Origin of the sequence: Caballeronia arationis, assembly GCF_001544975.2 — a bacterium.
Classification (GTDB): domain Bacteria; phylum Pseudomonadota; class Gammaproteobacteria; order Burkholderiales; family Burkholderiaceae; genus Caballeronia; species Caballeronia arationis.
Map to the genome: position 1 here is coordinate 1 of NZ_FCOG02000018.1, position 57671 is coordinate 57671.

General features: G+C 63.8%; 45 protein-coding genes and 1 pseudogene (1 of these 46 running past the window's edge). 23 read left to right on the top strand and 23 right to left on the bottom strand.

Features of this window, described 5'->3' with window-relative positions; all coding sequences use genetic code 11:
* Positions 1–141 precede the first annotated feature (141 nt).
* Together AWB81_RS13220 and AWB81_RS44690 are read right to left on the bottom strand one after the other, a co-directional pair.
* Complete coding sequence (locus AWB81_RS13220) at positions 142–1395, bottom strand: flippase (protein ID WP_062635961.1); 1254 nt, start codon at positions 1393–1395, stop codon at positions 142–144.
* 437 nt (positions 1396–1832) lie between these two features.
* Positions 1833–2063: a hypothetical protein gene (locus AWB81_RS44690; protein WP_143753714.1), complete on the bottom strand. Its 231-nt coding sequence runs from the start codon at positions 2061–2063 to the stop codon at positions 1833–1835.
* Between the two features lie 191 nt (positions 2064–2254).
* Between AWB81_RS44690 and AWB81_RS13225 the strand changes: the two genes are divergently transcribed.
* The gene (locus AWB81_RS13225) at positions 2255–3757 is read left to right on the top strand and encodes a tyrosinase family protein (RefSeq protein WP_159938885.1); all 1503 of its coding nucleotides are present in this window, start codon (positions 2255–2257) and stop codon (positions 3755–3757) included.
* A gap of 486 nt (positions 3758–4243) precedes the next feature.
* A complete protein-coding gene (locus AWB81_RS13230; RefSeq protein ID WP_062635966.1) occupies positions 4244–5449 on the top strand; it encodes a hypothetical protein in 1206 nt (401 codons plus the stop codon).
* Positions 5450–5705: 256 nt separating this feature from the next.
* Here AWB81_RS13230 and AWB81_RS13235 read toward each other — a convergent pair whose 3' ends face one another.
* Positions 5706–6854: an acyltransferase family protein gene (locus AWB81_RS13235; protein WP_062635968.1), complete on the bottom strand. Its 1149-nt coding sequence runs from the start codon at positions 6852–6854 to the stop codon at positions 5706–5708.
* Positions 6855–7798: 944 nt separating this feature from the next.
* On the opposite strand from AWB81_RS13235, the gene AWB81_RS13240 reads away from it, so the two are divergent.
* The 4 genes from AWB81_RS13240 to AWB81_RS13255 all read left to right on the top strand — a co-directional run bounded on the left by AWB81_RS13240 (position 7799) and on the right by AWB81_RS13255 (position 14236).
* A complete protein-coding gene (locus AWB81_RS13240) occupies positions 7799–8851 on the top strand; it encodes a glycosyl hydrolase (protein WP_235025790.1) in 1053 nt (350 codons plus the stop codon).
* 656 nt (positions 8852–9507) lie between these two features.
* A complete protein-coding gene (locus AWB81_RS13245) occupies positions 9508–11799 on the top strand; it encodes a polysaccharide biosynthesis tyrosine autokinase (protein WP_062635971.1) in 2292 nt (763 codons plus the stop codon).
* 218 nt (positions 11800–12017) lie between these two features.
* Complete coding sequence (locus AWB81_RS13250) at positions 12018–13667, top strand: cellulase family glycosylhydrolase (RefSeq protein WP_143753711.1); 1650 nt, start codon at positions 12018–12020, stop codon at positions 13665–13667.
* Positions 13668–13846: 179 nt separating this feature from the next.
* Positions 13847–14236 (top strand): hypothetical protein, encoded by a 390-nt coding sequence (locus AWB81_RS13255; protein WP_062635981.1) that lies wholly within the window; start codon positions 13847–13849, stop codon positions 14234–14236.
* An 85-nt stretch (positions 14237–14321) separates the two neighbouring features.
* On the opposite strand, the gene AWB81_RS13260 is transcribed toward AWB81_RS13255, so the two are convergent.
* Together AWB81_RS13260 and oxc are read right to left on the bottom strand one after the other, a co-directional pair.
* A complete protein-coding gene (locus AWB81_RS13260; RefSeq protein WP_235025791.1) occupies positions 14322–15962 on the bottom strand; it encodes an alkaline phosphatase family protein in 1641 nt (546 codons plus the stop codon).
* A gap of 250 nt (positions 15963–16212) precedes the next feature.
* Positions 16213–17952 carry an oxalyl-CoA decarboxylase gene (gene oxc, locus AWB81_RS13265; RefSeq protein ID WP_062635984.1) on the bottom strand — a complete coding sequence of 580 codons (1740 nt, stop codon included), beginning with the start codon at positions 17950–17952 and terminating at the stop codon, positions 16213–16215.
* 225 nt (positions 17953–18177) lie between these two features.
* Between oxc and frc the strand changes: the two genes are divergently transcribed.
* From frc to AWB81_RS13285, 4 genes are all read left to right on the top strand, one after another.
* Entirely contained in the window at positions 18178–19428 is a 1251-nt protein-coding gene (gene frc / locus AWB81_RS13270) for a formyl-CoA transferase (protein WP_062635986.1), read from the top strand.
* Between the two features lie 80 nt (positions 19429–19508).
* Positions 19509–19958, top strand: a complete 450-nt coding sequence (locus tag AWB81_RS13275) for a PAS domain S-box protein (RefSeq protein WP_062635995.1) — start codon at positions 19509–19511, stop codon at positions 19956–19958.
* Positions 19959–20135: 177 nt separating this feature from the next.
* Complete coding sequence (gene oxlT, locus AWB81_RS13280; protein ID WP_062635997.1) at positions 20136–21470, top strand: oxalate/formate MFS antiporter; 1335 nt, start codon at positions 20136–20138, stop codon at positions 21468–21470.
* A gap of 75 nt (positions 21471–21545) precedes the next feature.
* The gene (locus AWB81_RS13285) at positions 21546–22271 is read left to right on the top strand and encodes a GntR family transcriptional regulator (RefSeq protein WP_062635999.1); all 726 of its coding nucleotides are present in this window, start codon (positions 21546–21548) and stop codon (positions 22269–22271) included.
* A gap of 14 nt (positions 22272–22285) precedes the next feature.
* Here the strand turns inward: AWB81_RS13285 and AWB81_RS13290 are convergent, their stop codons facing one another.
* The 8 genes from AWB81_RS13290 to AWB81_RS13325 all read right to left on the bottom strand — a co-directional run bounded on the left by AWB81_RS13290 (position 22286) and on the right by AWB81_RS13325 (position 29759).
* On the bottom strand, positions 22286–23719 hold the full coding sequence (locus AWB81_RS13290) for a UdgX family uracil-DNA binding protein (RefSeq protein ID WP_062636002.1): 1434 nt from the start codon (positions 23717–23719) through the stop codon (positions 22286–22288).
* Entirely contained in the window at positions 23719–24930 is a 1212-nt protein-coding gene (locus AWB81_RS13295) for a putative DNA modification/repair radical SAM protein (protein ID WP_062636004.1), read from the bottom strand. Before AWB81_RS13295 ends, AWB81_RS13290 begins: the two co-directional genes overlap by 1 nt.
* A 200-nt stretch (positions 24931–25130) precedes the next feature.
* Entirely contained in the window at positions 25131–25577 is a 447-nt protein-coding gene (locus AWB81_RS13300) for a YybH family protein (protein ID WP_062636006.1), read from the bottom strand.
* 210 nt (positions 25578–25787) lie between these two features.
* Positions 25788–26171: an oxalurate catabolism protein HpxZ gene (hpxZ, locus tag AWB81_RS13305; protein WP_062636009.1), complete on the bottom strand. Its 384-nt coding sequence runs from the start codon at positions 26169–26171 to the stop codon at positions 25788–25790.
* The gene (locus AWB81_RS13310; protein WP_062636011.1) at positions 26168–27583 is read right to left on the bottom strand and encodes an AtzE family amidohydrolase; all 1416 of its coding nucleotides are present in this window, start codon (positions 27581–27583) and stop codon (positions 26168–26170) included. Before AWB81_RS13310 ends, hpxZ begins: the two co-directional genes overlap by 4 nt.
* Positions 27580–27786: a DUF4089 domain-containing protein gene (locus AWB81_RS13315; RefSeq protein ID WP_087134955.1), complete on the bottom strand. Its 207-nt coding sequence runs from the start codon at positions 27784–27786 to the stop codon at positions 27580–27582. Before AWB81_RS13315 ends, AWB81_RS13310 begins: the two co-directional genes overlap by 4 nt.
* Before the next feature lie 9 nt (positions 27787–27795).
* Entirely contained in the window at positions 27796–28956 is a 1161-nt protein-coding gene (locus tag AWB81_RS13320; RefSeq protein ID WP_062636013.1) for an amidase, read from the bottom strand.
* Positions 28953–29759 carry a cysteine hydrolase family protein gene (locus tag AWB81_RS13325; RefSeq protein WP_062636163.1) on the bottom strand — a complete coding sequence of 269 codons (807 nt, stop codon included), beginning with the start codon at positions 29757–29759 and terminating at the stop codon, positions 28953–28955. The genes AWB81_RS13320 and AWB81_RS13325 overlap by 4 nt, the downstream gene beginning before the upstream one ends.
* 206 nt (positions 29760–29965) lie before the next feature.
* On the opposite strand from AWB81_RS13325, the gene AWB81_RS13330 reads away from it, so the two are divergent.
* From AWB81_RS13330 to AWB81_RS13350, 5 genes are all read left to right on the top strand, one after another.
* On the top strand, positions 29966–30991 hold the full coding sequence (locus AWB81_RS13330) for a BMP family protein (RefSeq protein ID WP_062636015.1): 1026 nt from the start codon (positions 29966–29968) through the stop codon (positions 30989–30991).
* Positions 30988–32571 carry an ABC transporter ATP-binding protein gene (locus AWB81_RS13335; RefSeq protein ID WP_062636017.1) on the top strand — a complete coding sequence of 528 codons (1584 nt, stop codon included), beginning with the start codon at positions 30988–30990 and terminating at the stop codon, positions 32569–32571. Before AWB81_RS13330 ends, AWB81_RS13335 begins: the two co-directional genes overlap by 4 nt.
* Positions 32568–33686, top strand: coding sequence for an ABC transporter permease (locus tag AWB81_RS13340; protein WP_087134956.1), 1119 nt, complete (start codon positions 32568–32570; stop codon positions 33684–33686). The genes AWB81_RS13335 and AWB81_RS13340 overlap by 4 nt, the downstream gene beginning before the upstream one ends.
* Positions 33683–34600, top strand: a complete 918-nt coding sequence (locus tag AWB81_RS13345; RefSeq protein WP_062636019.1) for an ABC transporter permease — start codon at positions 33683–33685, stop codon at positions 34598–34600. The genes AWB81_RS13340 and AWB81_RS13345 overlap by 4 nt, the downstream gene beginning before the upstream one ends.
* A 74-nt stretch (positions 34601–34674) precedes the next feature.
* Positions 34675–35403 (top strand): TetR family transcriptional regulator, encoded by a 729-nt coding sequence (locus AWB81_RS13350; protein ID WP_062636021.1) that lies wholly within the window; start codon positions 34675–34677, stop codon positions 35401–35403.
* Here AWB81_RS13350 and AWB81_RS13355 read toward each other — a convergent pair.
* The 3 genes and pseudogenes from AWB81_RS13355 to AWB81_RS13365 form a co-directional block, all read right to left on the bottom strand.
* Positions 35400–36347 carry a transglutaminase family protein gene (locus AWB81_RS13355; RefSeq protein WP_062636024.1) on the bottom strand — a complete coding sequence of 316 codons (948 nt, stop codon included), beginning with the start codon at positions 36345–36347 and terminating at the stop codon, positions 35400–35402. The two genes, AWB81_RS13350 and AWB81_RS13355, sit on opposite strands and share 4 nt — an antisense overlap.
* Positions 36344–38919 (bottom strand): annotated as a pseudogene (locus AWB81_RS13360) (circularly permuted type 2 ATP-grasp protein). Before AWB81_RS13360 ends, AWB81_RS13355 begins: the two are co-directional and overlap by 4 nt.
* A 56-nt stretch (positions 38920–38975) precedes the next feature.
* Positions 38976–42455 carry a transglutaminase family protein gene (locus AWB81_RS13365; RefSeq protein ID WP_062636026.1) on the bottom strand — a complete coding sequence of 1160 codons (3480 nt, stop codon included), beginning with the start codon at positions 42453–42455 and terminating at the stop codon, positions 38976–38978.
* Between the two features lie 201 nt (positions 42456–42656).
* Between AWB81_RS13365 and AWB81_RS13370 the strand changes: the two genes are divergently transcribed.
* Both AWB81_RS13370 and AWB81_RS13375 read left to right on the top strand, forming a co-directional pair.
* Complete coding sequence (locus AWB81_RS13370; protein WP_087134957.1) at positions 42657–43847, top strand: zinc-binding metallopeptidase family protein; 1191 nt, start codon at positions 42657–42659, stop codon at positions 43845–43847.
* 64 nt (positions 43848–43911) lie between these two features.
* Positions 43912–44715 carry a transglutaminase-like domain-containing protein gene (locus AWB81_RS13375; RefSeq protein ID WP_062636028.1) on the top strand — a complete coding sequence of 268 codons (804 nt, stop codon included), beginning with the start codon at positions 43912–43914 and terminating at the stop codon, positions 44713–44715.
* A 36-nt stretch (positions 44716–44751) separates the two neighbouring features.
* Here the strand turns inward: AWB81_RS13375 and AWB81_RS13380 are convergent, their stop codons facing one another.
* Entirely contained in the window at positions 44752–45744 is a 993-nt protein-coding gene (locus AWB81_RS13380) for an alpha-E domain-containing protein (protein ID WP_062636030.1), read from the bottom strand.
* A 73-nt stretch (positions 45745–45817) separates the two neighbouring features.
* Positions 45818–47287, bottom strand: a complete 1470-nt coding sequence (locus AWB81_RS13385) for a circularly permuted type 2 ATP-grasp protein (RefSeq protein ID WP_062636032.1) — start codon at positions 47285–47287, stop codon at positions 45818–45820.
* Positions 47288–47718: 431 nt separating this feature from the next.
* Between AWB81_RS13385 and AWB81_RS13390 the strand changes: the two genes are divergently transcribed.
* Both AWB81_RS13390 and AWB81_RS13395 read left to right on the top strand, forming a co-directional pair.
* Positions 47719–48564 (top strand): alpha/beta fold hydrolase, encoded by an 846-nt coding sequence (locus tag AWB81_RS13390; RefSeq protein ID WP_062636034.1) that lies wholly within the window; start codon positions 47719–47721, stop codon positions 48562–48564.
* Positions 48565–48851: 287 nt separating this feature from the next.
* A complete protein-coding gene (locus AWB81_RS13395; protein ID WP_159938887.1) occupies positions 48852–49286 on the top strand; it encodes a response regulator in 435 nt (144 codons plus the stop codon).
* A gap of 105 nt (positions 49287–49391) precedes the next feature.
* Here the strand turns inward: AWB81_RS13395 and AWB81_RS13400 are convergent, their stop codons facing one another.
* The 3 genes from AWB81_RS13400 to AWB81_RS13410 all read right to left on the bottom strand — a co-directional run bounded on the left by AWB81_RS13400 (position 49392) and on the right by AWB81_RS13410 (position 52149).
* Positions 49392–49601: a hypothetical protein gene (locus AWB81_RS13400; protein WP_062636038.1), complete on the bottom strand. Its 210-nt coding sequence runs from the start codon at positions 49599–49601 to the stop codon at positions 49392–49394.
* 39 nt (positions 49602–49640) lie between these two features.
* Complete coding sequence (locus AWB81_RS13405; protein ID WP_062636040.1) at positions 49641–50504, bottom strand: DMT family transporter; 864 nt, start codon at positions 50502–50504, stop codon at positions 49641–49643.
* Between the two features lie 82 nt (positions 50505–50586).
* Positions 50587–52149: a sensor domain-containing diguanylate cyclase gene (locus tag AWB81_RS13410; protein WP_062636042.1), complete on the bottom strand. Its 1563-nt coding sequence runs from the start codon at positions 52147–52149 to the stop codon at positions 50587–50589.
* 180 nt (positions 52150–52329) lie between these two features.
* Here AWB81_RS13410 and AWB81_RS13415 point away from each other — a divergent pair, with 180 nt between their 5' ends.
* On the top strand, positions 52330–52533 hold the full coding sequence (locus AWB81_RS13415; RefSeq protein WP_062636165.1) for a hypothetical protein: 204 nt from the start codon (positions 52330–52332) through the stop codon (positions 52531–52533).
* A 39-nt stretch (positions 52534–52572) separates the two neighbouring features.
* Here AWB81_RS13415 and AWB81_RS13420 read toward each other — a convergent pair whose 3' ends face one another.
* Complete coding sequence (locus AWB81_RS13420; protein WP_087134959.1) at positions 52573–52938, bottom strand: hypothetical protein; 366 nt, start codon at positions 52936–52938, stop codon at positions 52573–52575.
* 160 nt (positions 52939–53098) lie between these two features.
* The gene (locus AWB81_RS13425) at positions 53099–53638 is read right to left on the bottom strand and encodes an SRPBCC family protein (protein ID WP_062636044.1); all 540 of its coding nucleotides are present in this window, start codon (positions 53636–53638) and stop codon (positions 53099–53101) included.
* 219 nt (positions 53639–53857) lie between these two features.
* Here AWB81_RS13425 and AWB81_RS13430 point away from each other — a divergent pair, with 219 nt between their 5' ends.
* From AWB81_RS13430 to AWB81_RS13440, 3 genes are all read left to right on the top strand, one after another.
* A complete protein-coding gene (locus AWB81_RS13430) occupies positions 53858–54988 on the top strand; it encodes a purine-nucleoside phosphorylase (RefSeq protein WP_087134961.1) in 1131 nt (376 codons plus the stop codon).
* Positions 54989–55303: 315 nt separating this feature from the next.
* Entirely contained in the window at positions 55304–57661 is a 2358-nt protein-coding gene (locus tag AWB81_RS13435) for a two-partner secretion domain-containing protein (RefSeq protein ID WP_087134962.1), read from the top strand.
* A protein-coding gene (locus AWB81_RS13440; RefSeq protein WP_235025792.1) for a ShlB/FhaC/HecB family hemolysin secretion/activation protein crosses the window boundary here: on the top strand, positions 57634–57671 show its 5' end (the start). It continues 1723 nt past the right edge of the window; only the first 38 of its 1761 coding nucleotides appear in the window; it begins with the start codon at positions 57634–57636; the stop codon falls past the right edge of the window. The genes AWB81_RS13435 and AWB81_RS13440 overlap by 28 nt, the downstream gene beginning before the upstream one ends.

A 57671-nucleotide genomic window follows, 5' to 3' on the forward strand; every position in this document is an offset into this window, starting at 1 on the left:
GCGACCGAGTCGTCAAATCCCGCCCTAAACGCTACACCGTTCGATACCTCAAAAAGAACATTAACTGAACGGCATTATGTGTGCGTGCTGCTGATTTGAGGGCTGTCGCGCGAATCTGATGGTCGATTCATTCGCCCGGATTCACTCTGCAACCCGCCGCTTGAGAAATGGCACGCCCTGAAGGTACAGCGTCGTCGCCATCGCAACCGCGACACAGGTCTGCACGATGAGCACCGTGGCGGCGGCGCCTTGCTCGGCGAAGAGCTTCGAAAGCACGGCGAGCAGGAGGAAATTCAGCGTCGCGGAGGCGAGCAGCACTCGGCTGAAATGCGCCTTCATGCCGAGCGGAAGCATCGTCTGTACGCCGAATACGTCCGCGATGCCTGACATGAAGGGGACGAATGCCATCCAGCGCAATACCTCGACGGTCGGGAGGAACTGTGGGCCGTAGAGGATATTCACCGCGAGCGGCGCGCCTGCGAAGATGGTGAGCGAGATGATCGCGACGACGGTTCCCTGAAACGCCAGCATCTTTCGCAGGAAGGCGAACGCGTCCTCGCGCGAGTGGTGCATGAGATAGCTGATCCGCGGATAAGCGGCCGTCTTCAGCGGGCTCATCATGCCCAGCGCCGCGCGGATCAGCTTGTCGCCGGCTGCGAAGTAGCCCGCCGCGACGTTGCCTGAGAGAAGTGCGAGCAGCACGATATTCGTCGATGCGTAGAAGTCGGTGATCGCGGTCGCCATGAAGACGCTCCAGCCATCCTTTAGAGCTTTCACGATGGATCGCAGCGATGTCGGCACGAAGTCGAGATCACGGCGAAGGTACAGGTAGGTGATGATCGCAAGACCCGACAACAACGGTACGAATGCATTCACCCCCATCGCCCAGTAGATGTCGCTGCGCTCGCGCACGAGAAGATACATCGCAGGGATGCTCAGCACGCGGCCGGTGAACACAATCAAGCTGATGATCCGCAGATCCTCGACACCCTGGAAATACCATGTGGGGATCAACATCGCGCCCGCCGCCATGCCGAAACCGAGTAGCAGCAGCTCACGCTCGTCGGCAAGACGGGGAAAGATGAACGTCAGTACGGCGAGTATTGCGAAACCTCCCACGGTGATCAACGCTTGCGCGAGGAAGGTCTCCCAGAAAACTCGGGAACGCTCATGGCGGTTGCTGCGGTTGATCGAAATCTGCGGCGTCGCGGTCAGGCCGAAGCCGTAATTCGTCAGCACGATGAAATAGTTGACGAAAGCCATCGCGAACGCGAGGCGCCCATAGCCATCCGGGGAGAGCACGCGCGTCAGCAGCGGAAGCGTGATCAGGGGGACCGCATAGGTCGATACCTGCAGCATCATCAAGACCGCAAAGTTCTTCTTGAATGACGCCATATACAGATTCATCCTCGCTTGAGCAGTGGCCTGGGTATTGCAAAAACGCCGCGCGATGCTCGACGTAATGAACCGCAACATGGAGAACGATTTCAAGCGGCAAAAGGAACCGCTTCGAACCGCTCTCCACCAGGAAAAGGTACCGCGCACCCGGAACGCAGGCGCATCGGAGAACGGAGAGTGTATGACGTACCGATGTCACATCACTCGGTGAACAGGAGCGACGCACAATTGCCCTGACAGCGAGCTTTCGTGCAGCCAGCTGAGCAGGGCGCTTGAACCGCTATTATTCTGAAGACAAATTAAATAAATTGCGAACACTACTCAGTGCGCTGCGCCACTTATGGATAAATAGGAGTGGTTCGCAATCGGCGGACAAAAGCTCGCCGCTGAACGGCCGCCGCCGAACTGGGGCCGAAACAGGATACGGGACTCATCTATTTTACCTGCACGTCATTGGCCGCCGCGATGGCCGCTCGCCTTGAGGGCTGCCCGTCATATCGGCCAGTGTGGCCGTCAATAGCGATGAAAAGAGGTTCGCTGATACGTCGTGTTCCGATACCATTTAATAAGCAGAGCATATCCTGCTTTTGCGTGCGAAAGCGCACGATGAAAACAACAGTCCTTGAAGTAGATTTCTTCTTATCAACCGACGGACGCAACCACATTCCGAGATTTGCGTACCGTTCCGAATACGACGCTGCACGGCAGCGCAATCGTTAAACATCCAGCCCGGGTGCGAACTCGCCACCCGAGCATTGGCCTCGACTATCTGAGCGACCTTCAAGATCGGTCTACATCTCAACGGCGTTCACATACAGATTCCATTCATTAGTACATCTATATAATGGAGAAATTCATGACCTATCCAAAAATCAACCGACGAGCTTTTCTCGGGGGCGCCGCTACAGCACTTTCCTGGGCCTCGTTTCCGTATATGGCGGTCGCCGCCACTCCGGTCGTTCGTCTTGAGTGGCAGCAGTTCAAATTGACCCCGCACTACCAGTCGTTTTTGAACGCGGTTGCCACGATGCTGGCCAACCCCAATGCGAACGATCCCAATTCATGGCAGTACTGGACGAATGTGCATGTGAACTACTGCCCGCACAGGCAGCCTTATTTTCTCGCGTGGCATCGGGGTTATCTCTACTATCTCGAGAAGCAAATCAGGCTCGTTTCAGGCGACAGCACGTTCACGCTTCCCTACTGGGACTGGTACACGAACCCCAACATACCGAGCGAATTCACCGATACCGCAAGCGGCAATCCGCTCTATTGCCCGCGGCTCAATACGAATGTCTACAGCGCACTCGACCTGTCGCCGTTCGCGCCCACTACGGTGAATTTCCAGCGCGGCACCGCGAACTCGTTCGAAGAGAAGTTCGAGACCGCTCCGCATAACCCGGTGCACAACATCATCGGCGTCTCGATGGCGACGATGCAGTCGCCGCGCGATCCGATCTTCTATCTGCATCACGCGAACGTCGACAGGCTCTGGCATACGTGGGCGCTTCCGGACGGAAGAACGATGCCAGTTCCGACCGATGCGTACTGGGCGGGGACGTTCACCTACGCGACTGGCCTGACGATCAACAAGGAACAGACGTATTCGAACCGCAGCCGGCTCGGCTATGACTACGCGAACACGACGAGGCCGACGGTGTTGCCGCCACAGGCGCAAGCGGGTCGCATCATCCGCGTGCAGGCGCAGATTGCGCCGATCCGGACTCGCCCGGCCATCAGTTCCTTTGCGGCTACCCCCGCACGCACGATCGCAACCGGCCAGCGTTCGATTGGCGGCGTCAAGGGCGTCGTGCTGGGGCAAGAGTCGGTCAGCGCACGTGTGACTGGAGAAGCGAGCTCGGTGAAGCCGCTTCAGGACATGCTGTCGGCAACGGCCCAAAGCTTCGACGCAGCGGCGCAGGGCTCGTCGGCTGCATCGTCGCTGGCGCAGAGGAGCACCAGTCAATACAAGTCCATCAAGATCGTATTCGACGACATCGCGATCACGCGCGCTGGCGCTGCCGGCGGCTACTTCTATAACGTCTACTTGAATCTGCCCGACGGCGTCGATATCGATTCCGCACGCTCGAAGTATTTCATCGGCACATTCGGGGCCTTCGAACTCGCCGGCGCAGCGCATCACGGGATGATGATGCTCGAGTTTCCGGCTACGGCCGCGCTGCTGAAAGCGGGCGTCGGAAACGCGCGAGAGTATGTTGTTTCGCTTGTCCGCGTGAACGGCCCCAGTGCCCCCAAGGGTCAGGTCATGTCCGTTGGCGAAATACGCGTCGAACTGTCGACCGAAGCGCCGTATATCGTTTCGCCAGCCGGCACCCATAAGCCGGGCGATGCCTACTAAAGCGAAAGGAAGTCCGGCTCATGCCGGACTTCCCTTTTGTTTTCTCGCACCTGAAATCACCACCCCCGGCGAACTGTAATACAAATCACAAGAACATACGCACGCGGCGCTGGCGCTTCCGCTCGATCTATACTCATGTGCGCTACTCAACATACGGTGGCCATCCGATGTTGAAATCTATATGCTCCAGCATTCTTTGCCGCGACCTTGGTCGCGGCAAAGCGCGTTGCGTCACGCGCGCCAGGATTCGATCCTGCGTCGAGTAGTTTCGACCGCGGCGCCGCGCAAGACAACCATCTTTTACCGATCGCCAAAAAAAGGGGAACTAGCCTTTTATGCATTGCTTTTTGTTAGGCGACGATCTGCCTGGTGGACGTCCACCATCACGATCCTCACGTCGTCGATAAGGACCGCGCGACAGCGCCCGCCCAGCACGCGCGCCTCAGCGATCCGCGATAATCAGTGCATTCCCAGATGGAGCAATCAATGTATCCGAGGATAGTCTCCGCACTGTTCTATATGTTTTTCACCTGTGTGATCTTCAATCCAGAGGTGAACGGCTTCACGATCTACTTTTATCTTTTCATCCCGTTCCTCGATCCGGGATTCTCGCGGTTCCTCGCGTCGACTGTCCGCCGCTGGAGCGTGCCGCTGCTCGTCGCTGTGCTCCTCAGTCTGACGGGATCACCAAGCGTGGCAGTGCGCGTCATTTCGCTCGCGATCTGCATCGGCTACATCCTGTACACGATGGATCGCCGCATCAACTATCTGCACCACTGGATGGCGATCAACGTGGCATTCGCCCTGGTGCAGTTCACGCTGTACTACGTCGACAAAGGTCTCGCGTGGCAACTCGGGCCGACGCAGCTCGCCAAGACGATCTGGGGCCCGTATGCGACCAAGACATTCACCAACTTCTTCGAGATCTTCTACTTCGCGCGCGTGTCGGGCTTCTCAAGAGAGGCGGGATTCTTCTCCTCTCTGCTGCTCAGTTCGCTGGTTCTCTATTTGTTCACCGAGAAGGTGAACAAGAAGATGGTCTTCATCTACTTCTTCGGGCTCTTCATCGGCTTCTCGAAGTCATCGATGCTGCTCTTCATCTTCGCAGCCCTGTACCCTTTCCGTCACAAGTTGCGGGCGGTTCATCCGCTCGTGATCCTGGTCGCATTCATAGGCTCGGTGAGCCTCATGGCGATCTATCTGGCGGATCATGGATTCTTCGGCTCGGAGACTTTTGCCCACAGGTTCGGCGGATATCCGTTCATGTACGATGCGCGCCTTGAGCATCTCATCTTCGGGATCACGCCGGCGGACGTGCTCGCGCACTACAAGTATTTGCCATACATCCGTATGGTCGAGCCCGAGGCACTCGCTGGCGTGCCGTTTGCCGGCCTTCCTGCCAGCGTCGCGGACATGGGACTCTTCAGCGCCCTGCTTCTCTTCGGCGTCGTCGCGTTCACGGCAAGCGATGGGTTCGTCATGGCACTGCTTCTCCTGATCACGTCGACGGTCAGCATCACAAGCGTGACGTCATTCGTGCCGATCGCGTATGTCGTTCTGTACTGGCCGCGGTTCTCCGCCTATCGCGCTCAACGCATGCAACAACAGCTTGCGGAAGAGCAGCAGTTGCCGAGGAACCCGCTGAACCGGTTCCGCCGCGCGGGGCGGCAAGCGGCGTTGTCCAGGACCTGATAGCAGCACCGCTATTCGCGCCTTCCACAACAGGAGTGCCGCGGCAGACATGAGCAATTGGTGGGGTTCGAAGTTCTGTAAGATCAGGCGCGTCGCGGCAGACCGCGACATGGAGGTGGGCTAACAAGCGAAGAGGCGTCTGGATCGAGCGGTAAGGCCGACGAGTGAGCCGCCCCACGCAGCGATCCGCCGGGGCACATACGAAAAAGGCGCGCCTTTGGGCGCGCCTCGCGTAACGACAAGCAACCCGTCAAGGTCACCGACGACCGTTCTTCTCCGACGCCGGCTCTCCGATATAGACTCCGGCGGGCGCGGCCGTCGCCGCGCGGCGACTCGACGTCAGCGCATGTCCGAGCCGGATGCAAGGCGCCTCAACCAGACGGAAGCTGAGCCACGACAATCCGATCGCAAACACCGCACTGAAGGCCATATAGAGACCGAGGGGCCCTCCGCCCCAGCCCCATCGCTGGCAGGCCCAGTAGAGCACATAGACCGGCACGCCATGCAGCAGGTAAAGCGAATAGCTGATCTCGCCCATCCATGCAAAGAATCGCAGGTGGATCTTCCAGACCGTTGCCAGCAACGCGAAAACCGCCAGTCCGATCAGGTAGCTCACTGAATTGATGACGTGCTCGGGATCGTGCTGGATGATCGCGACGGCAAAGGTCAGCACGGAAATGCTGGCAACCACGCCGGTGACGGCGATGAATGCCTTTCGGTACGACCAGTCGAGTGTCAGTCCCCGCACCCCCGGCAGCCTGAACACCACGCGCGCGTCCGGATTGTCATAGACCTGCCGGAAGCAGGCGCCCCAGAACATGATCGACAAGTGATACAGCATGCCCTTGTACTGGCCCAGCGCGCTGGCCGGGACCATCTTGAGCGCGGACGTGATAACGAATGCGGCGCCGAGCGAGACGCAGACGACACAAAGGTCGCGCATCCGCTGCAGTCCGCCCTGCCAGAACAGCAGAAGACACAGTACATAGAAGACCAGTTCGGTCTCGAGCGTCCAGTAATGCCCCATCATCTCCGGATGACCGAGCGCGTCCGGCAGCATCGTCGCGTTCGCGAGCCACATAGCCGCTTCCGTCGGCTTATCAAAGAGCAAACGGTAAGAGAGATAACCCAACGGGATCGATACCCAGAAGGCCGGGTACAACCGGAAGAAGCGCCTGACGACGAACCGGCGAGTACCAGCGGCAAGCGGCCCATAAAGGCTCTTGGGAATCAGCAATCCGCTCAGCGCAAAGAACACCACGACGCCGATGCGCCCGAAGTTCGCGTAGTACGGCAGCTTGTGCAGCCATTCCCCCGAGCCTGCGATGCGGGAGAAGACTTCGGAGTAATGCATCCACATCACGAACAGAACCGCGACGGCCCGGATCGCATCGATGTGGGACATCCGGTTAGGCAATACGGCGGCTGGTGTCTTCAATGGCTATTCTCCTGATGCGAAAGACCGTCATCGATTTGCGCACCCGCTTCCCAGCGCGAACGGGCCGCTTTTGTCATCCGATGACGCCAAAGGATTCGTTACGAGACTGCCTTCGACGTCGAATTCTCGCCTGCGGCTCGGCTGAAAGTCATGATCCTTCTTGCGACGCCATGACTGAGCCGTCGCGCGAACCCTTCTACGACCGCCTACATTTCCGCATCGATAAGCTCGCGTATGTTCACTAACGCACACGAGTAAAGATCGGCCAAAAGGACCAGCTTCGGGCTAAAAAAGTTGTCATGCCTGCTGCGCGGTCGCACAGAACGACCAAGGCCGCGCGCCCGCAAGCATACCCGTCGATTGCAAAAAGTGCACTCACACGTCAGACGCCGTTGTGACCCGACGCGGTAATCGATGCCTCGATCCCGCACCTCGCGGCAAAAAAATTCCTTACCGGTCTGTCCGCTGCGTTATGAGCGACATAAATACCGCATAGGGAAATCCCTGCAGAACTCTTCGTACACCTTCTCAATTACCAAAATGACGCTACGGACCGGTCATTTCATCTTACTATTTAATCCATCCCTTATTTATTTTTGCAATAGTCCTACTGTCAGTGCCGTTTTTGGCGCGCGCTTGGCGAATAAATTAAGGTCATGCCTGCTTTATCAGCCAGACATCGGAAAAAATATAATTTCATACAATAGTAGTAAAGAACAATTTCCCTAATCCCTGAACTGTTACATCGAGTTACAGATCCCTCCCAAAAGGTACGACTATACTCAGCGCCCATAGAAACCCGTAATTACTTACCCATGTCAACCAACAAAAGCCACCTATATCAGCAACAATTTCCTGAAATCGAATCGCAGTCCGCATCAAAGCTTCCGCGCCGGAAATTTCTTTCTGCCATGGCAGCTGGAGCCGGTAGCGTTGCCTTGTCGGCATGCGGTGGCGGCGGAGCCGAAAGCGACCTCGCCGACGCAACTGCCAAGAGCGTCGATGTAGAAGCGACCGCGAAAGCGGCGACGACCGGTCAGAAGCTGTTCTATGGGCTGAACGGTCACATGGCGTACAACACCGGCATCTACAGCTATGTGACGCAGGCGAACCAGGTGAAGATCCTCAAGGACCTCGGCGCCACGGTTTATCGCGCCGACGTCGCGAGCGGCGGCATGTCGCAAGTCCTGGCAAACGCACTCAACGGCCCGTTCATGGGCAGCGGAATCATCATCCTGCCCGTGCTGAACCCGCGCTCCGCCGGCTATGACGTCAAGAGTTCCGAGTCCGCCGCGTACACGCTCGGCTATAATCTCGCGGTCAATTGCACGCGGCCGCTGAAGGGCCTCGTGAAGTACATCGAATGCGGCAACGAACTCGACGTCGCGCTGAAGATCGGCGGCGACGGCAGCGCGACCACCGACTGGAATGCTTCCTACTGGCCGTCGTTCCGTGGCGTGATCCGCGGGATGATCGACGGCGTAAAGGCTATCGACTCGTCGATCCAGGTTGGCGTGAACGTTGGCATCCCGATGGCCTACCGTGCGCTCCAGATGCTCTGGAACGGCATCTCGCCGAATGGCACGGCGGCGGGTCGCGGCGGCGCAGCCCTCGTGCGCTGGGACTTCACCACGTATCACTGGTACAAGAGTTCGTACAACATTCAGCGCGCAGGCCGCACTGCCTCGGTCGACGTCCTGCAGATCCTCAAGGACTCGTTCGGCAAGCCGATCTGGTTGACGGAATTCGGCTGGTCGGGCTCGCAGGACACCAACGCATCGGCGGCAGCGTATGTAACGAGCGCGATGACGCAGTACAAGTCTATCAAGGACAAGTACAACATCCAGTGCATCATGCTGTACGCAGTCATCGACGACAGTTACGGTCTGGTCAAGACCGATGGCGTCACGAAGAGCGCAGCTTACGACGCATACAAGAATTTCACCCGGGCCAACCCGGTCTGATCCGCGATCATCGAACCGTCGTGCGCAGGCAGCGATTGCCGGCGCACCGTCAATCCTACTTGCATTACTCGCAAAATTTACTACGCTGCTTGAAGCCGCTTCGTCGAAGCGCGACTTTAGCACGAACGTACGACAGGTTTTCTTCGGCGACAACGTGCAGCCTCAAGGTCGGTATGCGACGTCCCGGTTGCTCAGGGCGCGTGCCAGACAGATGCGTCCCAAGGTCGAATGCCTTTAGTTTCAAGGCAGTAGCGACACTCAAACGTAAGACCAATAAAAAATCAAACAAAAACGATCGAGGCACTAGCGCTTCCGCCGGTTTTTTACTCGTGTGCGGTAGTGAACATACGCTGTCTCGTCGAATCCGGAAGGTACGACTTGCCCAGGCAGTGCCGACAGCGCTTCTCCTGTCGACCAGAGTTGGCACTTCAGCGCCTTACTCGGGTCCCATATGCAGGCATGTTGCTTTCAAAGGCACTGCGCAATCCGACGAAAACAGATTTGCGTCGCTAGCAGGCGGCGTCCGATCCGTACCGTTGTCGATGTCGAAGGCCGCGCCACAGCCCACCAGCCTGGCGCGTTACGTCTTGGTGACACCGACAGCGGCATGCGGACATGCCGCGTACCGATTCTCGAATGAATGAGGAAAGCGTCAGATGAATACACCTGCTCTAGGTTTTGATCCCGGTCGCGCGCGTAACGGCGACGACGGGTTTTCCGCAGCTGAACTGTGGAGGCTCATCGTCGACAACGTTGGGCTCGTGGTTCTGATCATCGTGCTGGTGACTGGCTCCGCGACCCTTTACGCGTATCTCGCCACGCCGAGCTTCTCGGCTGACGCGCTCGTCAAGGTCGACTACCCGAACCCGAACGTGCTCGGCGTGAATTCGCAGATGCAGCAGCAGATGGTTCCGTCCACCCTGCCCACCGACGCCGAAATCCAGATCATCCAGAGCCGGACCGTGCTCTTGCCGGTCATCAAGAAGTACAAGCAGGACATTCTCGTCACGCCGCATCAGGTGCCGTTCTTCGGACGCGTCTCGTCGCTGTTCGCGACGCAGGGCGCTCCGATGCCGGCAATCTTCGGGCTCAAGTCGTTCGCGTGGGGCGGAGAGGATGTATCGGTGGAGTCGCTTCAGGTACCGGGACGCCTGCAAAACAAGGAACTGACGCTGCGCGTCCTGCCGGGCAACGCCTACCAGTTGATGGACCACGACGGCAACGCGCTGCTGCACGGCACGGTCGGCCAGGTCGCAAGCGCGGACGGCATCTCGATCCTCATCAGCCATCTGGCGGCACGCCCCGATACGGAATTCGCCGTCACTCGCTTTAGCGAATACAAGGCCGTCGAGCGCTTCCTGAAGAAACTCAAGGTGCAGGAATCGGCGAAGGACTCGGGCGTCGTCCAGATCCTCTACGAGAACGACGATCCCAAGCTCGCGCAAGTGATCACCAATGCGATCGCGCAAACCTACATTGCCGCTCATATCGACCAGCATCGTCAGGAAGCGAGCGTCACGCGCGACTTCATCATCGGCGAACTGCCCCGTCTTGAATCCGAGTTGAAGCGTGCCGAGTCCGAACTCAGCAAGTACCGCACCGATGCCAGTTCGATGACGCCTGGCACCGAAGCGGCGTCGTACCTGCAGGGCAGTCTCGATCTCGAGAAGCAGATTGCGGCACTCAAGATGCAGCGTCAGCAGGTCGCCAGCCGCTTCATGCCGTCGAGCCGCGAAGTGCGCACGATTGACGACCAGATCGTCACGCTCACCGCGCAAAAGGAAGCGTTCGACAAGCGTTTCAGCGGCTTGCCCGTTTCCGAGCGCAAGTCCGCCGACCTGACGCGCGATGCGAAGGTCGCCGAGGACATCTATGTCGCGATGCGCGAAAAGGCGAGCGAGCTCGCCGTAACGCGTGCGGGCACGATCGGCAACGTGCATATCATCGATACGGCCGTGTTCCCGACGGAACCGGCGAAGCCCAAGCGCCTGATCGTGATCGCTGCCGGCGGCGCCGCGGGCGTGATCCTGAGCGTGCTCTTCGTGTTCTTCCGCAGCCAGCTTTCGCGCAACGTGGAAAGTCCGCACGTCGTCGAGCGCCACCTCAACCTGCCGGTTCTGGGCGCGGTCATGTACAGCAACGAACAGGCACGTCTCGACCGTTCCGCGACACCGGCCTCGCTGCTTCCCGGCAAGGTGCGAGGGGCCGACGAGCCCGCGCTCGCCAACGGGGCATCGCGCGAGGGCAATGGCTCCAATTTCCTGCTCTCCGACGATGGTCCCGACGACATGGCCGTGGAAGCATTGCGAGCCGTACGGGCTTCGCTGATGATCGACATCGAGCGCGCGAGGAACAACATTCTTGCCGTCGCGGGCGCAACCCCCGGCACCGGCAAGACGTTCGTCGCATCGAACCTGGCGGCGCTGCATGCACAGTCGGGCAAGCGCGTGCTGCTGATCGACGGCGACCTGCGCCGCGGCCGCATGGCTTCGATCTTCGGACAGTCGCGCCAGAGCGGACTCGCCGAAGTGCTCGCGGGACAGCTCGAAGCAGACGACGCGATCCGTGCATCCGACGTGCCGGGTCTGTCGATCATCACGGCAGGACGCTTCCCGCCGAATCCGTCGAAGCTGCTCTCGACGACTCGCCTGCCGCTCTTGCTCGAATACCTGAGCCCGCAGTACGACCTCATCATCATCGATACGCCTGCCGTCCTCGCAGTTAGCGACGCGAACATGATCGCGAGCAACGCCGGCACGACGGTGGTTGTCGTACGCCCGAGCGCGCAGAGCGAAAGCGAACTGGAACAGGCGATCAAGCGCCTCGATCTCACTGGCGCACGCATCTCCGGCGTGATCTTCAACGCCGTGCCGAAGCGTCGCAGCGAGAAGCGCACGTACGCCTACGCGAGCGCATATGCGCCCAACGTCACGCAGCACGACGCCTGACGTCGACAGCCTCATGTGAAGCGACGGCCCTGCCGAAGCACCACCTTGCAACGCAAGTCGTGGATGCTTCGCGCAGGGCCGCGATTCGCGAATGGACGAACCGGGCCTTGCGCCCCTCCGCTCATGCGGTTCTTCGTTACTTTCGCGGCGCTCGTCCGCACCGGACGGACGTTGCCGCTTCAAATCCCAAAAGCAGCGCCATACAGAAGGAAGCCACGATGCCAGCGGTCTTCACCTCGCACGCCCTGTCACGCTCCGGCCGGCTGGCCAGAGTCATTACGTGCGCCGCGCTAGCCAGCGCCGCGCATTCTGCCTTTGCCGCCGATGCCTCGATGCGCGTGCTGAACGCGCCCGGATCACTGATCATGGATGGTCCCGGCACGAAGCGAGTCGACATCCAGATCGCACCGCAAGCCGGTGCGGGCAGCAACGTCGTCGCGACGCTTTATCGATACGATGCGGACGGCAAGCCGTCGGGCACTCCTGTGACGACCTATCAGGCGTCGGCGAGCGGCGGAAAAGCTTCGTTCAACGTCGCCATTCCGGCCTACGGGCTCTATCTGCTCGACACGAAACTGCAATCGGCGGGCGGCTCCGGCGGCGAGCTGAAGATCAACATGGCGGCGATCACGGCGGGTGGGACGGGATTCACTGACGCGGGCGTAATCACGCACTTCGGGCAGCACAAGGGCAACCCTGCCGTCGTGTTGCCGCTCGTCAAAAAGGCGGGCTTCAACTGGATCCGCGACGAGTTGTACTGGAGCGAAGTCGAAAAGACGGCCGGCAACTTCAGCTTTCCCGCCGACTACACCAACTATGTCACGCAAGCCGCGAAACTGAACCTCAAGCCGCTGATCATTCTCGATTACAGCAACCGCAAGGCGTATCCGAACCTGCTCAAGGGGCAGCAAGGTTTCCCGGAGAACCAGCAGGAACGCGATCTTTTCGTGCGCTACGCGCAGAAGCTCGTCGGCATGTACGGCAAGCAGGTGAAGCATTGGGAAGTCTGGAACGAGCCCGCCTTCGGCAAGGTCACCTACGAAAACTACGCGGCGTTGCTGAAGGATGTCTATGTCGCGATCAAGAAGGAGAGCCCCGATTCGACAGTCATCTCCTGCGGCGGCGGTGGCGCAGGCGGCGGCCCGGGGGGCGACTGCATCGTGGCGCTCATCAAGGCGGGCGTCCTCGACTATCAGGACGGCTTCAGCATCCATCCGTACATGTCGCCGCACGACCCGGACTCCGGCTATCCGGCGAAAGGCGCGCCGGTCAATCCGGTGAACATTCCGAACGTCTGGCCTCATCTTGCGCGCATGATGAACGCAAACCCCAGGCAGGGTCACGGCAAACTGAAGGTGTGGATCACGGAAATCGGCTGGCCGTCGAGTCCGCAATCTGCCGGCCTCAGCGAACCTTCGCAAGCTGCGAATATCGCGCGCACATATTTGCTCTCGCGCCGCTATGATGAAGCAACGGAAGCCGTATTCTGGTATGACTTCGTCGACGACGGAGTCGACCCGAACAACAAGGAATCCAACTTCGGAATGCTGCGCGCTGACTTGACGCCGAAGCCCGCTTACGTGGCCGCGTCCGTCGTCACGAAGACGCTCGGTTCGAGAAAGTGGGATCACGCGCTAATCGACAGCCGCGACGTGAAGGTCTATCAATATGGAGCGGATAATCCGGTATACGTCGGCTGGCAGACCAGTTCAAACGAGAGTGCGACGGCGGTGCAGATTCCGCCGGGCAAGTACACTCAGCGCGACTGGCAGGGTGCCACGTCGACGGTCACTGTCCCGAGCGGAGGATTTCAGTGGCAGCTGGGCGCGCTGCCAAAGTATCTGATTCCGGCGGGGCAGTCGAACTGAGCGCTTGAGCTTTTAACAGGCGAGAACGAAAGTAAGGGATGTGATCTAGAATAGACCCTCTTAGCCACTTATTTAACGTTTGTTGAGTGCTCGCCCAAGTTTGCTCAACCCGGCAGCGTCGACTCGATGTCGATCGATCCTAGCCAAGAATCGATGGCCCATTGAGCCGGAGGTATTCGATGAAAAGTCAGCAAGAAGCTTTAAACAAACGGGATCTGTACCGCACCTTCGCGTATGGGCCGATGGAAGGTGTCGTGTTCGTTCTGGCGCCGAGCCGCGATCACGCATCGCGCAAGATTCGCAATACGCTCGCCATTCTGCACAACGTGCCGCCGCATGAAGTCGAATTCGACACGCCTGCGTCGTATGACGAACTGGTGAAGGCGGGAATCAGTACGGACGAAGAGTTGCGCATCTTCGAAACAGCGCGGGCCGGCGACAAGGTGGTGAGCTGGGCGATTGCACCGCTCTTCCTGACCAACGACCGCGCGCTGCTCGGCAAATGGGCCGAGCTTTATGCAGGCATGGCCACGCAGGAAGCACGGGATCTCATCCAGCGAGCGCGCTAGGCGTACGCACTTGCTTCGACCTCAAACGGCCGATGCAAGCGGCCGCCCGGCCGCCTGCATGGCGCGTCAATCGTCTCCCGCAGACTCAGAAGCCCAGCCCCGGCAGCACCTGCGTGCCCTCCGCCGCAACCGACTGCAACAAGCCAGGATTCACGTTCAATGACTTGAGGATCGTCGGCGCGACCTGCGTCGTGCTCACGGTTGTCGCGTTCGTCGCCGACTTCAGGCCGGGGTACGCGACAAGCAGGCCCAGGTGACTGTCGTCGGGCGCGTTGCCACCGTGTTCCGCGTCCTTAGACTTGCTGCTCGTATAGATCACGGCGGGATTCGGCTGCACGATGATGTCGGGCGTGCGGCCCTGCGCGGGATCGCCGAACTTCGCCGCCAGCGCGGCTCCCGAAAGAATCGACGCCTGCGCGCCATCGGCGCAGATGCCCGTCTTGGTGCAGCCGAGGTTCGCCTGCAGCGTCGCGACCGCGCTCGTCGTCTGCGAGGGGTCGCGCAACCAGATGAGCCCGACATCGTCGCTCTGCTCGAAGCCGGTGCCAACCAGTCCCGATCCGTCGTTCAGGCTGCCCGTCTTGGTCGCGGCCTGGCCGTAGTCGCCGTTCGGATCGAGATAATTGTTCGCCTGCAGCAGCGCCGCGAGCGTGTCGCCGTTCTTCACGAGCATCGTGTGGTCGGCAGGCGACTGGCCGTGCTTCGAGGTCACGATGAACACCGTCGAAGCGAACAGGTTCTTCGCCTTGAGCTCCGCCACCATCTTCCCGATCGCCCCATCGACATACGCGATCGCGCCGGTGACCTGCGGGCCCGGCGTGAACTGGGCGTCGGTGTAGCCGCCGCCGCTCGCGTTCGGCGCTTTCTGCGCGACGCTCAGCGTCTGGAAGTTGGTACCGAAGACGGTCGGCACGCCGACGCTCGACGCCCCGGTCGAATCCTTGCCGTCGATCTGATTGACGATCGCCTGCACGTGCAGATTGTCGAAGAGTTCTGTGTGCGTGTAGACGTCCGTATAGTCAGATTGCGTCGCGGGGTCGATCGAGTTGATCTCGGTGCGCGCCAGATCGTCGACGCCCTTGCCCGACGGTCCGTTGACCCAGTCATAGCCCCATGCGTGCTTGTCGGCCCATGCAGTTCGCGCATTCGCCATCTGCTGCTTGACGACTTCGAACACCGTGTTCGTCTTGATGTAGTTATGCGGATATACCGGCGTGCAGACGCCGTTCACTTTCGCATTCGGGATCGCCTGAGGGTTGAACGCGTCGCCGCCGTCGAGGTGCGTAAGCGCACCGCCGTTCATCGCGTCGATGCCGGTGGTCTCGTCGAACACCACGTTCCAGCCTTGCGCGCCGCTGCATTGCGAATCGCTCGGCGCGTAGAGCGTGCGGTCGTACGAGACATCGTAGAAGAGCCCGGCTGACTTCGGCGAGCCGCCCGTCAGCAGCGCTGCAAGTCCCGGGAATGAATCGGAAAGACCCGGCGTAAAAGCGTTCGTGTAGGTCACGCCATTGTTCGCGAGCGCCGCGATGTTCGGGCACGTCTTGGCGGCGACGCAGTTCGCCAGATCCTGCTGATGCAATCCGTCGATGCTGACGAGCAGCACGTGCTGCGCGCCGGCTATGGCGCTCGCAGGCGTATCGTTATGATTCGACCCGCCGCACGCGGCAAGCGTCAGCGCGGCAATCAAACTTAAAGCGGGTGCAGCATGGGATTGCACGTTCACTATCGGTCTCCAGTATCTTCGACAACGTTGAGTGGTCAAAACTGGGCGACAGTGTGAGTCGCGCGCGAGTCACACGCGTTACGGGGACATTGCGGCCGCTTTCCCCAGCGTTACACCGGATTTACGCTAAAGGCCAGGCGTAAGCATGTGCTGTGAATGCATGCGGCAATACAATAAAAAAAGGCCCGCGAGCCGTCAAACTCGCGGGCCATCTGGTCATTTGGGCGCGGGCCTTGACCCGCGCCGTCGATCACTTCTTCATCGCCGCGCTTTGCGGATTCAGGTTCGTGAGACGTCCGCTTTCGGTACCGGCGGCTTCGTCGATCACGGCGTTGATGAGCGTCGGCTTGCCCGATGCAATGGCTTCCTTCAGCGCCTTCGTCAGTTCATCCGGCGTCGTCGCGTTGTGGCCGATGCCACCGAACGCTTCGATCATCTTGTCGTAGCGCGCGTTCTTCACGAACACGGTCGGCGCAACGTCCTTGCCGCCAGTCGGGTTCACGTCGGTGCCGCGATACACGCCGTTATTGTTGAAGACGATCGTGCAGACCGGCAGGTCATAGCGGCAGATCGTTTCCAGTTCCATGCCGCTGAAGCCGAATGCGCTGTCGCCTTCGATCGCAACCACTTGCTTGCCGCTCGTCACCGCCGCGCCGATCGCGAAGCCCATGCCGATGCCCATGATGCCCCACGTGCCTGAGTCGAAGCGCTTGCGCGGCTGGTACATGTCGATGATGCTGCGCGCGTAGTCCAGCGTGTTCGCACCTTCGTTGACGACGTTGATGTCCGGATGCTCCTTCAGCACATCGCGGATCGCGCGCAGGGCGCTGTGGAAATTCATCGGCGACGGATTCTTTTCGAGCGTCGCGGCCATCTTCGCGAGATTCTTGTTCTTGCGCTCGTTGATCGCGTCGGTCCATTCGGCGGACGGCTTCGGGAAGCTCGCGTCGATGCCGCCCAGCAGCGCGGACACGCACGAACCGATATCGCCGATCACCGGCGCCGCGATCGCGACGTTGCTGTCGATTTCGGTCGGCGAGATGTCGATCTGCACGAATTTCTTCGGGGCGCCCCAGGTCTTGCCCTTGCCATGCGAGAGCAGCCAGTTCAAGCGCGCACCGATCAGCACGACGACATCCGCTTCCGCCAGCACGAACGAGCGCGCGGCGGAGGCCGACTGCGCATGCGTGTCGGGCAGCAGGCCCTTCGCCATCGACATCGGCAGATACGGAATGCCTGTCTGCTCGACCAGCGCCCGGATCTCTTCGTCGGCTTGCGCGTAGGCCGCGCCCTTGCCGAGCAGGATCAGCGGACGCTTCGCGCCCTTCAATACTTCGAGTGCGCGCTTGACCGCTTCCGGTCCGGGGAACTGAGCGGGAGCCGCATCGATGACGCGCACGAGCGACTGTTGCGCCTTCACCGCATCGATGGTCTGCGCGAGCAGTTTCGCCGGCAGATCCAGATACACGCCGCCAGGACGGCCAGAGACGGCTGCGCGAATCGCACGCGCCACGCCGATGCCGATGTCCTCGGCGTGCAGCACACGATACGCAGCCTTGGCATACGGCTTCGCGGCATTCAACTGATCCATCTCTTCGTAATCGCCCTGCTGCAAATCGACGATCTCACGCTCGCTCGACCCGCTGATGAGAATCATCGGGAAGCAGTTGGTGGTCGCGTTCGCGAGCGCGGTCAGGCCGTTCAGGAAGCCCGGCGCCGACACTGTCAGACAGATGCCAGGCTTTTTGGTCATGTAGCCAGCAATCGCGGCGGCGTTGCCCGCGTGCTGCTCATGCCGGAAACCGATGAAGCGCATGCCCTCGGCCTGCGCGAGGCGGGCAAGGTCGGTGATCGGAATGCCGACCAGACCAAAGATCGTGTCGATGTCATTCACTTTCAGCGCATCGATGACGAGGTGGAACCCGTCCGTTTGCTTCTGCGTGTCTTCCGCCTGCGCGGCCTGCGGGGTGATCTCAAGCACATCTGCCATGACGTCTCCTTGTCGGCGGGTGTTGTTGTCTCGTGGTGATATACAGTATTACAGACACAATATTTATCAAGCTATCACATCCGTCGTATTTGTCGAGTTTGGATCGCTACGGGAAACCCTAACCGGGTTAACGTTTATTATTAGAATACGATGTATGGAATATTGTATATCACACGAAGGTTCGGGAAGTCCTCATTCAACCAAAGCTGTCAGGAGACAGAAGCCATGACCAAGCCGCTGGAAGGCATCAAGATCATCGATTTCACGCACGTTCAGGCGGGTCCGGCCTGTACGCAGTTGCTCGCCTGGTTCGGCGCAGACGTGATCAAGGTCGAGCGGCCCGGTGCCGGAGACGTGACGCGTAGCCAGTTGCGCGACATCCCGGACGTCGACGCGCTCTACTTCACCATGCTCAACAGCAACAAGAAGTCCCTCACGCTCGACACCAAGAAGCCGGAAGGCAAGGAAGTGCTCAAGAAGCTGATCAAGGAATCGGACGTGCTGGTCGAGAACTTCGGCCCTGGCGCGCTCGACCGGATGGGCTTTTCGTGGGACACGATCCGCGAACTCAATCCGAAGATGATCGTCGCCTCGGTGAAGGGCTTCAGCGACGGCCACCACTACGACGACCTGAAGGTCTACGAAAACGTGGCGCAATGCGCGGGCGGCGCCGCATCGACGACGGGCTTCTGGGACGGCCCTCCGACCGTCAGCGCCGCTGCGCTCGGCGACAGCAACACCGGCATGCACCTCGCGATCGGCATCCTGACCGCGCTGATGGGCCGCCAGAAGACGGGCAAGGGCCAGAAAGTCGCAGTATCGATGCAGGACAGCGTGCTGAACCTGTGCCGCGTGAAGCTGCGCGACCAGCAGCGACTCGACCGCCTCGGCTACCTCGAAGAGTATCCGCAGTATCCGCACGGCACGTTCAGCGACGTCGTACCGCGCGGCGGCAATGCCGGCGGCGGCGGCCAGCCGGGCTGGGTGCTGAAGTGCAAGGGCTGGGAAAACGATCCGAACGCGTACATCTACTTCACGATCCAGGGCCACGCATGGGCGCCGATCTGCCGCGCGCTCGGCAAGCCGGAGTGGATCGAGGATCCGGACTACAACACGCCGAAGGCGCGTCAGCCGCACATCTTCGAAATCTTCAAGACCATTGAGGAATGGCTCTCCGACAAGACGAAGTTCGAAGCGGTCGACATCCTGCGCAAGTTCGACATCCCCTGCTCGCCGGTGCTGAGCATGAAGGAACTGGCCGCCGACGAATCGCTGCGCGCGAGCGGCACGATCGCGGAAGTGCCGCACAAGGAGCGCGGCACTTACCTGACGGTGGGTAGCCCGATCAAGTTCTCGGACCTGAAGCCGGAAATCACGGGTTCGCCGCTGCTCGGCGAGCATACCGACGAAGTGCTTGCGAGCCTCGGCTACAGCAACGAGGAAATCGCCAGCCTGCATGAAGCGCAGGCAGTCTGACGCGGAACTCGCACCGGCCGGCCAGCATGGCGGCCGGTGCGATGCATTGAATCGCAGCATCAGAACATGGCGACCCACATATGACCAGCACCTCACAACATAGCGCCATCGATGTTGGGCAACTGATCGACGCCATCGGCGACGCAATCGTGATCTCCGATGCGGCCGGCGCCATCATCCTGTGGAATCCGGCGGCAGAACGCATGTTCGGCTTCACGCAGGACGAAGCGCTCGGCAGGTCGCTCGACATCATCATCCCCGAACGTCTTCGCGGGCGTCATTGGGCCGGTTACGAAAAAACGATGGCCACCGGTCAGACGCGCTATGGCCATGACGTGCTGCGCGTACCCGCCGTCGACAAGGAAGGCCGCTCGATGTCCATAGCGTTCACCGTCGCGCTGCTGCATGGGCCGGACAACGCGGTATCGGGCATCGTCGCGGTGATTCGCGACGAGACGGAACGCTTCCAGCAAGAGCGCGAACTGCGCAAACGCATCACGGAACTCGAAGCGAAGGCAAGCGCTTCTTAAGGGCTGCACTGGCCCGGCTTCTTCAACTTACCGGAACGTCGAGGACTCGCCGCAAAGACAGATCACCAATCAATCGCATCCAGGGCGCCGATCGAGCGCAACAATGCAACCATCTTGCATGGGACCCGAGCAAAGCGCCAAAGCGCTGCCTCCGGTCGATAAAGGAGACGTACAGACATGGCAAACACCTTTACCCCTGACCCCCTACGAGCGGCCAAAAGCCCGAATCGTTGGGCCCAGCTCGTCATCGGCATCATCTGCATGGGCCTGGTCGCGAATCTGCAGTACGCATGGACGCTCTTCGTAGTGCCGATGGATGCGAAGCATCACTGGGGGCAAGCCGCGATCCAGACCGCATTCACCATCTTCATCGTGACTGAAACGTGGCTCGTGCCGATCGAAGGCTGGCTCGTCGACAAGTTCGGGCCGCGTCCCGTCGTGATCGGCGGATCGATCTGCGCGGCGCTCGGCTGGGTCATCGACGCTCACGCTTCCACCCTCGTTCATCTCTACATCGGCGCTGTCGTTGCGGGGATCGGAGCGGGGTGTGTGTACGGCACGTGCGTCGGCAATGCGCTCAAGTGGTTTCCGGACAAGCGCGGCCTCGCGGCCGGCCTGACTGCGGCCGGCTTCGGCGCGGGCGCTGCGGTGACGGTGATTCCGATTGCGAACATGATCCAGAGCTCGGGCTACGAGCACACCTTCATGTTCTTCGGCATCTTCCAGGGCGTATGTATTCTCGCGCTCGCACTCTTTCTCGTGCGGCCGGTGCCGCCCGCGAACGTGGTGATTCCGAAGCGGCTCGTCGCGTCGAAGATCGACTACACGACCGGTCAGATGGTGCGCTCACCGCTCTTCTGGGTGATCTACCTGATGTTCGTGTTCGTCGCAGCGGGTGGCATCATCGCGACGGCGCAGCTCGGTCCGATCGCGAAGGAATTCGGCTTCGCGAAGCTGCCGGTCACGTTGCTCGGTGTCACGCTGCCGCTGCTCACGATGACGCTCTCCATCGACAACCTGTGCAACGGCTTCACGCGACCGCTCTGCGGCTTTATTTCCGACCGCTTCGGCCGCGAGAACACGATGTTCGTGATCTTTCTCGGTGAAGGCGCGGCGTTGCTCGGCCTGATGTACTTCGGCCACAACCCGTATCTGTTCATGTTCTTCGCCGCGATGATCTTCCTGTGCTGGGGCGAGATCTTCTCGATCTTCCCGGCGACCTGCGCCGATACCTTCGGCAGCAAGTACGCGGCAGCCAACGCAGGCACGCTCTACACGGCGAAGGGCACGGCATCGATGCTGGTTCCGGTTGCATCGCTGCTCTCGGCAGTCGGGGGCTGGAACGCGGTGTTCATCTGCGCAGCGGGCATCTCGATTGCAGCGGCGATCGCGGCCAAGTTCCTGCTCGCGCCGATGAGAAAGCGCTGGATCAACAACACCGTGCTTGCCTCCGAGAACGGAAGCTATGAGGTCCCGGCGGAGGCGCGTCCCGCTTCTTCGTCAGGCCGTTGAGAGAAGCGCCGCGCACTGGAATCCGGTGCGCGGCGCGCATCGTCTGCCGATCAGAATCAATGCAGGAACACGACAATGTCAGAGACCTACGACGAGCAGGCGGACCTCACGTTCCTCGCCATCGCGCGCAAGCTCGAGCCGATCGACGCGAGCGCGCCGCTGCGAAAGCAGGCATACACACAGCTGCGCCAGGCGATTGCCGACGCGGACATCTACGGCTCGGAGCGGGAAATCCGTCTCGACGAGCGCAAGCTGACGACGGCACTCGGCGTGAGCCGCACGCCGGTGCGCGAGGCGATCACGCTCCTGGAACAGGAGGGATTTCTGCGCACCGTGCCGCGCCGCGGCGTGTACATCACGCGCAAGACGCGCGCCGAGATCATCGAGATGATCCATCTGTGGGCCGCGCTTGAGAGCATGGCGGCACGCCTTGCCGCCGAGCGCGCCACCGACGGGGAGATCGCCTCGCTGCGGGCGATGTTCCATGACTTCCACGAACACTCGCCCGCCGACGACATCGACAACTATTCCGACGCGAACATTGCGTTCCATCAGGCTGTGGTTACGCTGTCGAAGTCGGAGGTGATCTCGCAGACGCTATCGAACATCTTTGCGCACGTGCGCGCAATCCGTCGCCATACGATTTCGCAAAGCGACCGCGCGTCGCGTTCGATGGCGGATCACGAAGAGATCATCGCCGCGCTCGAACGGCGCGACGGCGAACTGGCGGAAGCCATTGTGCGCCGGCATTCGCTCGATCTTGCAGCATTCGTCGAGACGAACTGGGGAATGTCAGTTTAAGGAAGAGGAGGCGGTCACTGCTGGTCCAGCAGCTTGCGCGCCTCCTGCAGCGCGGCGACGATGGTCTCGATGGTTCGCTCGCGAGCCATGTCGTCGTTCTGACGCAGCGCATACGATGGATGATAGGTGGCGACGATCCATCGGTCGCCGAACGGCACCGCGCGGCCGAGATGCGACTGCAGGCTCGCGCGCTTGCCGACGAGCGCATTGAGCGCGGTCGCGCCGAGCGTGACGATCACGCGCGCGTCCACCGTACGCAACTCTTTTTCGAGCCAGTAAGCGCACGCATCAACTTCCTGCTGCCCCGGCGTCTTGTGCAGACGCCGCTTGCCGCGCGGCTCCCACTTGAAATGCTTGACCGCGTTGGTCAGATAGACATCGCTACGCAACACGCCCGCCCGTTGCATCGCATCATCGAGCAGTCGACCGGCGGGGCCTACGAACGGTTCGCCCTTCAGGTCCTCCTGATCGCCCGGCTGCTCGCCGAGCAGCATGATGCGCGCGTGCTGGTCGCCCTGCCCCGCCACTGCCTGCGTTGCCGTGCGCCAGAGATCACAGCGGCGGCATGCGTCGAGCGACGTGGGCGCGTCGCGTTCAGGCAGCGCTTCGCTCGCCTGCACCGGAATCGACTTGCCGCCGAGCGCGCCGACGCCCTTTGCCTGCGCGACGCGCCGCGCGCCGCTTCTTGCATCGCTGACGAGGCGCGGAATCAGCGCGCCTTCCGGCAAGCCTTTCCAGAAGCGCACCGGCATGTGCAGTTCCAGCGCGTCCTCGTTGAGGCGCGCGGGATTAAACGTGCTCGTGTAGTAGGTGAGCCAGAGCGCTTCGGCGGAATCGGGCGTGTCGTTCACGTGATCGGCAGCGAAGGCGGGACGGCGTTCGATCCGCAACGTCTCGCCATTGAACATCGCAGCGCCAGAGGGCGTCGTGATGAGCCACGTGGACTTGCCCATGCGTCCCGCAAAATGTTCGGCGCCCCAGGCGAGGACGTCGTGATCCGGCTCATACCACGCGACATACTCCGGCGAACCGAGCGATGGATCGCGCTTCCTGAAGCGCACATACGCGATCATGTCGTGCTGCGCGCGTCGCACCGCTTTCGCCATTCGAGAGAGACGCGCGCCGTCTTCATCGGCGGCCGATGCGACCGCACGATCACCCTGCGCCCATCGCCACAACACGCGATATAGAAAGCTCCAGCGATGCGCATCGCTGAAGTGCGCGGCGTCCTTGATCAGCGTTGCCACTTCCTTTGAGACACGCACGGTCGGCGCGTGCGATTGCGCTTCGTGATGCTCTGCCTCAGTAGGCTCAAACAGCGAGGGTTCGGCAGCATGAGATTGCGAAGTACGCCATTCGATCGATTCCGGCGCGAGTCCTTGCGAGAGCGCGCTTAGCGCCGCGCTTCGCCACGCGTCGAATTCGTCTTCTATTGTGATCGTCTTCATCAGAGCAGCGCGAGCTGCACCGGCGCGGCAGAGAGCGCTCGCCTCAAATGCTCCGACGACGCCTCGCGAACCGGCGGCCGGTAATCCTGCGTGACGACGAAAGGCTTCACCTTCTCCATGCCGCAACGCAACCGCACGAGATCCGCATAACGAATACGTCGCGAGCGCCGCAATTCAACGAGCCGCTTCGCATTGCGCATGCCGATGCCCGGAATGCGCGCGATCATCCGCACAGGCGCCGTGTTGAGATCGACGGGAAAGTGCTCCCGATGCGCGAGCGCCCATGCGAGTTTCGGATCGACGTCGAGCGGCAGGTTGCCGGGCGTGTCGAGCAGTTCCGATGCGGAAAAACCATAGCCGCGCATCAAAAAGTCCGCCTGGTAAAGCCTATGCTCGCGCAAAAGGGGCGGCGCCTTTAGCGGCACGATCGACGGACTGTCGGGAATCGGACTGAACGCCGAGTAATAAACGCGCTTGAGCCGATACGACCCGTACAGCGTCTCGGCGGTGGCGAGAATGGTGCGGTCATCGGTTTCATCGGCACCGACGATCATCTGCGTGCTCTGCCCCGCGGGCGCGAAGCGCGGTGCACGCGGCTCCGCCTCCGACTCTTCCTGCGCGAGGCGGATCGATCCCATCGCAAGCTTGATCGTGCGACCGTTCTTTTCGGGCGCGAGCTTCTCCAGGCTGATCTCGGTCGGCAATTCGATGTTGACGCTCAGGCGGTCGGCATAGCGTCCCGCCTGTTCGATGACTTCGGGGTCGGCGTCCGGGATCGTCTTCAGGTGAATGTAGCCGCGAAACCGGTGCTCCTCGCGCAGCGACTTAGCGACGCGCACGAGTTGCTCCATCGTGTAGTTCGATGAGCGGATCACGCCCGAGCTGAGGAAGAGGCCGTCGATGTAATTGCGTCGATAGAAATCGAGCGTGAGGCTGACGACTTCCTCCGGCGTAAAACGCGCGCGCGGCACGTTACTCGAACGGCGATTCACGCAATACTGGCAGTCGTACAGACAGAAGTTCGTCAGCAGGATCTTGAGCAGCGACACGCAGCGGCCGTCCGGCGTGAAGCTGTGGCAAATCCCGGAGCCGGTGCTCGCGCCGAGGCCATCGATGCCTCGCGACGCGCGCTTGGGCGCTCCGCTGCTCGCGCACGAGGCGTCGTATTTCGCCGCGTCCGCGAGGATTTCGAGTTTTTCGGACAGCTCCATGCTCACTATCGATACTGTATATGCGTACAGCATCTTAGGCCGCATCGTGGCACGAAGCAATCGGTTTCCAGCGCCCGACAAAGATGCGGCGCTCACATGAACGTTGCCCTTCTTTTGTCCAGCGGCAAGCGAGCGTTCGTCTCGCCTCGGCAAATGCTCGACACGATCCGGACTAGTTCGCCACGCAACCATGAGCGACATCACGGCATCGCGTTCCATGTGTGCGCCGTCACGTGCCACCTGCCGTCTGCGCCCTTAATCATCACGCTGAGCAGCACGCCCTTGTATTGCGACTTCTTGCCGTCCTTCTCCGCTACCGCAGTCCAGTTGGCCGTCTGATACATCGTGTTGCCGCTGTGGCGCGCCTGAATGACTTCGATGGTGTGATCGTGAACGCCCGCATCGAAGAAGCTCTTGAAGAGCTTTTCGATCTCGGCGCGACCCTGAATCGACTTGCCGTTACCGGGCGAGACTACTGCCTTTTCGTCATAAAGCGCGGCGAGCGCGTGCGCATTGCCGCTGTTGAATGCCTTGTTCCAGGTGGCGTTGGCTGCATCGACTGCCTTGTCGCCCTGGGCAAGAGCGGGATGCGAAGCGGCGAGCGCGAACAGCACGCAGGCGCCGACATGTCGGACGGACTTGTTCATTGCATATCTCCGGTGGCGTATTCGCAGACCGGACGCCTTCGCGCTTGTTCAGAGCGGCGGCGACGGGCGAGCACCAGCGCAGCGCCGCACGCACGCGCCGATCCGGGACAGGCAGTCGGGTCGTTCTTTCTTACAGTTACCAGTCTGCGCGAGCAGTATAGGAACCGGGTTCTCTGTAATCAATTAAGGCGCAGCGGCCCCATCTGGCACTTAACGCGTCTCCATCCAGCTCACGTGGGCGCTCACCACGCGCCAGCCCTCGGCGGTCTTCATCCATGTCTGGCTCTGACGCCCGACGCGCGGTTCGCCGTCGCGACGAAACTCGATGTTCGCGACGGCGAATGCATCACCATATGAGGTAACGACGCGCGCAGTGATCGTGCGCGCGAGCGCCGTACCGGGACGCGCGGCACGAAACGCGCGAATCGCCTCGTAGCCGTAGAGGTTTTCCGTTGCCCCATAACGCAGTGTGTGAGGCGAATCGAAGAACAACTCGTCGAGCCTGGCAACGTCGTTGGTAACAAGAGCCTCCTCGTAAGCATCGAAGGCCGTGTTGACTTCGGCAAGCACGTCGGGACGATTGATCTCGTTCATTGCGCGCCTCCTGACGAAGCGAACGACGGCGGTTCAGGACACCAGGCAAGCCGCGCCTGGACGAGACGGCGCGCTGCTTCGAACGCAAGGTCTTCGCGCCAAGGCGCCGCGATCACCTGAACGGCGAGCGGCAGACCTGTCGAGGTACGCATCGGCACCGCAACCACGGGCAGTCCGATACACGATATCGGCTGCGTCAAGAGCCCGAGGTTCGGACGCACCGCCAGACGCTGCCCGCCGACTTCCATGAACTCCTGTCCGATGTGCGGTGCGACCACGGGCGTCGCGGGCGCGATCAGCACATCGTAGTGCTCGAACAGTTCGAGCACGCGCTTGCGCAATGCAGCGCGCACCCGCTGCGCCTGCAGCACCCAGGCTGCGGGAAGCAAGGCGCCCGCGATCAAACGGTCGCGTGATAGAGGTTCGTGTTCGTCGTATCGCGTGCGCAGGGTCGGCAGATGCAACTGGCCGCCTTCTGCCGCACTGATCATGAACGCCGCACCGCGCGCGGCCGCCGCATCCGGAAACTCGACCGTCTCTTGAACGGCAAGTGCGCTCGCCGCTGCCAGCGCGGCCTCGCGTGCTTCTTCGCCTGCGTTGTCGTCGAAGTAGCCGCCTAGTCGCGCGACACGCAACGCGCCACTGCGCTCCGATGTGCCGACCGGCTCGATCGCGCGCGCGGAACACGCGGGGTCGTACGGATCGATGTACTGCAATGCATCGTAAGTCGCGGCGAGATCGTCGATGTTGCGTGCGAACGCGCCCATGTGATCGATGCTCGCGACGAACGGAAACGTGCCATGGCGCGAGAGGCGCCCATAAGTCGGCTTGACGCCGAACACACCGCAGAGCGACGCGGGCACACGCACCGATCCGTTCGTATCGGTGCCGAGCGTGACCGGGACGAAGCCTGCGGCGACTGCAGCCGCGCTGCCGCCCGACGATCCCCCCGACGTGCGCGACAGGTCATGCGGATTGCGGCACGGTCCGGCGTGATGGTTCTCCGTTGTGAAGCCGTAGGCAAATTCATCCATGTTGAGCGCGCCGACGATGATCGCGCCCTGCTCGCGCATGCACCGCACGAGCGTCGAATCGGTCATGGCGGGCGCGTTGCCGGCAAGCACGCGCGACCCCGCAATAGTCGTGATGCCGGCCACGTCGAACAGGTTCTTCGCCGCGAACGGCACGCCGGCGAGTGGTGGCAAAGACTCGCCCTTCGCACGCTTCGCATCGAGTTGCGCGGCTTCGTCGAGCGCTCTCTCCATCGTGAGTGCCGTAAACGCATTGACATGCCTGTTGCCGATTTCAATGCGGCCGAACGTGTCGTCGATCAGTTCGCGTGCGGTGAATTCGCCGCATGCATATGCGCGCGCGATGCCGAGGGCGTCGAGTGGATAGCGGGCGGCCGTCATGGTCGGTACACCGGTGCGGGTTCGTCGTCGGAGTTGAGCGGGTAGGACAGCACCGGTGCCGCGAGCATCGCGATGCGCGTAAACTGCTCATGCACGCGCGCGGCGGCCGCTTCCGTCAGCGAGGGAAAATGCAGCGCGAGCGCAGCATCGACATAAGCGGTGGCCGTCGCCCGGTCGGGCGGCGTATTGATGTCGTCGGTCATAAGGCTTCTCTACTCAATGGATGAAAACAGGTGGCGAAGAAGCGCGATCAGCGCACGATCGCTTCCGCGCGGCCCTATGAAGGACAATGCCAGTGGACGATCACGCTCGTCCGCGAGCGGTACGGTCACTTGCGGCAGACCGGCAAGCGCGGCGATCGCGTCCATCGTCAGCGCATCGCGATAGAACGCGCCGATGCGTTCGTCCGATGCGTTCTTCTCGATGAGCGCCAGCGGCGTGGTCGGCAGGACGATCACGCTTTTGCTCACAAGCGCATCGATGCGCGCCGCGAGCGTGGGGCGCAACTCGCGGGAGCGCGCGACTTCATCGTCGTCGAGCATGCCGAGCCTGGCGAACCGCGATGCGATCGCGGTCCCGAAGCGCGGAGACGTCGCGTCGATCCAGGCGCCGAGCGACGCTCGGAGCGCATCGTCCTGAAGCTGCTGGTAACAATGCAGCCATTGCGCTGCCTCGCCAGCGAAGACGCTCGTCTCGTCGTTCGCGCCGACGCTTGCCGCCAGCGACGAAAGTTTCGCGGCATCGTCGGGTTCGTTCGCGGCGCGCGCCGCGAAGGCTTCCGCGCAGCGCGTCATGTGCGGCGGCACATCGACGGCCGCCGTTCCCGCGAGCAGCACGTCCGCCACCCGCGCGAGCATCTCACCCGAACGCGTGAACCATCCGACCGTGTCGAAGCATGGCGCAAAGGGCAACACGCCTTCCGCCGACACGGCATCGTGCGTCGGACGGATGCCCCACAGTCCGCAGAACGCGGCGGGCACGCGCACCGAGCCGCCGGTATCGGTGCCGAGCGCGAAATCGACTTCGCCGCTTGCCACCGCACTCGCCGATCCGCTCGACGACCCGCCCGGCAACGCATGCGGCCAGCGTGGATTGAGCGGAGTGCCGTAGTGCTCGTTGACGCCTTCGAGGCTGTACGCGAGTTCGTCGGTGATCGTCTTGCCGTCGACCGATCCGCCCGCCGCGAGCAGTGCCGCAACGGACGGTGCATGTCGCGTGGCCGCGTCGTGCGTCGCGAGCCAGTCGGGATTGCCGCCACCCGTCACGACGCCCGCCACGTCGATCAGGTCCTTGACCGCGAAGCGCAAGCCGTCGAGCGGACCGCTCGACGTCGCCGCGACATGCACTCTCACACCGGGAACGAACGCACTCATCGCGTCTCTCCTTGCAATGCACCGGCGAGTTGCGAAGACGTCGCGACAAAGCCGAAGCACTTCTTCACGTTCCAGATGGTCGCTTCGGTGCAGAACGCCGGCGACGAAGTCGCGCAGCAATCGGACAGCATCACGCAGCCGTAGCCCAGAAAGTTGGCATCGGTGAGCGTATGCAGCACGCACTGGTCCGTATTGACGCCCGCGAAGAACACCGTGCGTGTGCCGAGGTTGCGCAGGATGCTGTCGAGCGGCGTGTCCCAGAAGCCGCTGATGCGGTATTTGTCGACGCGGATATCCTGCGGCTCGGGCGCGAGTTCATCGACGACCGCCGCCGCCCACGAATCCTTTTCGAGCACACGCGCGCCATGCCCGGGAAGCGGCTCGCCGAGTCCGATGCCGGTACCCGTCGGCTTATACAGATGCAGTTGATTGGGAGGCATGTTCGCAAGGTCGGGACGATTGCCCCAGTTCACCCAGATCACCGGCACGCCTTGCCGGCGTGCGATCGGCAGGAGGCGCTGCAATGGTGCAATCGGCGCGCGATCCGCTTCGTAGTCGCCCCCAAGATGGGCAACCCATCCGCCCTTGGTGCAGAAGTCATTCTGCATATCGATCACGACGACCGCCGCTTTTTCGATGTCGAAGCGCACCTGCTGCGGCTCCGAATCGAGCGTCGCAATGCGTGGCGAGGGCGTTGTCGGCGCCATGTCGACGAGCGTCTGCGTGGCGCTCCAGCGCGTCTGCGCGAAGACGCCGAGTGCGCCGGAAAGCGCCGTCGTATCTGGGTTCTGGCCGTTTTCCAAGGTGTTCTCCAAAGCGTGCCTCAAAGGGATATGGAACAGAAGCGGCTGGCTTCCACGATCGATCGATGCAGCCTTCATGCGCATCGCCAATCGTTCGTTTCGTCTTTCATGTAACGCATCGTCAGGCGTGCATGGCATCGAAGTTGCATTGACGATATCGTTCATGAATAACCTACTTACCCAAATCCAACGCAAAAGGAGTGCCAGTGATGACTGGATCACAACAACCTTCGCAGCGCGCCCGGAACCGCCGCTTGATTGCACGCACGCTCGTCGTCGTGGCGCTGAGCGCGATCAGTGCGCCCGCGTTCTTCATGACGAAGGCACATGCCGCCGACGAAGCAATGCGTGTCGGCGTGCTGATCCCCGGCTCGAAGACCGACAAGGGCTGGATGGAGTCGGGCTACGAGGGCGTCGTCGCCGCGCAGAAGGAATTCGGTCCCAAGCTCAAGACGCAGATCATCGAGAACATCAACTACGCGGACATGGAGCAGGCGCTCACGAATCTCGCGACGAAAAACCAGCTCGTGATCGGTGTCGGCGGGCAGACGCAGGCTGCGGTGCTGAAGGTCGCGAAGCGCTTTCCCAACGTGAAGTTCTCCATCGTCGGCGGCAGCAAGGGCGAGACGATGCCGCCGAACGTCGCGGGCTATGACGTCAAACAGGCCGAGATCGCGTTCGTCGCGGGCGCCACCGCCGCGATGCTGTCGAAGTCGAATGCGGTCAGCTACGTCGGCGGCATGGAGATTCCGTCCATCGTCAACGCGGGCAAGGAGTTCGGCAACGGCGCGCGCTACATCAATCCGAAGATCAAGTACTTCGAGAGCTACACCGGCGACTTCGACAACGTCGCGAAGGCCCGCGAAGCGACCGCCGCGGCCATCGCACAGGGTGCCGACGTCCACTATCACATCCTGAACCTCGGCCTGCGCGGCCTCGAACAGGCGGCGAAGGAAAAGAACACGCACATCATCGGCAGCTATACGGACCGCTGCGGCACCGACGCGCTCTATGTCGCGTACAGCATCACGGGCGTCGGTTACCAGGCGCAATACGCGATCGAGCAACTCGAGAAGGGTTCGTGGCAGCCGGGCTACAAGGCGTTCGGCCTCGCGATGGGACCGAAGGCATCCGGCATGGCCGTGTGCCAGACAACGCCCGCGATGCAGGCAAAGATCAAGCAGATCGAAGACGACATCCTGAGCGGCAAGATCAAGGTCTCGGAAGGATGAACGCCGCCGCCCTTGCGCCGCGCACCGACGCGGCACCGATCCTCTCGCTCGCGGGCATCGGCAAGCGCTTCGGCGCGTTCCAGGCGCTCGACGACGTGTCGCTCGACCTAATGCCCGGCGACGTGCATTGCCTCATCGGCGAAAACGGCGCGGGCAAGTCGACGCTCTGCAACGTGATCTTCGGCGTGCACCAGCCGGACGCGGGGACGATGCGCGTCGATGGCGCGACTTACCGGCCGCGCAATCCGCGCGAGGCGCTTGGAGCCGGGATCGCGATGGTTCACCAGCACTTCAGCCTCGTCGATGACGCAAGCGTGCTCGACAACCTTCTGCTCGGCCAGTCGCGCGGCTTTCTCGATCGCGCGGCACGCACGAAGGAAGTGCAGACGGTACTCGCGAGCGTCGGCCTCGATCTCGCGCTCGACGTGCGTATCTCCGACCTGTCGGTTGGCGAGCGTCAGCGTGTGGAGATCGTCAAGTGCCTGATGCGCGAGCCGCGTCTTCTCTTGCTCGACGAACCCACCGCCGTGCTGCTGCCCGCCGAGATCGATGCGTTGCTCGATACCTGCGCGCGCGTCGCCGAGCGCGGCTGCGCGGTCGTGCTCGTCACGCACAAGCTGAAGGAAATATGCCGAATCGCGACTCATGCGACCGTGCTGCAATCGGGACGCGTCGTCGCGCGCTCGGCCTCGCCCTCGACGGACATCGATCATCTCGTGCACGCGATGATCCATCGCGCGGAAGCACCGGACGACAGCGAAGACATGGCGAGCCGCCTCTCGCTCGCACAACTTCGCGAGACCTCGCCCTACTCGCGCCCGCTCGACGACGAAGTCCTGCAGATCGACGGCCTCTCCGCGCGCGATGCCGAAGGCGTCGCGCGCTTGTCGGACTGCACGCTCGTCGTGAATCGCGGCGAGATCGTGGGCATCGCGGGCGTCGAGGGCAATGGTCAGACCGAACTCGGCGCCGTGCTCGCGGGCATGATGCCCGCGGCGTCGGGCCGCTTCTTCATTGCGGGCCGCGACATGACGAACGCGAGCCCGCGAGAACTCACGCGCGCGGGCGTCGGCATCGTGCCCGAGGACCGGCATGCGGTGGGCTGCGTAACGGGCATGAGCCTCGCCGACAACCTGCTCATCAATCACCTCGACCGCTACGCGCAGTACGGCTTCCTGAGGCGACGCGCGATGCGTGCCGCCGCGCTCGACCTGATGGCGCGCTTCGACGTACGCGCGAGCGGCCCCGACGCACTGTTCGGCGGCCTCTCGGGCGGCAACCAGCAGAAGGCGGTGCTCGCGCGCGAGCTGTCGCTCGATCCGCTCGTCTTCCTGCTCGCCGCGCAACCGACGCGCGGGCTCGACGTCGGCGCGGTCGCCGCTGTTTATACGCACATCCGCGCGGCGCGTGAGCGCGGCGTCGGTGTGCTCCTGATCTCATCCGAACTCGACGAACTGATGAGCGTCGCCGATCGCATCGTCGTGCTGTACCGCGGACGCATCATGGGCAGCTGCACGCCCGATGCGGCCAATCGCGGACGCATCGGCGCATGGATGGCGGGCTCGGGAGACACTGCATGAATCCCGATCTGAACCTGCATGGCACCCTCGCCCGCTTGCGCATCAAGCGCGGCAACGGCAACGCTTCCCCGCAAGTGCGTGTCGCGCTGGTGGTCGGCGCATCGGTCGGGCTGGCACTCGTTGCGGCGCTGCTGCTGATCGCCGTCGTCGGCGTGCCGATCCGCGACGCGATCGCCGCCTTCGCCGACGGCGCTTGGGGCTCGCCTTACGCCATCGGCGCGTCGATCAACCGGAGCCTCGCGTTCGCGCTCGTCGGCACGGGCTTCGTGATCGCGAACCGCGCGCGGCTCACGAACGTCGGCGGCGAAGGACAGATCGCGATCGGCGGCATTGCGGCCACCGCAATGAGCCTCTACGGCGGATGCGCGCATCTTCCGTTCGGACTTTCGTTCATCGTGCCGATGCTGACCGCGGCTGCAGCGGGCGCGGTCTGGGGCGGCGTGCCGGGCGTGCTGAAGGCGAAGGCCGGCACCAACGAAGTGATCAGCACGCTGCTGCTCTCGTTCATCGCCGTATGGCTGCTCTACTGGTGCGTGCAGAGCGAAGCGCTCCTGCGCCAGCCGATGACGAGCGGCGCGACGCTGCCCGAATCGCTCGAAATTCCGGACGCGACCAAGCTGCCGGCCGTACTTGCCGCTAGCGGCATGAACCTCACCATCGGATTGCCGCTCACGCTCGTGCTTGCGGTGGCCTCCGCCGTGATGCTGCGGCGCACGCGCTTCGGGTTGTGCTTGCGCGCCGCCGGGCTGAACCCGGTCGCCGCGCGGCGTGCTGGTCTGCCGATCACGTCGGCGCTGGTCGGCGCGCTCTCGCTCGCCGGCGCGTTCGGCGGGCTCGCGGGTGCGCTGATGCTGCAAGGCGACCAGTACTCGCTGAAGGCGGGCTTCTCGTCGGGTTACGGTTTCGACGGACTCGTGGTCGGTCTGCTCGCGCGCGATTCGATCGTCGGCGTCTTCGCCGCTGCGCTGCTCTTCGGCTTCCTGCGTTCGGGCGGCATCAACATGGAAATGGTCGCATCGGTGCCCTCGGCGCTGGTGCTGATCGTGCAGGGCATCGTCACGGTCGCGCTGGCGGGCGGCGCGATGTGGCTCGAACGCAAGGGAGCACGTCAATGAACATCGAGCTTCTGGCCGTTTTTGCGGGCGCCTCGATCCGCCTCGCCGCACCGATGATGCTCGCCGCAACCGGCGAACTCATCAGCGAGCGCGCGGGGGTGCTCAACATGAGTGTCGAGGGCATGATGCTGACCGGCGCGTTTCTCGGCGCGACGTTTTCCTGGCTGACCGGCAATCCCGGAATCGGGCTCGTGTGCGGCGTGATCAGCGTGATTCCGCTCGCGCTGTTGCAGGCGTTCCTGAGCATTACGCTGCGAGCGAATCAGATCGTGACCGGCATCGGCATCAACATCCTGGCACTCGGGGGCACGACGCTCGCGTATCGCGAAGTGTTCGGCGAGCGCTCGAGCGCCGTGATTCCGGGCCTTTCCCGCTGGTCGCCGCCCGGGCTCGGGCACCTGCCGGTGATCGGCGAACCCGTGTTTCATCAGGTGTGGCTGCTGTACGCGGGACTCGCTGTGCTGATCGCGACGTCCATCGTGATGCGGCGCACCGCGCTCGGCATTGCGCTCCATGCGGCCGGCGTCGCGCCGCGTGCGGTCGATCAGTCGGGGTTGTCGGTCGCGCGCTTGCGCTATGGCGCTGTGGTGTTCTCGGGCGTGATGTCGGCAGCGGCCGGCTGCTTCATTTCCATCGGCGATATCCACACGTTCACCGAAGGCATGACGAACGGCACCGGTTATCTCGCGATCGCCGCGATCATCTTCGGCAACTGGAAGATCGGTCGCACGGCGCTCGCGTGCCTGCTCTTCGGCGCCGCGACCGCTATGCAGTTCCAGTTGCCGATGTTCGGCATTCACGTACCGACTGCGCTTCTCATCATGCTTCCGTATCTGCTCGCGCTCGTCGCGGTGGCGGGGCTCATCGGACGGCAGACCGCGCCGCCCGCGCTTACGCAGCCGTTTCGCCGATGACGTCGGACGGAGTACCATCGCGGACATCATCGATGTGTATCGATTGCCGTCCGCCCAACCATTCGACACTGTCCATGCCAAGCAAGAAGCCGTCATCGTCTGCCAAAGCGCTTTCCGCCGATATGCCGGCTGCGCCGGCCACCCGCCGGCAACAACTCGCCTCGAAGACGCGCGAGCGCATGCTGAAGATCGCGATCCGCGAATTCGCGGACAAGGGTTATAGCGGCGCGCGGGTCGAGACGATCGCGAGCCGGTCGAAGGTCAACATCCGGATGATTTACCACTACTTCGGCGGCAAGGAGAAGCTGTACGTCGAAGTGCTGGAGCATGTGCTCGCGCGGCTGCGCGAGGCGGAACTCGCGGTCACGCTAGATGTGCATACCGTCGATCCTGCCGCCGGAATCATCCAGCTTTACGACTTCACCGAAGGTCATTTTTCCGCGCACCCTGAATTGCTTTGTCTGCTTTCGTGGGAGAACCTCAACCGGGCGCGGTATCTGAAGCTCTCGAAAGTGATTCAGGCGATGTCGTCGCCGGTGCTCGATAAATTGCGTACCTTGATCAGGCGCGGCGAGACCGGCGGGACGTTGCGGCGCGGCATCGATCCGTTGCATCTCTATGTCACGCTCGTCAGCCTTGCTTATTTTCACAAGTCGAATGCCTACACGCTATCCCGCATGTTCGATACCGACATGCTCGCTGCGAGTTGGCAAGTGGCACATAAGGAGCAGGCGCATGAACTGGTGCGCGGCTTTCTTAGGAAGGGGACGGTACGTCAGCCGCTCGCGGTTGCCAGCGCTTAGGGTTCGGGTTCGGGTTCGGGTTCCGCTTCGGGCTCAGGATTTGAATCATCACCTTCGAGCCCGAGCACGGTAACGCCCACGTCCACCCGGTGCGAACCACCGCCAAGAATCAGCCCGCGCAGAAGTGAAACGTCGCTATAGTCCCGGCCGATAGCGAGCGTAATGTGATCGAGGTCGGCGAGCACATCATTGGTAGGATCAAGATCGATCCACCCGCTACCCGGGCAAAACACCGACACCCACGCATGCGAAGCATCCGCCCCGATGAGCTTGACCTGCCCCGGCGGCGGATCGTTTCGCAGATAGCCGCTCACATACCGCGCGGGCAGTCCGATCGCGCGCATGCACCCGATCATCACCTGCGCGAAGTCCTGACACACGCCGCTCTTCAGTTCGAACGCCTGATGCGCGGGCGTATCGTATGACGTGGAGAGCGGCCGGTATTTGAAGTCCGCATAAATGCGATGCATCAGGTCAATCGCACCTTCGGCGAGCGGGCGGCCCGGCGTAAAGCTGACGAGCCCGTATTCCTGCAAGTCCTGCCGCAATCCGATATTCGGCGACGCGAAGCAGAACTCCGTCTCCGGCACGAACGGCGCGCCGGCGCAAAAACGCGTGCTCGCCGCGACGGTGTCCCATGCCGGCGTCGCGGCCGGATCGAGCGATGCCCAGCGCGGCGTCAACTCGACGGTCGTCTCGCTGATCATCTGCAGCGACCGGTGCGGCGACTCCAGCGAAAAATACAGCACGTCGTTGCCGAACGCATCGACGCGGCTGTTGATATACGACGGCACCGGCTCGATGCTCTCCTCGTGCGCGATCACGCGCTGCCACGCCGTGTTCTGCGGGCGGATCGTCGCGAGATGCTGCGCAGTCTCGACGTAGGTGGAGTAGCGGTAAGTCGTCCGGTGCGACACAGACAACACGGCTTTATCAATTGTCACGACGACACCTGCAGGGATTGCGTCTTCGCGTGGCTGAAATAGCGCGCGCTGATTTCGTGCGCGGCCGCGCTCACCTGTGCCTCCAGTTCGTCGCAGACCGCGACGAGTTCGGCGTGCATGCCGTCGGCGTCGGTGGTGCAGAGCGCTCCGAGATTGCGCAGCGACGCCGCGTAAAGCGTTGCCTCGCTGAAGTCGCTGTGCGCGCCGCGTCCAGCCGCCTGCGAAATCTCGACGAGCTTCGTGCACAGGCGCTTGTACACGCCGTAAAGACCGCGCGGATTGGTCGGCTCGACGACCAACAGGTCGATCAGCGGCGGCACTTCGAAGCGTCCCGGATACAGCGAGCGGTACGTAAGTGTGCTGTCGAAGAGTTGCAGCAGCAGGTCGAAACCGCCGGGCGTCGCGATCTGCCGATGCTTCACCGCCGTGCGCAGGAACGTAGCCATCGTCGCGACGCGCTCGATGTGCCGCCCCGCGAACACCAGCCGCCATGCCTCGTCACGCGTCATGCGGTCGCCCTGCGCGCCGCTGATCGCGAGCAGTTGCGACGAGAGCGTTTCGAGCGTGCGCGTGAGCAGCACGCGGTCGTAGCGTTCGATGCCGCGCACCGGATGCAGCGCCTGGATCGCATCGCGGAAATCGTTGCGCGCCGTGAGGATCGTGCGCCAGTGATCGGTCGAGAGGCGCCCGCGGATCTCGCCACTCGCGCGCGCCTGGCTCGCGAGATTCTGCCCGATGCTCGACGCCGTGCTGCCCTCGCCGAGATTCGCGACAAGCATCCGTTCCAGCGAAGCCGACGTATAGCCGCCGCGCGGCGCGCCCGGCGGCAAGAGGCCGCATTGCCACGCGAGATCGACCATCGTGTCGAGCAGGCCTTCCGCGTCGTTGCTCTCAAGGGACGACAGGATCACGCGCATCAGCCGCGTGTTGTTCTCCGCGCGCTCGCCATAGCGTCCGGCCCAGAACAGGTTCTCCGCGGCTCGGCTCGACACCGTGCGGTGCTTGCGCGCGAGGTCGTCGGGCGTCATCGGCGTGGGCAGCAGCGAGAGCGTCGAACTCGGATGGCTCGACAGCACCCACGTATCGACGCTGCTGCTGCCATATTGCATCGATACCGACGGCTGCCGTTCCGCGCCGAGACGCGTGAAGCCACCCGGCATCACCGACCAGCCGCCTTCCATGTCGGCAATCGCGTAGACGCGCAGCACGCTGGAACGCCCCGCGATCGTGCTCTCCTCGTAACGCGGCGCGTGCGAGCCGGGAAACAGTTCCTGGATCGTGAAGGCATCGGGCATCGCCTCGATGCGCTTTTCCCACTTGGCAAGCGGCTGCAGACCGTCGCCGAAACCGCGCGGACTGCGTCCGTTCATCTCGACGCCCGGCCACGTGGGAATCACGAACGCTTCGTCGAGCGATTCGAGCGCCGCCTCGCGCGCCGCCGCCTCGCCGCACCACCACGTCGGCACGCTCGGCAGTTCGAGCCGCTCGCCCAGCAGCGAATGCGAGATGGCGGGCAGGAAGCCATGCAGCGCCGGCGATTCGACGAAGCCCGAGCCCGGCACGTTCGACACCATCACGTTGCCCGCGCGCATCACCTGCAAGAGACCCGGCACGCCGATGCTCGAATCCGCGCGCAGTTCGACGGGATCGCAGAACGCGTCGTCGAGACGCCGCAAGAGCACGTGCACGCGCTCGAGACCCGCGAAGGTCTTGAGGAACAGCTTGTCGTCGCGCACCGTCAGGTCCTTGCCTTCGACGAGCGTCACGCCGAGGTAGCGCGCAAGGAACGCGTGCTCGAAGAAGGTTTCGCTGAACGGGCCCGGCGTGAGCAGCGCGATATGCGGCGAGCCTTCCTCGCCGCGCATCGCCGCGCGCCCGCCTTCGACGAGCGACGCGATCAGCCGCGATAGAACGGCGCGAGGCGTTGCACGCGCATCGAGCGGAACTGGTCGGCGAATACGCCCGCGACGATCAGCCGGTTCTCAAGCGCATAGCCGAGCCCCGACGGCGCCTCGGTGCGATGCGCCATGATGACCCACTCGCCGCTCGGCGCGCGCGCGAGATCCACCGCGACCAGTTGCAGATACTGACCGCCCGGCGGCACGAAACCCTTCACCGAGCGCAGATAACCGGGGTGGCCGAAGACCAGCGCAGGCGGCAAAAAGCCCTTATGCAGGAGCGTCTGCGGCCCGTAGACATCCTTCACGATGGCATTGAGCAGGGTCGCGCGCTGCCTGATCGCGCGCTCCAGCTTCGCCCACTCGGCTTCGTCGATGAGGAACGGCAACAGGTCCAGCGCCCACGGACGAGGCTCGCCGTTATCCGCGTAGACGTTGTAGCTGATGTCGTTGTCGCGCACCTGCTGCGCGATGGAGTCGACCGCGTGATCGAGACCGGCGATGCCTTCGTCGCCGAGCAGATCGAAGAAGCGCCGCCAGGTGGGACGCAACTGACCCGATGCATCACGCAGTTCGTCCCAGTGTCCCTCCCTTACCGGCAGCGCGCGCAAAGGCGATGAGACCTTCGCGCGAACCGCGACTTCTTCGAAAGGGAGTGAGGTTTGAACGGCCAAGTTGAACCAGGTGTAGTTTTAGTAATCGGGTGAGCGCGGCGACTTCAACATTGACGTCATCGCCAGCGGCGCAGGTCGAGCGTGAACGGAAATTCGAGGCTGCGCTGCGGCTCGCCCACGTTCATGCGTCCCGGCGTGTGGCCGCTCTTGAAGAAGCGTGCGCGCCGCCGGCTCTCCGCCTCGTAGGCGTTGACCGGGAACGTGCCATAGTTGCGGCCGCCCGGATGTGACACATGATAACGGCATCCGCCGATCGAACGCTTGTTCCATGTATCGATCACATCGAAGGTGAGCGGCGCATCGACGCCGATCGACGGATGCAGCGCCGACGACTGCTGCCACGCCCTGAAGCGCACGCCCGCGACGTGCTCGCTTGCGCGGCCGGTCGGCTGCAAGGGCAGCGGCACGCCGTTCACCGTCACCACATGCCGGTTGCTGTTCAGGCCGAGCACATGCACTTCGAGCCGCTCCACCGACGAATCCACGTAACGCACCGTCCCGCCCGGCGCACCCTCCTCGCCCATCACGTGCCACGGTTCGAGCGCGTTGCGCACCGTCAGTTCGATGCCGCTCGAGTGGACCGTCCCGACCAGCGGGAAGCGGAATTCGAAGTGCGGCGCGAACCACGCGGCGTCGAACGCGAAGCCGGACGCGTTGATGTCGGCGATCACGTCCTCGAAGTCCATCTTGATGAACGAGCCGAGCATGAAGCGGTCATGCAGCTCCGTACCCCAGCGCGTGAGACGCGTCGTGTAGGGCTTCTCCCAGAAGCGCGCGACGAGCGCGCGCAACAACAACTGCTGCACGAGGCTCATGCGCGCGTGCGGCGGCATCTCGAAGCCACGCAGTTCCAGGAGACCCAGACGGCCGGTCGGGCCATCGGGCGAATACAGCTTGTCGATGCAGAACTCGGCGCGGTGCGTGTTGCCGGTCACGTCGATCAGCAGATTGCGCAGCGTGCGGTCGACGAGCCACGGCGGCAGCTTCGCGCTGTCGCGGCCGCCTAGCAGGTCGAGTTGCCGCTGCAGTTCGTTGAACGCGATCTCCAGTTCGTAGAGCTGGTCGTTGCGTGCCTCGTCGACGCGTGGTGCCTGGCTCGTCGGTCCGAGGAAAAGCCCCGAGAACAGATACGAGAGCGACGGATGATTGATGAAGTACGCGATCAGGCTCGCGAGCAGGTCCGGCCGCCGCAGGAACGGGCTGTCGGCGGGTGTCGCGCCCCCGAGCACGAAGTGGTTCCCGCCGCCCGTGCCGGTGTGACGGCCGTCGGTCATGAACTTCTCGGTGCTCAGATAGGTCTCGTGCGCCGACTGGTACAGGTATTCGGTATGGTCGACGAGTTCGTCCCAGTTCGATGCCGGGTGAATGTTCACTTCGATCACGCCCGGGTCCGGCGTCACCTGAAGCAGCTTCAGCCGTCGGTCGCGCGGCGGCGGATAGCCTTCGATGATCACCTTCATCTGGAGTTCGGCGGCCGTTGCTTCGACTGCGGCGAGCAGGTCCAGATAGTCGTCGATTTCGGTGAGCGGCGGCATGAAGACATGCAGCAGGCTGTGGCCGCTGCCGAACGATTCGGCTTCGACCTTCGGTCCCGCCGCCCGCGCCGGATCGCGCGCCTCGACGCATAGCGCCGTGCGCCGAATCCACGAGGCGGACTCGCCCCGCGCAGGCTCGCGCGACGCCGTCGCGGCCGAAGGATCCGCGGCTCCTGTGCCTGCTCCGGTTCCCGTCCCGGCTCCCAGGCCGCCGACGCCCGCCCAGCCCGCCGTCTCGACCGCGCCCGGCACGCCGGCCGCGAGCGTTCCACCGCCGTACTGCATGCGCAATTCCGTCGCCGATCGCAACGGCGCCTGCTGCCCGAACGGATCGACCGGATGCTGGTACGGGAAGTCGCCTGCGCTCACCCACGGCAGCGAGTCGAGCGGCAACCGATAGCCCATCGGCGAATCGCCGGGGATCAGGTACATGCGGTCATCGCGGAAAAACCACGGGCCGCTGACCCAGTGCGGCGGCTGCATCGGGATGTCGCGCTCGCGCGTGATCGGCAGCACGTAACCCGTCACTCGCGCCAGACCCGCGTCGAACACGCGCCGCAGACGCACACGCTCCAGTTCGTCGTCCAGTTCCGATTCGAACGGGTCGACGTTGACCGGCAGCTTGCGCTCGCGCCACAGGTAGTAGAACGTGTCCTCGTAGCCGGCCTGGACGTGCTTCGTGTCGAGCGCGAGCTTGTTCGTCAGATGCAGGATGAAGCGGTGCGCGTCTTCCGCGGTATAGGCGCCGGGATCGCGTTCGTCGGCGAAGAGCGTCGGGTCGGACCAGACCGGCTGGCCGTCCGCGCGCCAGTACAGCGACATCGCCCAGCGCGGCAACTGCTCGCCCGGATACCACTTGCCCTGCCCGATATGCAGAAAGCCGCCGACGCCATAGCGCGCGCGCAACTTGTCCATCAGACCGACCGCATAGCCGCGCTTGGTCGGCCCGAGCGCGTCGGTGTTCCATTCGGCAGCGTCGCGGTCGCGCACGGCGACGAAAGTCGGCTCGCCGCCCATCGTCAGGCGCACGTCCATGTCCGTGAGGCGCTGATCGACGTGCGCGCCCATCGCGAGCACGTCGGACCAGACTTCCTCGGTGTACGGTTTCGTCACGCGCGGCGTTTCCAGCACGCGCTCGACCGACATCAGATGCTCGAACTCGACCTCGCTCTTGTCGACGGCGCCCGAGATCGGCGCGGCGCTGCCCGGTTCCGGCGTGCACGCGACAGGAATGTGCCCCTCGCCCGCGAGCAGTCCGGACGTCGGATCGAAGCCGATCCAGCCCGCGCCCGGCAGATAGACCTCGCACCATGCGTGCAGGTCGGTGAAGTCGACTTCGGTGCCGCTCGGGCCGTCGAGCGAGCGCTGGTCCGGTGCGAGCTGGATCAGGTAGCCGGACACGAAGCGCGCAGCGAGCCCGAGATGCCGCAGCGTCTGGACGAGCAGCCAGCTCGTGTCACGGCAGGAGCCGAGCGCCTTTTCCAGCGTCTCCTCGGGCGTCTGCACGCCGGGCTCCATGCGGATGATGTAGGCGATCTCGCTCTGCAACCGCTGGTTCAGCGCGACGAGGAAATTGGTCGTGCCGGCCGGCGTCGTATCGATGCTCTCGACGAACTCCTTGAGCCGCGGGGTCAGCTCTCCCTTCACGAGATACGGCGCGAGTTCCGTCTCGACGTGCGGCTCGTACTTGAACGGGAACTCCTCGGCGCTCGGCTCGAGGAAGAAGTCGAACGGGTTGTACACCGCCATTTCGACGACCAGGTCGACCGTGACCTTGAACTCGCGCGTCTTCTCGGGGAAGACGAGGCGCGCCTGATAGTTGGCGAACGCGTCCTGCTGCCAGTTGACGAAGTGATCGGCCGGTTCGACCCGCATCGAATACGAGATCACTGGCGTGCGGGTATGGGGTGCGGGCCGCAGCCTCAAGACCTGCGGGCCGAGCGCGACAAGGCGGTCGTAGCGGTAGTGCGTGATGTGGTTCAGCGCGACGCGGATTGACACACCTGGCTCCTCTTCGAATGAGATGATCGGCAACGAGGCCGTTGCCGACTTCGCGGATTGTACGTCCCATCATGCAGCAGACAATTTACCGATTGAACAAAGTCGTATGGCCGGGACGTCCGCCGGCCTTTCGTGTTGTGAATCGCGGCACGTCGCTTGCTCACTGCTTCCGATAGTCCCGCACCCACCTGACTGTCTACCATGAAAACGTTTCATTGCGACCGATGCCAACAACACGTCTTCTTCGAAAACGTGAAATGCGAGTCCTGCGCCGCGCTGCTCGGCTACGTTCCCGCGCTCGCGGAAGTCTGCGCGTTCGAACCCGCCGAAGAAGGCACGTGGCGCAACCTGCATGAATCGGCGGACGGCGCGCTGTACAAACAGTGCAACAACTACGCACTGGAAAACGTCTGCAACTGGATGCTTCCCGCCGATTCGCCCGACGTGCTGTGCCCCGCCTGCAGCCTCACCCACACCATTCCGAACCTGTCGGTTCCGGAGAACCGCGTCTACTGGTACCGGCTCGAAACCGCCAAGCGGCGGCTNCTCTATGCCCTCGCCGCGCTCGGACTGCACGTCGAATCTCGCAAGGACAATCCCGAGACCGGCCTGCAGTTCGAATTCCTCGAAGACGGCGGCGTCGGCGAGAAAGTCCTGACGGGCCACGACAACGGCCTCATCACGATGAACATCGCCGAAGCCGACGACGCGCATCGCGAAAAGACCCGCATGGAGATGGGCGAGCCTTATCGCACCTTGCTGGGGCATTTCCGCCATGAAATCGGCCATTACTATTTCGACCGGCTCGTTACCGGTTCGAAATGGGAAGAGCCGTTTCGCGCCCTCTTCGGCGACGAACGCACCGACTACCAGACCGCGCTCCAGTCGCACTACGAAGAAGGCCCGCCCGTCGACTGGGACGTGTCGTACGTTAGCGCCTACGCGACCACGCATGCCTGGGAGGACTGGGCCGAGACATGGGCGCACTACCTGCACATCGTCGACACGATCGACACGGCGGCCAACTGCGGCCTCGAACTCAAACCCGACGACAAGAACGAGCCGACGCTCACCGACAGTTCGCCGATCGAAAGCGAGAGCTTCGATAACCTGATGAAGCGCTGGTTCCCGTTGACCTATGCGCTCAACAGCCTGAACCGCAGCCTCGGCCTCGCGGATGCCTATCCGTTCACGCTCGCGCCGAAGGTGATCGACAAGCTGCGCTTCGTACACCGCGTGATCGCGAGCGCCGGGTCGACGCAGGAAGCCATCCCGAAACAGATCAGCGAACCCGGGGCGTCCAGCGCAGATCCGGCACCTGCGAAACCCGCCGACGCTCTGCCGGATGACAAGAGCGCGCCCGCGCCGTCCGGTGGAACGGCAGTTGCTTGATACCGGCTGTGGCCTGCCATACCCTTCGCCGCTCCATTGCTGCATCACCGAGAAAGGACCTCCGATGAGACTCCGCGTTGGTTACGACCTGATGTATGAGTGCGCGCAGCCAACACCGATGTTGCTGATGCTGAACACCCATTACTCGCGCGCGCAGGACATGCTCGTGCCGGATCACATCTATACCGATCCGCTCGTGCCGCTACGCCAGTACCGCGATTCGTTCGGCAATCTCTGCACGCGGCTCACCGCGCCGGCGGGCAAGCTGACGCTTTCGGCTCGCGGCGTCTTCGAGGTCCCGCCGCACCACGAGATACCGGAGACGAACGGCTATCAGCATGCAATCGAGGAACTCCCGGACGAATGCATGGTGTACCTGCTCGGCAGCCGCTACTGCGAAACCGACCTGCTCTCCGAAGTCGCGTGGCAGACCTTCGGTCACACGCCGCTCGGCCGCGACCGCGTCCAGGCGATCTGCAACTTCGTCCACAACCACATCCGCTTCGACTACAACTGCGCGCGCCCGACCAAGACCGCCTGGGAAACCTGGCAAGACGGCGCCGGCGTGTGCCGCGACTACGCGCATCTGGCCGTCGCACTGTGCCGCTCGATGAACATTCCGGCGCGCTACTGCACGGGCTACATCAGCGACGTCGGCCTGCCGCCGCCCTACGCGCCGATGGACTTCTGCGCGTGGTTCGAGGCCTACCTCGGCAATACGTGGCACACCTTCGACCCGCGCAACAACGCGCCGCGCACCGGCCGCATCCTGATGGCGCGCGGCCGGGATGCCGCCGATGTCGCGATCAGCAACACCTTCGGGCCGACGATTCTCAGCAACTTCTTCGTCGTCTGCGAACCGGAGTGAAGCACGCCGGACCCACGCGGCAAGTGTTCATGCCATTCATGCCGTTTGCGTCTGGCTCTGGCTGCCAGGCGGCTCGCCCGGTTCCGGCGCGAGCGGCAGCAGGAAGTCCTGGCTGACGTGGCTCGCGAGGTCGTTCACACGCGCGAGGAAACTCACCAGATACGCATGCAGGCCGCCCTGCAGAATGTCCTGGATGCGTCCGTTCTTCAGTTCCTCGCACAGTTGTGTCGCCAGCCGCGCCGTCTCGCTGCTGCGCCCGTTCATCACCTTGCCGATCAGATGCTGCACTTCCGCGATGCTCGCCGCGAGCGAGCGCGGCCAGTCGCCGTACAGGATCAAGAGGCCCGCGACGCGCTCCGGCGTAACGACATCGCGATACACCTTGCGATACACCTCGAAGCCCGACACCGAACGCAGCACCGCGGTCCAGTGGTAGTAGTCGAAGGGCTGCGCCGACGTATCCGCGCGCTGCTCCAGCATCTCGAACTTCACGTCGAGAATGCGCGCGGTGTTGTCGGCACGTTCGATGAAAGTGCCCAGACGCATGAACCAGAACGCGTCGTCCTTCACGAGCGTCCCTAGCTGCACACCGCGCGACAGATGCGAGCGGAACTTGACCCATTCGAGAAACTCGTAGGGGTCGCGCTCGAGAATGCCGTCGGCGATCAGGCGCTGCGCGTCGAGCCACGTCGTGTTGAGGCTCTCCCACAGTTCGCTGTTGGTCGAGCTGCGCACCGCCCGCGCGTTCTCGCGCGCCGCGCGCAGGCAGCTCAGGATCGACGACGGGTTCGACAGGTCGCGAACCATGAAGTCGATCACGTCGCGGCTTTTCATGCCCTGATGCCCGGCGGCATAGACGCCGGAGAGTTCGGAAATCGACAGCATCGCGCGCCAGCCCAGTTCGGCGTATTCGTCGGACTGGGGCAGCAGCGACAACTGGTAATTCGCGTCGAGCATCCGGGCTGTGTTTTCGGCGCGCTCGGTATAGCGCGCCATCCAGAAGAGATGATCCGCGGTACGGCTCAGCATGGGTGCTCCCGGTCCTCTTGTTCGACTCTTGTTGAAAGTTGCGACGGATGTCGCGAGCGATGGTCTCTTCGCATCAGCGCTCGAGTACCCACGTATCCTTGGTGCCGCCGCCCTGCGACGAATTCACCACGAGCGACCCCTCGCGCAAGGCCACGCGCGTGAGTCCGCCCGGAACCATCCGCACCTCGTTGCCCGACAGCACGAACGGCCGCAGGTCGATATGGCGCGGCGCGATGCCGGCTTCGACGTAAGTCGGGCAGGTCGAGAGCGCGAGCGTCGGCTGGGCGATGTACTTGTCGGGATTCGCCTCCAGCACGGTGCGGAACGCCTCGATCTCCGCCGTCGTCGACGCCGGCCCGACCAGCATGCCGTAGCCGCCCGCTCCGTGCGTTTCCTTGACGACCAGATCCTTCAGGTTCGCGAGCACGTGCTTGAGGTCATCGGGCTTGCGGCACATCCAGGTCGGCACGTTGTTGAGGATCGGTTCCTCGCCGAGATAGAAGCGCACCATGTCGGGCACGTACGGATAGATCGACTTGTCGTCGGCGATGCCTGTCCCCACCGCGTTGCACAGCGACACGTTGCCCGCGCGATACGCCGAGATCAGCCCCGCCACGCCGAGCGTCGAATCCGCGCGGAACACGTCCGGATCGAGGAAGTCGTCGTCGAGGCGCCGGTAGATCACATCCACGCGCTGCGGCCCTTGCGTCGTACGCATGTAGACGTGATCGTTCTCGACGAAGAGGTCCTGCCCCTGCACCAGCTCGACACCCATCTGCTGCGCGAGGAACGCGTGCTCGAAGTACGCGGAGTTGTACATGCCCGGCGTCAGCACGACGATGCCGGGATTGTCGACGCCCGCGGGCGCGGCCGCGCGCAACGTATCGAGCAGCAGGTCCGGGTAGTGCGCGACCGGCGCCACGCGATTGCGCGCGAAGAGGTCGGGAAAGAGCCGCATCATCATCTTGCGGTTCTCGAGCATGTACGACACGCCCGACGGCACGCGCAGGTTGTCTTCGAGCACGTAGAACTCGCCCTGGCCGGCGCGCACGATGTCGATGCCCGCGATGTGCGCATAGATGTCGCGCACGACGGAGACGCCCTTCATCTCCGGACGATACTGCGCATTGTTCAGGATCTGCTCTTCCGGGATGATGCCGGCCTTGATGATGTCCTGATCGTGATAGACGTCGTGGATGAAGCGGTTGAGCGCATTCACGCGCTGGCGCAGGCCGCGCTCCAGCGCCTTCCATTCCGTAGCGGGGAAGATGCGCGGAATCACGTCGAAGGGAATCGTGCGCTCGGCATCGACGCCCAGTTCGTCCTTGCCATAAACCGCAAAAGTGATGCCGACGCGCCTGAAGTTCAGGTCCGCCTCCGCACGCTTCAGGTGAATCTGCTGCTCGCTCTGCGTGTTCAACCAGTTCATGAATTCCAGGTAATGCATGCGCGGATCGCCCGCGCCACGAAACGCCGCCGCCGGAACGCCTGCCGCCTGGAGGTCGGAACGTTCGAACATTTCGTTGAAGAAAGCTTGCGTCATAAACCGGTCTTCCATGTGAAGTGCGTTGCCGGGCTCGGTCCCGGCTTATCTGTGCATGCTTTCGCACGGCCTTCGCACGGCGTTCGTCGCTCGCGGTTCGCGACAGTCGCAAAGCGTTCGAACGCCGGCCGCACCGGCGCGCGGTGCGGACATTGTCTCTTCACGCGGCAAGCGCGAACGTGCGATGCATAACGCCTGCAAATCCATCGCGGCCGCGCAAAAGTGAACGAGATGGTTAAAGCAACAACCACGCCAACGTTGCGCGGCATGAAAGGAAGGCCCGTTGTGCCCGATTCGATGGCGCGCCGGGCGACACGTTTTGGCGCCTGCGCACCAATGCGGGGCGCGATTTACGCACGATCGCACAGTTAAGGGTTTTGCGGGGTCGCTTATGCTTGGCGTTCTTAGTCGACCGACCTCAGAGGCGATCCATGACGCAATCGGCATTTTCAGGCGCGCTGCCACTCCCGCATTCCTTCGACTTCGACGGCCAGTCAGTGCGCTACGGCGTGATCGGCGCGGGCGAGCCGCTGGTCTTCGTGCACGGCACGCCGTTTTCCTCGCAGGTCTGGCGGCGGATCGCGCCGATCGCCGCTCGCGTGCGGCAGGTGTTCTATTTCGATCTGCTCGGCTACGGCGCGTCGGAACAGCGCGCGGGACAGGACGTATCGCTCGCCGTGCAGAACCGCTTGCTCGCTGCGTTGCTGAATCACTGGCAACTCGGGAAGCCCGATGTCGTCGCCCACGACTTCGGCGGCGCGACGTCGCTTCGCGCCGCCCTGCTGAACGGTTGCGATTACCGGTCGCTCCTCCTCGTCGATCCGGTCGCGGTGGCGCCGTGGGGCTCGCCGTTCGTTCGGCACGTCCGCGCGCATGAAGCCGCGTTCGCGGGCGTGCCCGCCTATATCCATGAGGCGATGCTCGATGCGTACCTGCAGGGCGCCGTGCATCGCAAACTCGACGCCGATACCTTGCGCATCCACGCCGCGCCATGGACGGGCGAGACCGGTCAGGCGGCCTTCTACCGCCAGGCCGCGCAGATGGACCAGCGCTACACGGACGAAGTCGAGCCGCGCTACGGCGACTTGCGCTGCCCGGTCGCAATCCTGTGGGGCGAAGAGGATCAATGGATCCCTGTCGAACGGGGCGAAGCGCTATCGAAGATGATTCCCGGGGCGCGTCTCACGCGCGTGAAAGGCTCGGGTCATCTGATGCAGGAGGACGCGCCGGAAGCGATCGTCGGCGAGCTGCTCGGGTTCCTTCAGCACGCGCGTTAAGGACCGCGTCACGCAATTGGGGCAACTCCCCGCCACCGGCATGCGCGCACTGGCCCGGATACTGCATTCGATGCGCCGGTATGATTCGTCAGTCCCGGTTTTAACCAAATAGTACGGACCCCACGCCGTCTCGCTGCCAGACGACGCCCTCGCATGGTGCATGAGCACCCCATTGCGGGGCAGCGTTTTGCCAGGCCGATGCATGCGGGGCTGTCTTTTGCCCGGGCCGACTCGCCAACCCGAAAAGACGAAGGATCAACGTGAACAATCGCGCGTCCGAACCGAGCTTGGCACGATACGCATTGTGGAATCGCAAGCAGAAGCGGGTTCCGGCGAACTCGCGGCGGGTGCTCGTCGCCAATGCCGACAAGGCGCTCGGCGAATCGCTCAGCTCGCTGTTCGCCCTGAAAGGCTTTTCGACGGACTTCGCCCTCGACGTCACCACGGTTCGCACGATCGTTCGATCGTGGAAGCCGCAGGTCACCTTTCTCGATACACGCATCGGCGGATGCGGCAACTACGCGCTGGTGCGCGAACTGCGCGCGCTCAATGGCGATCAGACCGGCGTCATCATCGCGATGAGCAGTTTTCTGCCCGAGGAACCGGTCCAGCGGTTGAAGGAAGCGGGCTACGACGGCCACTGCCGGCGGCCGTGCGCCGTCTGGCAGATGACCGATCTGCTCGATGAGTTCTTCGCGCCGGGGCCGGGGTCCGTGCGGTGACGGCGGCGGCGCCGGTAGTCCGGCGCCGCTGTGTTCAGTCGGAAGCGCGCGTGCTGCGCTGGGCGACGCTCGCCGCTTCGTTCGATGCCGGCTGCGGCTGCGGCGTCAATGCGAACCTGCTTGCGGGTCTGCGTGCGCCTGCGCCTGTGATGCGTCGCTGGCCGTGACGACGCCCGCGGCCGTGCGTTCGACACCCTGCTCCTCATTCTGCGCATGGCTCGACGACCGTCCGATGCCGGCGATAAGGAGCGTCGCCGCCACCGCGACGCCGACGAGTACCGCCGCGACCGCGAATCCGCCGTTCTTCTTCCGCATGACTCTCCCTGATCCGATGCAATAGCGTTCAAAGCGCGTTCAAAGCCGCAGCACGACCGCCCCGGCGATCACCGCGGCCACGCCGGTCCACTGCAGGACGGTCAGCCGCTCCGCGCTCAGGGTCAGGCCGAGCAGGGCGGTTACGCCGCCTGATAGCGTGCTCAGCACGGTGACGACCGCGACCGCTCCCGTCGACGCCCCGATGGCGAAGCTGCCCAGCGCGGCGAGACTGGCTGTCGATTGCGCGAGCAGCAGCGGCCACGCAGACGCGGGCGGCGCCTGCCAGGTTTCGCCGCGCGACACCGTCAGGATCAGCGCGAGGCTCGCCGCGCCGAGCGCGTAGCCGACAAAAAGTGTCGCCGTGGTGCCGAGTGCCGGCAATGCGTAGCGCCCCTGAACGAAGAACCCGACGCCGTACAGCAAAGCGGCCAGTATCGCAAAGAAGACCGGGGACGTCTGCGCGGCATGCCGCACGACGGGTGCCTCACGGGTGATCGCGGTCAGCGGCACGCCGCCGATACAGATCAGGATGCCCGCGACGCCGAGCGCGCCGAGGCGCTCGCCGCTCAGCACGGAGAGGATGGTGGTGACGGCGCCGTAGCTCATCGCGATCGGCGCGACGATGGCGGCCTTGCCGGTCGAAAGCCCTTTCGAAAGCGTGAGCGAGCCGAACAGCGTGCAGACCGCCGCCGCGAGCGCGCCCGCCCAGCCGCTCGCGGGCGCGGCAAAGGCCTGGCTGCGCGCCGCGGGCATCGACAGGAAAACCGACCCGACGACGACGAGCCCGAAGCACAGCGACACGAACACCGCCCGCCGCACGCCGATCCTGCGCGCCGACATGCCCGCCAGAAAATCCGTGATGCCCCAGAAAAATGCGGCCAGCAGCCCGAATGTCACGCCCACGTCCTGTCCTCCGCCGGGAACCGGCTGATCCTATCCGCTTTGGCGGGCGGCGGCGGCGTACCGGATCAGCGGGAGGATGCGTTCAGGACTCGTCCGCGCTCATCGCCGGCATGGCTTGCCGATCCCGCGCGTGTTCCCGGAAGCGGATCATGCCCTTGCCCGACGACTTGGCTTCGTAGAGCGCGCTGTCGGCGTGTTTCAGCACGTCGTCGAACGATTCGCCGGCGTCGGCGATCGCGATGCCGACGCTCGCGCACACCAGCGCGCGCCCGCCCGACGCCAGCGGATACGGCGCCGAAAGCTCATGGATGATGCGCCGCGCGAGCACGGCGCTCGCGGACGTGCCCGTCTGCGACGCGACGACGGCGAACTCGTCGCCGCCTAGACGCGCAACCAGTTCGCCACGCCGCATCACGTTGCGCAGGCGGTCCGCGACCTGCTTCAGCACTTCGTCGCCGGCGTTATGGCCGAGCGTGTCGTTGACGTGCTTGAAGCCGTCGAGATCGACGTACATGACGGCGACGCGCTGTCCCCGCACGCTCGCCGACGCCGACAGGAGCCGCTTCGCGTGATCGCCCAGATAGCGGCGGTTCGGCAGGCCCGTGAGCGAATCGTGGTGCGCCCAATGCAGAATTTTGGCTTCGGACTTCCGGCGCTCGGTGACGTCCTCGATGATGACGACCTCGCTTCCGTCAGGCACCGGATTGCGCGTCATTTCGAGCTGGCGGCCATCCGCGAGCTTGAGGTCGAGCGGCGCGCGCTCCTCGCGCAGCCATTCGGTGCAGCGTCGCACGAGTTCGTTGCGCAAGGTTTCGCCGAACTTCGCGAGTCCCACGTAGCCGATGAATTCCGGCAGCGGCACGTTCAGCCGCAGCATCTCGACCGTCGCGCCGAAGAGTTCCGCCGCCTTGCGATTCGCGATGACGACCTTGCCGGCTTCGTCGATCGTGCACAGGCCGTGCGGCATGTGGGCGAGCGCGGCGTCGAAGCGGGCGGCGAGTTCGGCGTGCCGCTGCTCCGCCGTCATCAATCCGACGAGCGCGCGATAGTGGCGGCGCACGACCGATACCATCGCGCCGACATACAGGAAGAGCGGCGGAATGAGAATCCAGTAGGCGGCATCGGCGGCGAAGGCGGCGCCGATGCCGATCGGCACTGCGCCCATGCAGATCTGCGCGATCGCGAGGCGCGGCAGCGCGGCGTTCCGCGACGCGATGCCGCCCAGGATGCCCGCCGTCACCATGATGGCGAGCGTGGCGAGCACGGCATCGCGCGAGATCACGCTCGCCATCGCGCCAAGGCCGAACAGCAGGCACGCGCACAGCGCAAACGGCACGTAGCGCGCGGCCCACGGTCCCGGATGAAGCGGCGCGGGGCGGCTCTTCGCGCGGTAGATCTGCACGACGGCGAGACGCGCGGCGAGCAGGCAGATGTCGAGAACGAGCCAGAGGAACGCCCAGAGCTCGTGCAGGCGAAGCACGGCGGCAATCGCGACGAACACCCCGGCGATGCCGGACAGGAGCAGCGGCCGATTGTCTTCGAGAACGGTCGAGAGGAGCGAAGAGCGGATCGCGGCGGTGATTTCGCCATCCTCGGTGGGCGGCGTCGCCAGAATGGAATCGATGAGGGATGGGTCGACTGGCATACGGTGGCCGTGTTGGGACGTGGGTTCTGCTGGCCGCACCGGAGCCGCCGCTATTCGTGTTTACGGCGGGGTCGCGCGTTTCTTGAATGCGGACAAATCTTGCCGCTTGTGCGGGGCGCCGTATGGAAGCGTGCGCAACGCTTGTGCATAATGGCCGCGTTCCAATTTCCGGTCACCGCCATGTCAGTTTCACCCCGACGCGCCCGCGTGCGGCACAAACCGCCGCGCGGGGCGCTCGTGCGTTATCAGGACCGCATCGCGGAAGTGCTCGGCGAAGCACGCGGGCAACGCGTGATGATCCGCTCGATTCACGCCGACGGCGTCGAGCGGAAGACGGCCGTGAAGTGGGTGAATCTGATGCCGCTGGAGGGGCAGCTGTTTTAAGGAGCGGCCTGCGCGTCTCGGCGAAATGACGGGACTCGTCTATCCCGCCGCGCCGACCGGTCTGGCAAACCGGGCGCGGAAACTGAACAATCGGTGAATGAGGGAGGACTTGATCTGTTGCGCCGGTTGCGGCGTCATTACGCCCGCCAATGCTTCCGGCTCCGGCGGCTCCGCCATCTCGGTCACCGCCCGGGCCTCCTGCGCTTTTGCACACCGCTGATTCAGCAGCATCCTCATCGCGGCTTCATCGATCAGTGCGCGGGCCTGAATCCAGCCATGCTCGAAGCGCAGCGCATAGTCGATGTCGGTGTAATCGTGATACTGGCCGGAGTCGGCGAGCGCAGTCGCTGTCGAGATGACCCGTTGCAGCGTCCAGGCTTCTATTTCGTTGGTGTCCGTCGGCACGTGCGACCTCTCTCACTGGTGAGGTCTACGGATCTTAGCCCAGCGTCCGGGCCGCGCCCGTCGTCTGCCGACAACACCGCATCAAAAAATCCACACGAATGAGCGTGCGCAAATCTGGCCGTGGACCGATGCTCGCGCGCCGCCGCCAGCACCGTTACCGTCACGTCCCTTCGACCGCGCGCTTGAGCCGCCGCAGCGCTTCCCCGGATTCCTCCCGAATCCGGGCGCGCAACAGAAGCCGGTCCAGGATCGCGAACCATAGCGTCGGGGCGCGATAGGTGAACACGCGTTCGAAACGCGTCCGGCGCGCGGTCGGCGTCAACGAGTAGGCGACCGTCCCGGCGCGCCTCCCGCCGATCGTTCCGTCGATGATCCAGCTTCGCGGAAGTTCCTTCGCGACGACCGTCCACACGGCGCGTCCGGACCTGCCCGCCACGCGAAAGTCTTCGGGCACCTCTTCGCCCGGGTCGAGCGGATGATCGACCGCGCCCGACACCGCGAGCGACGACGGATGCCACGTCGGCCAGTGCGCGGGCGTCGTGACGTAATCGAAGACGACCCCGGCCGGGCGATCGATCTGCGTGACACTGACGATGCGCGTTTCGAACACGGCCCATCGCGGCGCCGGCAGGAACAGCAGCGCAATGCCGATGGCAAATACGGCCAGCACGCCGGCAAGCCGTGCGCGAAGGTGCCTCACGATGCCTCGACTCCACCCCGTTGGAGATCGGATCAGTGTACTTCTGCGCGGCGCGCGCAACGCGGTTGAGCGGCGCAAAGCACCGCCTGTCCGGTCGCCTACAAACATTTAATTCACCCATATAATCGCCGGACCCGGGCGCCTCGACAGACCGAACCCCGGGCCGGCGCCGCCGCGCGCCGCTTTCATGCACCCGCTTCCAACCTCACGGAGCCACCGATGAATGTGAATGCGCTGTCGAAGAAGGGTCTGCCACGCCGCCGGTACGCGGCGCTCACCACGCGGAGCGCGGTCGCGCTGGCCGCCACGCTCGCGTTCGGCGCGTGTGCGCCAACGTTTGCGCAAGACTCCGACGACTTCCGCTTCGGCGGCCATCACGGCGATCACGGCGGCGGCGGCGACCGCGACGTGAAGGTGATGATCATCTCGATGTTCGGCCCCGAAGGGCAGGTCTGGCTCGACCGCCTCGGCCCGTGGAAGGCGATCAAGGTGCCGGGACTGTCGCCGGACTATCCCGAAGTGCACTGCAACCGGCAGGACATCTGCGTGCTGACCACGGGCATGGGACACACGAACGCCGCCGCTTCGCTGATGGCGCTCACCTTCTCCGACAAGTTCGACCTGCGCCGCACCTACTTCATGATCGCGGGCATCGCGGGCATCGATCCGATGCAGGGCACGGTCGGCTCGGCGGCGTGGGCGAAGTACCTGGTGGACTTCGGGATCCAGTGGGAAATCGACGCCCGCGAAAAACCCGACAGCTGGCCGAGCGGCTTTGTCGGCATCAACACGAAGTCGCCGACGGACAAACCGTCGCTCGACTATCGCACGGAGGTGTTCGCGCTGAATGCGAAACTCGCCCATACGGCGTTCGCGCTGTCGCGCAATGTCGTGCTCTCCGACAGCCCGGAGGCGCAGGCCGCGCGCGCAAAGTTCAGCTACGCCCCGGCGAATCAGGTGCCGAAGGTGATCCAGTGCGACACGCTGGCGGGCGACACGTGGTGGTCGGGCAAGTACATCGGCGAGCGGGCGCGCGACTGGACCAAGCTGCTCACCGACAACAAGGGCACCTACTGCACGACGCAACAGGAAGACAACGCCACGTATGAAGCGCTCAAGCGCGCGGCGAGCACGGGGCGCGTCGACCTGAACCGGGTGGCGGCATTGCGTTCGGGATCGGACTTCGACCGTCCCTACGAGGGCCAGACGGCCGGGGACAATCTCCTCAACTACCAGGCGCAGGGCGGCTTCGCGCCCGCTATCGAGAACCTTTATCGCGCGGGCAATCCGCTCGTGCAGGACATCGTCGCGCACTGGAGCGAATGGCGTTACGGCGTGCCGACGCGCTGATCTTTGCAACGAAGACGGCGGCGCCAGCCGCCGTCCGCACCTGCCGCCGAATGCTTCGGACCAGAAAATAAAGCGCCGTATTCCGCCGCTGATTCAACAGACAATTTGCGCTGTCCTTCGCCGGTTCCGCACGCCGCGCCTCATTTACAGAAATCGTATTCAAAAGCGCCCGGCGGAACACTACACTGCCTTTCATGGTTTAGTCGCATCGTTCAATGCGCTGGCTTCGCCCCTGCGGCAATCCAGGCGAAGAATCCCCCCGTTGACGGGCGTTCAGTCGATCGGCAAAACGATCAGTACACGGAACCGACCACCATGACGGGCACAGTCCATGCCCGCCGCCCCCCGCGCGGCGGACGCCGGCTACGTCTGGCCTTGATCTCGCTTCTCGGCACGTCGGGCGCCTGCGCCCTCGCCGCGCCGGGCGGCGGACAGATCGTCGCCGGCTCGGGGTCGATCGCGACCCAGGGACCGCATACGGCAGTGCAGCAGAACACGGACCGGCTCGTCATCGACTGGAACAGGTTCAGCACGCGCCCGAACGAGTCGGTAACGTTCAGCCAGCCGGGCGCCCGGTCGATCGCGCTTAACCGCGTCGTCGGGCAGGACCCGTCGGTGCTGCTCGGCAAGCTCGATGCCAACGGTCAGGTGTTCATCGTCAATCCCAACGGCGTGCTGTTCGGCGCCGGTTCGCGGGTGAATGTCGGCGGCCTGATCGCGTCGACGCTCAACCTGTCCAAGAGCGATTTCCTGGCGGGCCGCTATACCTTTGCGAGCGGCGGCGCGGCCGGGGCGGTCGTCAACATGGGCGTCATTCGCGCGGCGCCGGGCGGTTACGTCGCGCTGATCGGCCGGCGCGCAGTCAACGAGGGCACGATCGCCGCGCCCGGCGGCTATGCGGCGCTCGCGGCGGGAAACCGCGTGACGGTCAAGCTCGGCGATCACTCGATGCTCGGTCTCTCGGTCGATCAGGGCGTGCTCGACGCGCTCGCCGCCAACCGCGGCCTCATCGAGGCGGACGGCGGGCAGGCGCTGCTCGCGGCCGGCGCCGAGGACGCGCTGCTCGCGGGCGTCGTCAACAACACAGGCGTGATCCTCGCGCGCACCGCCGTCAACCAGAATGGCGTGATCCGGCTCGTCGCCGACGCCGGCACGGTGAAGGTCGGCGGCGTGCTCGACGCGTCCGCGCCGAACGGCGGCAACGGCGGAACGATCGAAACGGCCGGCTCGCGCGTCGATGTTTCGCCGCGCGCCTGCATCACGACGGCCGCAGCAAGCGGCGACACCGGCACGTGGCTCATCGCCGGGCGCTCGCTCACGGTCGCAGGCACGGGCGGCGACGTCTCGGGCGCGGCGATCTCGCGCGCGCTCGGCACGACCAATGTCGCGCTCGGCGCGTTCGGCCGGCGCTCGGGAACGGTTTCGATCGACGATGCGATCGGCTGGAACACTTCGAATTCGCTCGCAGTCTTGGCGCGCAACGGGATCGCGGTGAACGCGCCGCTCAGCGCGCCGGCGGGCGTCGTCCTGTTCGGCACGGGCGCAACCCTCACGCAGCGCGCCGCCATCGCGGCGGCGGGCGTGGCGCTCGTCGGCAGCCGCGGGCAATACCGGCTCGACAACCCGTCGAACCGCATTGCGACTATCGCGGCGAACACCGGATCGGTGACGCTCGTCGATGGCGTGCCGCTCACCGTCGGCACGGTCGGACCGGTGTCCGGCATCACGACGTCCGGGCCGACGACGCTACGCGCGCCCTCGCTGACGCTGGACGCGCCCGTACGCAGCACCGCGACCGGCACGGCGGTGACGCTCGCGTCGGCGTCGGATTTCGCGAACCGGGCGGGCGCGGGCGCCATCGCGACACCGAACGGCCGCTGGCTGATTTATTCGAGCGACCCGAATGCCGACACGTTCGGCGGCCTCCAAAGCGGCAATCTCGCGCTTTGGGGCGAGACGTTCCCGGCCGCCTCGGCCAATCTCGCGGCAGCGGGCGGCAATCGTTTCGTGTTCGGCGTGCAGCAGCAGGCGGTGCTGAGCGTGAAACCGGGCAGCGCCAAGACCGCCGGCACGGCGCGCGCGCTCGGCCCGGAGGACGTCTTGCTCAGCCTGCGCTACACCGGCACCGACTACGGCAACGCCTTCGCCGACAGCCCCACGACACACGAGCCGCTCGCCTTCACGGTGACGAGCGCCGGTGCAGGCCCGGGCGCGACGGCCGGCGAGTACATCATCACCGTCACGCCCACCTCGCTGCCCGCCGGGTACCGAGTCAGCACGCTAGGCGGCACCTTGCGCGTGACCGGAACGACGCCCCCCGCCACCCCGCCCGCCCCGCCTGTCGAGCCCGCTGCCCCGCCCGCCACGCCGCCCGAGCAACCAGCCGTGTCCGGGCCGCCTGAACCGCAAGTCACGCCGACGCCGCCGGAACCGCCACCGCAACCGCCGGCGACGCCTCCCGTGCTCACTGCGCTCGCCCCTGCTCCGCTCGTGATCAACGCGGTGCAGACGGTCGCGGGCGAGACGCGCGACGACCCCGATCACACGGCCGTGGCATTGCCGCCGGGGCTGACACGCCCCGCGACGCCGGTCGTGCAGACGACGAGCGACCCCGCACGCGACGGGAGTCGCTTGCCCGACGATGCGTGGCCCGGCAACGTCTGCCGCATGTGATGCGAGCCGG

What these genes read in the sequence shown, in the direction of transcription:
- oxc (WP_062635984.1), bottom strand. Translation starts at nt 17,952, where the DNA reads ATGGCAGATGTGCTTGAGATCACCCCGCAGGCCGCGCAGGCGGAAGAC.
- AWB81_RS13285 (WP_062635999.1), top strand. Translation starts at nt 21,546, where the DNA reads ATGTCAGAGACCTACGACGAGCAGGCGGACCTCACGTTCCTCGCCATC.
- AWB81_RS13230 (WP_062635966.1), top strand. Translation starts at nt 4,244, where the DNA reads ATGTATCCGAGGATAGTCTCCGCACTGTTCTATATGTTTTTCACCTGT.
- AWB81_RS13235 (WP_062635968.1), bottom strand. Translation starts at nt 6,854, where the DNA reads ATGTCCCACATCGATGCGATCCGGGCCGTCGCGGTTCTGTTCGTGATG.
- AWB81_RS13315 (WP_087134955.1), bottom strand. Translation starts at nt 27,786, where the DNA reads ATGACCGACGACATCAATACGCCGCCCGACCGGGCGACGGCCACCGCT.
- AWB81_RS13290 (WP_062636002.1), bottom strand. Translation starts at nt 23,719, where the DNA reads ATGAAGACGATCACAATAGAAGACGAATTCGACGCGTGGCGAAGCGCG.
- AWB81_RS13245 (WP_062635971.1), top strand. Translation starts at nt 9,508, where the DNA reads ATGAATACACCTGCTCTAGGTTTTGATCCCGGTCGCGCGCGTAACGGC.
- hpxZ (WP_062636009.1), bottom strand. Translation starts at nt 26,171, where the DNA reads ATGAACGAGATCAATCGTCCCGACGTGCTTGCCGAAGTCAACACGGCC.
- AWB81_RS13300 (WP_062636006.1), bottom strand. Translation starts at nt 25,577, where the DNA reads ATGAACAAGTCCGTCCGACATGTCGGCGCCTGCGTGCTGTTCGCGCTC.
- AWB81_RS13385 (WP_062636032.1), bottom strand. Translation starts at nt 47,287, where the DNA reads ATGACGCAAGCTTTCTTCAACGAAATGTTCGAACGTTCCGACCTCCAG.
- AWB81_RS13390 (WP_062636034.1), top strand. Translation starts at nt 47,719, where the DNA reads ATGACGCAATCGGCATTTTCAGGCGCGCTGCCACTCCCGCATTCCTTC.
- AWB81_RS13345 (WP_062636019.1), top strand. Translation starts at nt 33,683, where the DNA reads ATGAACATCGAGCTTCTGGCCGTTTTTGCGGGCGCCTCGATCCGCCTC.
- AWB81_RS13380 (WP_062636030.1), bottom strand. Translation starts at nt 45,744, where the DNA reads ATGCTGAGCCGTACCGCGGATCATCTCTTCTGGATGGCGCGCTATACC.
- oxlT (WP_062635997.1), top strand. Translation starts at nt 20,136, where the DNA reads ATGGCAAACACCTTTACCCCTGACCCCCTACGAGCGGCCAAAAGCCCG.
- AWB81_RS13320 (WP_062636013.1), bottom strand. Translation starts at nt 28,956, where the DNA reads ATGAGTGCGTTCGTTCCCGGTGTGAGAGTGCATGTCGCGGCGACGTCG.
- frc (WP_062635986.1), top strand. Translation starts at nt 18,178, where the DNA reads ATGACCAAGCCGCTGGAAGGCATCAAGATCATCGATTTCACGCACGTT.
- AWB81_RS13375 (WP_062636028.1), top strand. Translation starts at nt 43,912, where the DNA reads ATGAGACTCCGCGTTGGTTACGACCTGATGTATGAGTGCGCGCAGCCA.
- AWB81_RS13250 (WP_143753711.1), top strand. Translation starts at nt 12,018, where the DNA reads ATGCCAGCGGTCTTCACCTCGCACGCCCTGTCACGCTCCGGCCGGCTG.
- AWB81_RS13435 (WP_087134962.1), top strand. Translation starts at nt 55,304, where the DNA reads ATGACGGGCACAGTCCATGCCCGCCGCCCCCCGCGCGGCGGACGCCGG.
- AWB81_RS13350 (WP_062636021.1), top strand. Translation starts at nt 34,675, where the DNA reads ATGCCAAGCAAGAAGCCGTCATCGTCTGCCAAAGCGCTTTCCGCCGAT.
- AWB81_RS13240 (WP_235025790.1), top strand. Translation starts at nt 7,799, where the DNA reads ATGGCAGCTGGAGCCGGTAGCGTTGCCTTGTCGGCATGCGGTGGCGGC.
- AWB81_RS13220 (WP_062635961.1), bottom strand. Translation starts at nt 1,395, where the DNA reads ATGGCGTCATTCAAGAAGAACTTTGCGGTCTTGATGATGCTGCAGGTA.
- AWB81_RS13340 (WP_087134956.1), top strand. Translation starts at nt 32,568, where the DNA reads ATGAATCCCGATCTGAACCTGCATGGCACCCTCGCCCGCTTGCGCATC.
- AWB81_RS13295 (WP_062636004.1), bottom strand. Translation starts at nt 24,930, where the DNA reads ATGGAGCTGTCCGAAAAACTCGAAATCCTCGCGGACGCGGCGAAATAC.
- AWB81_RS13430 (WP_087134961.1), top strand. Translation starts at nt 53,858, where the DNA reads ATGAATGTGAATGCGCTGTCGAAGAAGGGTCTGCCACGCCGCCGGTAC.
- AWB81_RS13310 (WP_062636011.1), bottom strand. Translation starts at nt 27,583, where the DNA reads ATGACGGCCGCCCGCTATCCACTCGACGCCCTCGGCATCGCGCGCGCA.
- AWB81_RS13225 (WP_159938885.1), top strand. Translation starts at nt 2,255, where the DNA reads ATGACCTATCCAAAAATCAACCGACGAGCTTTTCTCGGGGGCGCCGCT.
- AWB81_RS13335 (WP_062636017.1), top strand. Translation starts at nt 30,988, where the DNA reads ATGAACGCCGCCGCCCTTGCGCCGCGCACCGACGCGGCACCGATCCTC.
- AWB81_RS44690 (WP_143753714.1), bottom strand. Translation starts at nt 2,063, where the DNA reads ATGTGGTTGCGTCCGTCGGTTGATAAGAAGAAATCTACTTCAAGGACT.
- AWB81_RS13275 (WP_062635995.1), top strand. Translation starts at nt 19,509, where the DNA reads ATGACCAGCACCTCACAACATAGCGCCATCGATGTTGGGCAACTGATC.
- AWB81_RS13400 (WP_062636038.1), bottom strand. Translation starts at nt 49,601, where the DNA reads ATGCGGAAGAAGAACGGCGGATTCGCGGTCGCGGCGGTACTCGTCGGC.
- AWB81_RS13255 (WP_062635981.1), top strand. Translation starts at nt 13,847, where the DNA reads ATGAAAAGTCAGCAAGAAGCTTTAAACAAACGGGATCTGTACCGCACC.
- AWB81_RS13415 (WP_062636165.1), top strand. Translation starts at nt 52,330, where the DNA reads ATGTCAGTTTCACCCCGACGCGCCCGCGTGCGGCACAAACCGCCGCGC.
- AWB81_RS13410 (WP_062636042.1), bottom strand. Translation starts at nt 52,149, where the DNA reads ATGCCAGTCGACCCATCCCTCATCGATTCCATTCTGGCGACGCCGCCC.